The organism is Streptomyces sp. WAC 04229 (assembly GCF_003947455.1).
In the GTDB taxonomy this organism is placed as follows: Bacteria; Actinomycetota; Actinomycetes; order Streptomycetales; family Streptomycetaceae; genus Streptomyces.
Map to the genome: position 1 here is coordinate 1 of NZ_QHJH01000014.1, position 54,517 is coordinate 54,517.

Annotated in this window: 54 protein-coding genes and 2 pseudogenes (1 of these 56 cut by a window edge); 34 read left to right on the top strand and 22 right to left on the bottom strand. The window is 72.7% G+C overall.

Annotation, left to right across the window (positions count from 1 at the left end):
• The first annotated feature begins 479 nt into the window (after positions 1–479).
• Positions 480–884 carry a carboxypeptidase regulatory-like domain-containing protein gene (locus DMH12_RS06350; protein WP_260474109.1) on the top strand — a complete coding sequence of 135 codons (405 nt, stop codon included), beginning with the start codon at positions 480–482 and terminating at the stop codon, positions 882–884.
• A gap of 161 nt (positions 885–1,045) precedes the next feature.
• Positions 1,046–1,834 (top strand): peptidoglycan-binding protein, encoded by a 789-nt coding sequence (locus tag DMH12_RS06355; protein WP_125490561.1) that lies wholly within the window; start codon positions 1,046–1,048, stop codon positions 1,832–1,834.
• Between the two features lie 293 nt (positions 1,835–2,127).
• Here DMH12_RS06355 and DMH12_RS06360 read toward each other — a convergent pair whose 3' ends face one another.
• The 3 genes from DMH12_RS06360 to DMH12_RS06375 form a co-directional block, all read right to left on the bottom strand.
• Positions 2,128–3,144 (bottom strand): serine hydrolase, encoded by a 1,017-nt coding sequence (locus DMH12_RS06360; protein ID WP_125490562.1) that lies wholly within the window; start codon positions 3,142–3,144, stop codon positions 2,128–2,130.
• 512 nt (positions 3,145–3,656) lie between these two features.
• Positions 3,657–5,087 carry an MFS transporter gene (locus tag DMH12_RS06370; protein WP_125490563.1) on the bottom strand — a complete coding sequence of 477 codons (1,431 nt, stop codon included), beginning with the start codon at positions 5,085–5,087 and terminating at the stop codon, positions 3,657–3,659.
• Positions 5,084–5,740, bottom strand: coding sequence for a TetR/AcrR family transcriptional regulator (locus tag DMH12_RS06375; protein ID WP_125490564.1), 657 nt, complete (start codon positions 5,738–5,740; stop codon positions 5,084–5,086). Before DMH12_RS06375 ends, DMH12_RS06370 begins: the two co-directional genes overlap by 4 nt.
• 141 nt (positions 5,741–5,881) lie before the next feature.
• Between DMH12_RS06375 and DMH12_RS06380 the strand changes: the two are divergent.
• Positions 5,882–6,097, top strand: a pseudogene (locus tag DMH12_RS06380) (ArsR/SmtB family transcription factor); the annotation flags it as partial.
• 50 nt (positions 6,098–6,147) lie between these two features.
• On the opposite strand, the gene DMH12_RS06385 reads toward DMH12_RS06380, so the two are convergent.
• Entirely contained in the window at positions 6,148–6,822 is a 675-nt protein-coding gene (locus DMH12_RS06385) for a TetR/AcrR family transcriptional regulator (protein ID WP_125490566.1), read from the bottom strand.
• Positions 6,823–6,914: 92 nt separating this feature from the next.
• Here DMH12_RS06385 and DMH12_RS06390 point away from each other — a divergent pair, with 92 nt between their 5' ends.
• Complete coding sequence (locus DMH12_RS06390) at positions 6,915–7,802, top strand: SDR family NAD(P)-dependent oxidoreductase (protein ID WP_125490630.1); 888 nt, start codon at positions 6,915–6,917, stop codon at positions 7,800–7,802.
• Positions 7,803–8,031: 229 nt separating this feature from the next.
• Here the strand turns inward: DMH12_RS06390 and DMH12_RS06395 are convergent, their stop codons facing one another.
• Complete coding sequence (locus DMH12_RS06395) at positions 8,032–8,418, bottom strand: SRPBCC family protein (RefSeq protein WP_125490567.1); 387 nt, start codon at positions 8,416–8,418, stop codon at positions 8,032–8,034.
• Here DMH12_RS06395 and DMH12_RS06400 point away from each other — a divergent pair.
• Positions 8,417–9,451: an alginate lyase family protein gene (locus tag DMH12_RS06400; RefSeq protein ID WP_260474111.1), complete on the top strand. Its 1,035-nt coding sequence runs from the start codon at positions 8,417–8,419 to the stop codon at positions 9,449–9,451. The two genes, DMH12_RS06395 and DMH12_RS06400, sit on opposite strands and share 2 nt — an antisense overlap.
• Before the next feature lie 33 nt (positions 9,452–9,484).
• Here DMH12_RS06400 and DMH12_RS06405 read toward each other — a convergent pair whose 3' ends face one another.
• Entirely contained in the window at positions 9,485–10,450 is a 966-nt protein-coding gene (locus DMH12_RS06405; RefSeq protein ID WP_125490568.1) for a nitrous oxide reductase family maturation protein NosD, read from the bottom strand.
• A gap of 307 nt (positions 10,451–10,757) precedes the next feature.
• Between DMH12_RS06405 and DMH12_RS06410 the strand changes: the two genes are divergently transcribed.
• Positions 10,758–11,801, top strand: a complete 1,044-nt coding sequence (locus DMH12_RS06410; RefSeq protein ID WP_125490569.1) for a glycoside hydrolase family 5 protein — start codon at positions 10,758–10,760, stop codon at positions 11,799–11,801.
• A 484-nt stretch (positions 11,802–12,285) separates the two neighbouring features.
• Positions 12,286–13,785 carry an FG-GAP-like repeat-containing protein gene (locus tag DMH12_RS06415; RefSeq protein WP_125490570.1) on the top strand — a complete coding sequence of 500 codons (1,500 nt, stop codon included), beginning with the start codon at positions 12,286–12,288 and terminating at the stop codon, positions 13,783–13,785.
• Positions 13,786–13,815: 30 nt separating this feature from the next.
• Here the strand turns inward: DMH12_RS06415 and DMH12_RS06420 are convergent, their stop codons facing one another.
• On the bottom strand, positions 13,816–14,958 hold the full coding sequence (locus DMH12_RS06420) for a PP2C family protein-serine/threonine phosphatase (protein ID WP_125490571.1): 1,143 nt from the start codon (positions 14,956–14,958) through the stop codon (positions 13,816–13,818).
• Between the two features lie 180 nt (positions 14,959–15,138).
• On the opposite strand from DMH12_RS06420, the pseudogene DMH12_RS06425 reads away from it, so the two are divergent.
• Positions 15,139–15,282 (top strand): annotated as a pseudogene (locus DMH12_RS06425) (serine/threonine-protein phosphatase); the annotation flags it as partial.
• A gap of 232 nt (positions 15,283–15,514) precedes the next feature.
• On the top strand, positions 15,515–17,872 hold the full coding sequence (locus tag DMH12_RS06430) for a SpoIIE family protein phosphatase (RefSeq protein ID WP_125490572.1): 2,358 nt from the start codon (positions 15,515–15,517) through the stop codon (positions 17,870–17,872).
• A gap of 30 nt (positions 17,873–17,902) precedes the next feature.
• Here DMH12_RS06430 and DMH12_RS06435 read toward each other — a convergent pair whose 3' ends face one another.
• The 3 genes from DMH12_RS06435 to DMH12_RS06445 all read right to left on the bottom strand — a co-directional run bounded on the left by DMH12_RS06435 (position 17,903) and on the right by DMH12_RS06445 (position 21,440).
• On the bottom strand, positions 17,903–18,556 hold the full coding sequence (locus DMH12_RS06435; RefSeq protein WP_125490573.1) for a pyridoxamine 5'-phosphate oxidase family protein: 654 nt from the start codon (positions 18,554–18,556) through the stop codon (positions 17,903–17,905).
• The gene (locus tag DMH12_RS06440; RefSeq protein WP_260474113.1) at positions 18,553–19,851 is read right to left on the bottom strand and encodes a globin domain-containing protein; all 1,299 of its coding nucleotides are present in this window, start codon (positions 19,849–19,851) and stop codon (positions 18,553–18,555) included. Before DMH12_RS06440 ends, DMH12_RS06435 begins: the two co-directional genes overlap by 4 nt.
• Positions 19,852–20,252: 401 nt before the next feature.
• A complete protein-coding gene (locus tag DMH12_RS06445; RefSeq protein WP_260474114.1) occupies positions 20,253–21,440 on the bottom strand; it encodes a serine hydrolase in 1,188 nt (395 codons plus the stop codon).
• A gap of 153 nt (positions 21,441–21,593) precedes the next feature.
• Here DMH12_RS06445 and DMH12_RS06450 point away from each other — a divergent pair, with 153 nt between their 5' ends.
• Both DMH12_RS06450 and DMH12_RS06455 read left to right on the top strand, forming a co-directional pair.
• Entirely contained in the window at positions 21,594–22,196 is a 603-nt protein-coding gene (locus tag DMH12_RS06450; RefSeq protein ID WP_125490575.1) for a hypothetical protein, read from the top strand.
• Between the two features lie 117 nt (positions 22,197–22,313).
• Positions 22,314–22,892 carry a dihydrofolate reductase family protein gene (locus DMH12_RS06455; protein ID WP_125490576.1) on the top strand — a complete coding sequence of 193 codons (579 nt, stop codon included), beginning with the start codon at positions 22,314–22,316 and terminating at the stop codon, positions 22,890–22,892.
• Positions 22,893–22,916: 24 nt separating this feature from the next.
• Here DMH12_RS06455 and DMH12_RS06460 read toward each other — a convergent pair whose 3' ends face one another.
• Positions 22,917–23,315, bottom strand: a complete 399-nt coding sequence (locus DMH12_RS06460; RefSeq protein WP_125490577.1) for a hypothetical protein — start codon at positions 23,313–23,315, stop codon at positions 22,917–22,919.
• Positions 23,316–23,500: 185 nt separating this feature from the next.
• Between DMH12_RS06460 and DMH12_RS06465 the strand changes: the two genes are divergently transcribed.
• From DMH12_RS06465 to DMH12_RS06480, 4 genes are all read left to right on the top strand, one after another.
• Positions 23,501–24,280 (top strand): FadR/GntR family transcriptional regulator, encoded by a 780-nt coding sequence (locus DMH12_RS06465; RefSeq protein WP_125490578.1) that lies wholly within the window; start codon positions 23,501–23,503, stop codon positions 24,278–24,280.
• Entirely contained in the window at positions 24,281–25,426 is a 1,146-nt protein-coding gene (gene dgoD, locus DMH12_RS06470; RefSeq protein WP_125490579.1) for a galactonate dehydratase, read from the top strand. It begins immediately after the preceding gene.
• A gap of 117 nt (positions 25,427–25,543) precedes the next feature.
• The gene (locus tag DMH12_RS06475) at positions 25,544–26,176 is read left to right on the top strand and encodes a bifunctional 4-hydroxy-2-oxoglutarate aldolase/2-dehydro-3-deoxy-phosphogluconate aldolase (protein ID WP_125490580.1); all 633 of its coding nucleotides are present in this window, start codon (positions 25,544–25,546) and stop codon (positions 26,174–26,176) included.
• A gap of 124 nt (positions 26,177–26,300) precedes the next feature.
• Positions 26,301–27,290: a sugar kinase gene (locus tag DMH12_RS06480; RefSeq protein ID WP_125490581.1), complete on the top strand. Its 990-nt coding sequence runs from the start codon at positions 26,301–26,303 to the stop codon at positions 27,288–27,290.
• 22 nt (positions 27,291–27,312) lie between these two features.
• On the opposite strand, the gene DMH12_RS06485 is transcribed toward DMH12_RS06480, so the two are convergent.
• Positions 27,313–27,987 (bottom strand): hypothetical protein, encoded by a 675-nt coding sequence (locus DMH12_RS06485; RefSeq protein ID WP_125490582.1) that lies wholly within the window; start codon positions 27,985–27,987, stop codon positions 27,313–27,315.
• Positions 27,988–28,297: 310 nt separating this feature from the next.
• Between DMH12_RS06485 and DMH12_RS06490 the strand changes: the two genes are divergently transcribed.
• Together DMH12_RS06490 and DMH12_RS06495 are read left to right on the top strand one after the other, a co-directional pair.
• Positions 28,298–28,816, top strand: coding sequence for a DUF2269 family protein (locus DMH12_RS06490; RefSeq protein WP_125490583.1), 519 nt, complete (start codon positions 28,298–28,300; stop codon positions 28,814–28,816).
• Positions 28,813–29,814 (top strand): zinc-binding dehydrogenase, encoded by a 1,002-nt coding sequence (locus DMH12_RS06495; protein ID WP_125490584.1) that lies wholly within the window; start codon positions 28,813–28,815, stop codon positions 29,812–29,814. Before DMH12_RS06490 ends, DMH12_RS06495 begins: the two co-directional genes overlap by 4 nt.
• A gap of 21 nt (positions 29,815–29,835) precedes the next feature.
• On the opposite strand, the gene DMH12_RS06500 is transcribed toward DMH12_RS06495, so the two are convergent.
• On the bottom strand, positions 29,836–30,636 hold the full coding sequence (locus tag DMH12_RS06500; RefSeq protein WP_125490585.1) for a thioesterase family protein: 801 nt from the start codon (positions 30,634–30,636) through the stop codon (positions 29,836–29,838).
• A 169-nt stretch (positions 30,637–30,805) separates the two neighbouring features.
• Between DMH12_RS06500 and DMH12_RS06505 the strand changes: the two genes are divergently transcribed.
• From DMH12_RS06505 to DMH12_RS06515, 3 genes are read left to right on the top strand one after another with little or no spacing between them, the layout of a single operon-like run.
• On the top strand, positions 30,806–31,042 hold the full coding sequence (locus tag DMH12_RS06505; RefSeq protein WP_125490586.1) for a DUF2945 domain-containing protein: 237 nt from the start codon (positions 30,806–30,808) through the stop codon (positions 31,040–31,042).
• 6 nt (positions 31,043–31,048) lie between these two features.
• On the top strand, positions 31,049–31,381 hold the full coding sequence (locus DMH12_RS06510; protein WP_125490587.1) for a DUF3140 domain-containing protein: 333 nt from the start codon (positions 31,049–31,051) through the stop codon (positions 31,379–31,381).
• Between the two features lie 36 nt (positions 31,382–31,417).
• Positions 31,418–31,849 carry a hypothetical protein gene (locus tag DMH12_RS06515; protein WP_125490588.1) on the top strand — a complete coding sequence of 144 codons (432 nt, stop codon included), beginning with the start codon at positions 31,418–31,420 and terminating at the stop codon, positions 31,847–31,849.
• Positions 31,850–31,891: 42 nt separating this feature from the next.
• On the opposite strand, the gene DMH12_RS06520 is transcribed toward DMH12_RS06515, so the two are convergent.
• Positions 31,892–33,268 (bottom strand): deoxyribodipyrimidine photo-lyase, encoded by a 1,377-nt coding sequence (locus DMH12_RS06520; protein WP_125490589.1) that lies wholly within the window; start codon positions 33,266–33,268, stop codon positions 31,892–31,894.
• Positions 33,269–33,326: 58 nt separating this feature from the next.
• Positions 33,327–34,865: an SDR family oxidoreductase gene (locus DMH12_RS06525; protein ID WP_399186743.1), complete on the bottom strand. Its 1,539-nt coding sequence runs from the start codon at positions 34,863–34,865 to the stop codon at positions 33,327–33,329.
• A 103-nt stretch (positions 34,866–34,968) separates the two neighbouring features.
• Here DMH12_RS06525 and DMH12_RS06530 point away from each other — a divergent pair, with 103 nt between their 5' ends.
• Positions 34,969–35,475 (top strand): MarR family winged helix-turn-helix transcriptional regulator, encoded by a 507-nt coding sequence (locus DMH12_RS06530; protein WP_125490590.1) that lies wholly within the window; start codon positions 34,969–34,971, stop codon positions 35,473–35,475.
• Between the two features lie 141 nt (positions 35,476–35,616).
• Entirely contained in the window at positions 35,617–37,710 is a 2,094-nt protein-coding gene (locus tag DMH12_RS06535) for an MMPL family transporter (protein WP_125490591.1), read from the top strand.
• Positions 37,711–37,723: 13 nt separating this feature from the next.
• On the opposite strand, the gene DMH12_RS06540 is transcribed toward DMH12_RS06535, so the two are convergent.
• The gene (locus DMH12_RS06540; protein WP_125490592.1) at positions 37,724–38,149 is read right to left on the bottom strand and encodes a PPOX class F420-dependent oxidoreductase; all 426 of its coding nucleotides are present in this window, start codon (positions 38,147–38,149) and stop codon (positions 37,724–37,726) included.
• Positions 38,150–38,240: 91 nt separating this feature from the next.
• Complete coding sequence (locus tag DMH12_RS06545) at positions 38,241–38,456, bottom strand: hypothetical protein (RefSeq protein ID WP_125490593.1); 216 nt, start codon at positions 38,454–38,456, stop codon at positions 38,241–38,243.
• A 226-nt stretch (positions 38,457–38,682) separates the two neighbouring features.
• Here DMH12_RS06545 and DMH12_RS06550 point away from each other — a divergent pair, with 226 nt between their 5' ends.
• The 7 genes from DMH12_RS06550 (at position 38,683) to DMH12_RS06580 (ending at position 44,481) form a co-directional block, all read left to right on the top strand.
• Entirely contained in the window at positions 38,683–39,684 is a 1,002-nt protein-coding gene (locus DMH12_RS06550; protein WP_125490594.1) for a mechanosensitive ion channel family protein, read from the top strand.
• A 136-nt stretch (positions 39,685–39,820) separates the two neighbouring features.
• The gene (locus tag DMH12_RS06555) at positions 39,821–40,456 is read left to right on the top strand and encodes a bifunctional 2-polyprenyl-6-hydroxyphenol methylase/3-demethylubiquinol 3-O-methyltransferase UbiG (protein ID WP_125490595.1); all 636 of its coding nucleotides are present in this window, start codon (positions 39,821–39,823) and stop codon (positions 40,454–40,456) included.
• Positions 40,457–40,593: 137 nt separating this feature from the next.
• A complete protein-coding gene (locus DMH12_RS06560; RefSeq protein WP_122615275.1) occupies positions 40,594–40,782 on the top strand; it encodes a hypothetical protein in 189 nt (62 codons plus the stop codon).
• Positions 40,783–40,803: 21 nt separating this feature from the next.
• Positions 40,804–41,511: a hypothetical protein gene (locus tag DMH12_RS06565; RefSeq protein WP_125490596.1), complete on the top strand. Its 708-nt coding sequence runs from the start codon at positions 40,804–40,806 to the stop codon at positions 41,509–41,511.
• Complete coding sequence (locus tag DMH12_RS06570) at positions 41,508–42,452, top strand: DUF6895 family protein (protein WP_125490597.1); 945 nt, start codon at positions 41,508–41,510, stop codon at positions 42,450–42,452. Before DMH12_RS06565 ends, DMH12_RS06570 begins: the two co-directional genes overlap by 4 nt.
• Positions 42,449–43,369: a DUF6895 family protein gene (locus tag DMH12_RS06575; RefSeq protein ID WP_125490598.1), complete on the top strand. Its 921-nt coding sequence runs from the start codon at positions 42,449–42,451 to the stop codon at positions 43,367–43,369. The genes DMH12_RS06570 and DMH12_RS06575 overlap by 4 nt, the downstream gene beginning before the upstream one ends.
• A complete protein-coding gene (locus tag DMH12_RS06580; RefSeq protein ID WP_125490599.1) occupies positions 43,366–44,481 on the top strand; it encodes a serine hydrolase in 1,116 nt (371 codons plus the stop codon). The genes DMH12_RS06575 and DMH12_RS06580 overlap by 4 nt, the downstream gene beginning before the upstream one ends.
• Positions 44,482–44,544: 63 nt before the next feature.
• On the opposite strand, the gene DMH12_RS06585 is transcribed toward DMH12_RS06580, so the two are convergent.
• From DMH12_RS06585 to DMH12_RS06595, 3 genes are all read right to left on the bottom strand, one after another.
• Positions 44,545–45,924, bottom strand: coding sequence for an alpha-lytic protease prodomain-containing protein (locus DMH12_RS06585; protein WP_125490600.1), 1,380 nt, complete (start codon positions 45,922–45,924; stop codon positions 44,545–44,547).
• 202 nt (positions 45,925–46,126) lie between these two features.
• Complete coding sequence (locus DMH12_RS06590) at positions 46,127–47,791, bottom strand: alkaline phosphatase (RefSeq protein ID WP_125490601.1); 1,665 nt, start codon at positions 47,789–47,791, stop codon at positions 46,127–46,129.
• 159 nt (positions 47,792–47,950) lie between these two features.
• The gene (locus DMH12_RS06595) at positions 47,951–48,751 is read right to left on the bottom strand and encodes a class I SAM-dependent methyltransferase (protein WP_125490602.1); all 801 of its coding nucleotides are present in this window, start codon (positions 48,749–48,751) and stop codon (positions 47,951–47,953) included.
• A gap of 171 nt (positions 48,752–48,922) precedes the next feature.
• Here DMH12_RS06595 and DMH12_RS06600 point away from each other — a divergent pair, with 171 nt between their 5' ends.
• The 3 genes from DMH12_RS06600 (at position 48,923) to DMH12_RS06610 (ending at position 51,038) form a co-directional block, all read left to right on the top strand.
• A complete protein-coding gene (locus DMH12_RS06600) occupies positions 48,923–49,615 on the top strand; it encodes a transcriptional regulator (protein ID WP_125490603.1) in 693 nt (230 codons plus the stop codon).
• Positions 49,612–50,589: a pyridoxal-phosphate dependent enzyme gene (locus DMH12_RS06605; RefSeq protein ID WP_125490604.1), complete on the top strand. Its 978-nt coding sequence runs from the start codon at positions 49,612–49,614 to the stop codon at positions 50,587–50,589. Before DMH12_RS06600 ends, DMH12_RS06605 begins: the two co-directional genes overlap by 4 nt.
• An 89-nt stretch (positions 50,590–50,678) precedes the next feature.
• Positions 50,679–51,038, top strand: coding sequence for a cupin domain-containing protein (locus tag DMH12_RS06610; RefSeq protein ID WP_122615267.1), 360 nt, complete (start codon positions 50,679–50,681; stop codon positions 51,036–51,038).
• Positions 51,039–51,074: 36 nt separating this feature from the next.
• On the opposite strand, the gene DMH12_RS06615 is transcribed toward DMH12_RS06610, so the two are convergent.
• A complete protein-coding gene (locus DMH12_RS06615) occupies positions 51,075–51,983 on the bottom strand; it encodes an oxidoreductase (protein WP_185832176.1) in 909 nt (302 codons plus the stop codon).
• 213 nt (positions 51,984–52,196) lie between these two features.
• Here DMH12_RS06615 and DMH12_RS06620 point away from each other — a divergent pair, with 213 nt between their 5' ends.
• Both DMH12_RS06620 and DMH12_RS06625 read left to right on the top strand, forming a co-directional pair.
• On the top strand, positions 52,197–52,874 hold the full coding sequence (locus DMH12_RS06620) for a TetR/AcrR family transcriptional regulator (RefSeq protein ID WP_125490606.1): 678 nt from the start codon (positions 52,197–52,199) through the stop codon (positions 52,872–52,874).
• A gap of 68 nt (positions 52,875–52,942) precedes the next feature.
• Positions 52,943–53,533 carry a dihydrofolate reductase family protein gene (locus DMH12_RS06625; protein ID WP_125490607.1) on the top strand — a complete coding sequence of 197 codons (591 nt, stop codon included), beginning with the start codon at positions 52,943–52,945 and terminating at the stop codon, positions 53,531–53,533.
• A gap of 96 nt (positions 53,534–53,629) precedes the next feature.
• Here DMH12_RS06625 and DMH12_RS06630 read toward each other — a convergent pair whose 3' ends face one another.
• Positions 53,630–54,517 carry the 3' portion of a VWA domain-containing protein gene (locus DMH12_RS06630; RefSeq protein WP_260474117.1) on the bottom strand. 513 nt of this gene lie beyond the right edge of the window, so only the last 888 of its 1,401 coding nucleotides appear in the window; its start codon lies off the right edge, out of view — the gene reads right to left on this strand; the stop codon is at positions 53,630–53,632.

Below are 54,517 nucleotides of genomic sequence, written 5' to 3' on the forward strand. Positions count from 1 at the left end.
CACCGCGGCTGCTCGGGCCCGCCCGAGGCGGCGGGGGCGGGCCCGAGCAGCCGCGGTGCTGCCTGCGAGGTGTCGCGGCGCGAGCGCGAGATCGACGACCAGCGTCCGCGCCAGCCCGTCCGTGCACAGCCGTCTCTGGGCCGTCGGACTCGCGCAGTCACACCGCGTCTGCGCAACCGGCCGCCTTAGCGCCGCCGGGGGAACCTCCAGCCGTTCTGGCGCGATCCGGCTTTCGACGGCCGCCTCACCGCAGGCCAACTCTAGCGACGCCAAGCCCGGTTACACCGCTCGCTTTGCAGGCCCTCTTAGCACGCGTTGCGGACCGCGACATCCCGGGGATACTGGAATTGGAGCTCGCGCGGCAGGCCAGTCCAGGATGACTCACGGCCACGATTGCGGCGAATGACAGAGAGCGCAATTGCGAGGGAAGCGTCATGTATGGGCAAGTGCGGGCAATCACCGATAAGAAGCCCATCGCGATGATCAAGGTCAGCGTCTATCGCGATCGGACTCTCATCGAGAAAGCCTACACCAGTGATGAGGGTCGATACAGTGTCGATGTCCCCAGGGGTGAATTGGTCACCGTGAGGTTCGATACACATCATTCGCTGACCAATGCCGAAGACTGGCACCCCTCGGTGGTCACCAATGTGATTGCTGACGATGAGAGCCCAATAAATCGTTATCTGCTCAAGAGTGGTCACGGTGTCGATCCTGAATCGGCCATGGATGCCCTCAGTGGGTATCTGTTCGCTACAGAATGGGAGGATGAGGACTACGCTCGGACGGCGGAGTCTCGCCTGTCGAGACTGAAACAAACCAGCGAGGTGCTCCAGGGAATCCAGCGAAATCTCCAGGAGTACTTCAAGGCGCGAGCGACCTAGTTGGCGCGTTCGCGCACGCACTGTTCAAACACTGCCCCTGGTGGTCTTCACAGGTGTGGCAGCGGCGAACCGTCCACGTCCGGCTGGCCAGTCACAAGCGCGTTCGCCCTTGCGGCAGGGTGAGTTCAGGGGGAACGGAGCATGCAATGAGTGTTCGGAACTTGTCCGAGAGCGTCGGTGAAGGTGGAATAAACGCCCCCGACGATGTCTTCACCGTCCAGATGCTGCTCAACCACGTGGATTCGGCGGCGGGTGGGCCGACCCCTCCACTGGACGTGGACGGTCTGGTCGGACCGAAGACGGTTGGCGGGATCCGCCGTTTCCAGCTCTTGCAGCTCGGCTTCCAGGACGGGCTGGTTGAGCCCGGCAAGAACACCTTCAAAGCGCTCAAGGGATTCTTCCGGGCACCGGAAGCCTTTCCGGACGAAGTCGTCGCCGGCGATGGCGGGTTCCGCCCGCACCGCCTCGTGTACCGGGACGTGCGACTGGCTGGCAACAAGCCGGCGGGTGACACCGTTATCGAGGTCGACGCCGACACCCCACTGCAGTGGTTCCTGGACAGCTCTGCCCACACCGCCGAGCACACCGCGGATCCGGTTCGTCTCAAGCTGATGGCCCATGGCGCGCCTGCCTTCGTGCGGTTCTGCAAGGAGAACCTCTCCACTGCCAACCTTCCGCGGCTTGCCGTGCTGAAGAACAAGTTCGCCGCGGGCGTGGACCTGTTCTCCTGCTCGGCGGCGTTCATTGGTCCCGGCAACAGCGATGGCAACGTGTTCTGCTACCGCATGGCGCAGACGCTGAACACGTTCGTCCGGGCCTCGACTGCCACGCAGGAGTACACCTTGGGCTCAGCCGGGTCGGGCCTCGACTTCGGCCGCTGGGAGGGCACCGTGCTGACGTACGGCCCAACCGGAGCCGTTGTGCAGGTTCAGCACGCCCCACGATTCTGAGCGACTGGGCGGCCAAAGGTGCCTGGCCAGGGGTTTTCGGCGTAGTCGGCTGATGCCCGGTCGCTGACGCGTGGTTGGCGGGGGCCCCGCGTGATCCGCGTGGGGAGCGGCACTCGCGCGACGACGACCCGGACATCCGTACCCGGCCTGCCACGTACACGAGGAGGAGTGGGAGACCGCGGTCCGTCTCGTCGAGGGGCGAGCGGCGCCCTTTCGCTGGTGCTGGGCGGCGCCGACCCTGCGTGACGTCGTCGTCGGACGTGCGGTGAGCGTCGGCCGGTTCCAGGGCGCCGTCAGTTGGCCGACGTCTCCCCGAGCTTCCGGGCGAACGCCGTCGCGGACGCGCGTGACGCCTGCTCCACGATGCTGATGCCGACCTCCTGGGTGCTGCAGCCGTTGAGAAGTACCGCCATCAGATAGACGTGGCCCTCATGCTCTATCCGGCCGATGCTGTTGACGTCCCACTTCTTGGTCTGCGTCCGCTTGAGCCACCCGTTCTTCAGCGCGGTCGTGCCCGAGTCGGCCGCCGCGGACACGCCCCAGGTCTGGCTTGGCACGACGTGCCGCATCAGGTCCTGGATGTAGGTACGCGACGCCTCGCTCAGGGGCGACTTGTCGCCGAACACGGCCTGGAGCAGGCGTATCTGATCTGCCGCCGTGGTCTGGGTGATGCCCCAGACGGTCCCGTGACCGCCCCGCGCCTGGAGCAGGCCGAGCCGTTCGTTGGCCGCGTCGAGCCCCGAGGCACTGCCTATCCGGGTCCACAGGGCACTGGTGGAATCGTTGTCGCTCTTCTGGATCATGGCAGCGGACTGGGCGCGCTCCTCGGTGCTCAACCTCCGCCCCTGGTCCTGGGCCTGGAGCAGGAGGGTCGCCAGGATGTCCACCTTCACGACGCTGGCGGTGTCGAAGGCGTCGTGTCCGTACGTCGCCATGGCGCCGCTCTCGACATCCAGCATCGCCACGGACATCCGGTTGTCGCCGAAGAGCGCGGTCACCGGAGCCAGAGCCGGTCCGAGATCGAACGATTTCTGTGACGGGGTGGGCGACGGCAGAGGTTTCGCTGCGTCCGCAGGTGCCTCGCCCGCCTTCGCCCGGGCCGAGACGGCCGTTGGGGGCGGAGCCTTCGCCCGGTCGAGCGCGGAGGAGTCACCGGGGCCGCTCCGGGTGATGGCATAGGTGGTGGCGCCGCTGACGAGGATCACGACCGACGTCACGGCCCACGTCATGCGGCGTCGCCTGGCCCGGCGGCGACGTCGTTGCTCTCGACGGGAGCGGCCGCGTCGCCGAGCAGGTGGGTTCTCATGCACGGGTGAGATCGTAATCGAATCAAAGTTCGAGGTCGCCGGGCGATTCCAGAACGTGACCGCCGGCAGCGTGCACCAGGGGGTCTCCGAGCAGCGGGAGAGTGGCCGCGTCCACCCCCGCCCTGTCCGATGAGGACGCCGTGCTCGGCCCGGCCCTGGGCCTAGGTCCTGTCGTCAAACTCCCGTCTGCCCGGCGGCGCCATGCACGCACTCTCGCCGCACGGGGCCCTGACCCAAGTACATCCAGTACGAGGATCAGGGCCCCGCGCGCCGAGAGCACGCACCTGACGCCGCCGGGCCCGCCCTCCGGGCGGACGACGGGAGTTTGACGACAGGACCTAGCGGTGGAAGCCGTCCGAAAGGGCCTCCGCGGTGGCGTGGGCGAGGCCTTCCGGGTGTCCAGCATGATGTTGTGGGCGCTTCCGGCCTGCCAGGAATTCCTTCGATCGTTTGCCGACACTGAAGATCGGTCTGGGTACCTGACTGGGCCGGTCTGGGTGTGTTCGCGTGGTTGCTCAACTGTTCGTATGTCGGGCGGGCGCCGCCTGTGGTGTTGGTGCTTGCGCCGGGAGCGCAGCGGTCGTGTCGTGTTCTCCTTCCTGGCGGGCCGGGCGCCGGGGCAGCCGCGACGCGGGCAGCAGGCCGAGAGCGGCGAGTGCGGCCAGGATCAGCAGAGTGGAGCCCATGGTTGAAGCAGCCGTGCCGGTTGCGCCGGCCGCGACGGCGATGCCGAAGGTCGGTCCGATGTTCATGGCGGTCTGCTTGAGCCCGCTGACGACCCCGGCATACCCGGGCGGCGCGTCACCGACGACGGTCCCGGTGGCGGTGACCATCACCGTGGCGAACCCGGCACCGATGGCGGCAAAGGCTGCAGCCATGGCCATCCAGGTGCTGGCGGGACCGAGCCGGGACAGCCCTGCGATGCCCACCACGACGAGGACCGTACCGGCGATCGCGGTGCGGCGCGCACCGTACCGGCGCATTGCGGCGACCGCGGCGGGTGAGCCGAGGACCATGAGCACGGTCAGCGGAAGTACGCGCAGACCGCTGTCGAGTGGGTCGAGTCGAAGTACGTCCTGGAGATGGAAGGTGGCCCTGAACAGCGCGCCGAACAGGCCGGCGGTGGTGACCAGCAGGAGCGCCATCGACGCCGTCACCGGTACGGAGCGTGCTACGGCTGGCGGAACGACCGGGTGTGTGGTGCGGCGTTCGTGCCGGGTGAGCATCGTTGCGACGCCGATGACGGCGAGGAATTCGAGCAGCGTCGGCGCGGCGGTCCACCCCCGGGCGGGTACGTCGGCCAGGGCGTGCACCAGGGTTGCGAGCGCGATCGCCAGCAGGCCCGCGCTGGTGACGTTCAGCCGTGGAGAGTTGCCACGCTGAGTTGCCGGCGTCCGCACGGTGAGGGCGAGTACGGCGATGACGAACGCGAGGGGCACGTTGACCCAGAAGACGGCGCGCCATCCCAGATGAGCCACGAGAACACCGCCCAGGAGCGGACCGGACCCCGCCGCCACCGCGATCGCACCGGTGCGAATGGCGATCGGCTTGCCGAGCCGGTCCGCGGGATACGCCAGCCGTAGCAGCGCGAGCGTCGCAGGCTGCAGGAACGCGGCGAACCCGCCCTGTACCACGCGCAGGACGATCACCCAGCCGACGCTCGGCGCGAGCGCGATCCCGGCCGAGGCAGCCCCGAAACCGAGGACGCCGACAAACAGCAGGCGCGCGTGCCCGTACTGGTCCCCGAGGCGCCCGGCGATCACGAGTAACGCGGCCACGGCGACCAGATAGCCGGTGCTCGTCCACTGGATGTGCGCCACGCTCGCGCCGAGATCACGCTGCATGACGGGCTGCGCCATGAGCAGGATGGTTCCGTCCAGTGCGACGATCACCGCGCCGACCACACTGACCAAAAGTGCAGTCTGCCGCTGTGCGGGTGTGGTCATGAGGTCACCGGGCCGAGATGGGCGTCCAGAACTGCCGCGATGAGCCGGTCGCGTTGGTCGTTGCCGGGGTCACCGCCCAGCGGTGGGACGCCGAGGGCGAGTTGCAGGCTGCCCCAGGCCCACAACTGGGCCATGCCGTGCAGGTTCGACCACAGGGCGGCGGCGATCACCGCAGGCGGCGGTCCGGCCGAGTTCGGCCCGTCGGCGCTTCGCGCGGCCTCCCTCTCCGACAGGCATTGGGCGACGAGTCCGGTGAAGTGCCCGAACAGCGGGAGGGTCGACTCGCGCAGCCTCGGTTGGTCCGATGCCTGCGCCGCGCCGTCGAGCAGGTCGTGCCGCCACATGAGTTCGAACATGCCGCGGCGTTCCAGTGCGTACCCGACGTACGCCCGCGCGAGGGCCTCCAGCTGGCCGCGCGGTGTCGTCGTGCCGGCGACCGCGGCCTCGAACATGACGGCGAAATCCTCGAAGCCGCGACGGCCGATAGCCGAGAGCAGCGCTTGGTGCGTAGGGAAGTACCGACGCGGCGCCCCGTGCGACACCCCCGCTCGACGGGCTATTTCCCGCAGGCCCACGGAAGCGGACCCCTCGGTCAGTACAAGGTCGACCCCGACGTCGATCAACCGCTCCCGAAGGGAGCTCTCCTCAGCCATAGACACTGTCTACCAAACGTTGTAGACAGTGTCTACGCGTTCGGGTGAGTGATCATGATGCTCAGTGAGTGGCGGGGGCCGCCTCGACTACTCGGCGTGCTTTTTGTCCGGGCCGCTCTCAGAGCGCCGTGCTTGCCGTAGGAGGGTCCCTGCGCGGTCGGCGAACTCGCCGCAGTCGTCGGCATGGAGGCGTCCGCCTGCTCCCATCAGCTCCGGCTGCTGCGCAACCTCGGCCTGGTCACCGGCGAGCGGCACGGCCGCTCCATCGTCCACGCCCTCCACCGCGTGGAACACCTCCGCCTCGGCGTGCGCGACACCACGGACCACGAAGTCTCTCCGGCCTCCGCCGTCGAGTAGTCGGCGGCGGCGGGCGAACCCCGGAGCTCTCTCAAGGGCCCATGGCCGGATCAGCTCGTGCGGGTGCCGCCGGCGTCGTTCATGCCGGCGAGCAGGGCGGTGAGGACGCGGCGCAGCCGGGGTTCCACCTCCACGACGGCGTGGCCGAGCTGCGGTTCGCTCGCGAAGAGCTCCCGCAGGGCCGCGCGGGGTGTGGCCATCTGCCACAGGGCTCCGGCCATGGAGGTCGCGGTGGCGACTGTGTCGACGGCCTGCTCCTCGCTCAGGCCGAGCAGTCGGTCCAGCTCGGCGCCGATCCGCGCGACCTCCTCCAGCGTGCCGAGCTTGAAAGTGCGAACGGCTTCGAGGGACACGTTCCGCTCCAGGTTGAGCGGGGCCTGGGCCAGCAGGTCGCAGAAGAGGGGCCGTGCCGACAGGGTGGCGGCGAAGGCGTCGGCGACCGCCGCCGGCGCGGCCCGCTCGCATGCCGTGAGGCGCCCCCGCAGTGCGGCGGACCATTCGCGCCAGCCCTCCGCGGTGAGGTCGAGGAAGATCTGCTCCCGAGTCTCGAAGTAGCGCAGCAGCGCCGACTTGTGCATGCCGACCTCGGTGGCGATGTCGGTGAGCGTGACCTCCCGGATGCCGCGCCGGGCCCCGAGGGCGCGGGCCGCCTCGAGGATCGCGGTTTCGCGGGCCTGCTTCGCCTGGACGCTGCGGGCCCGCTGGAAGGTGGCCTGATCAGTCATGCGCCCATCATAGGAGCCAGTAGCGAAACGGTGTTGCGTTAATACGGCAACGGTGTTTCACTAAAGATATGAGTGATGACGCGAACACCTTCATGAACAGCACCGGGACGGCGGGCGGCGGCGGCGAGCGGCCGGTCTGGTTCATCACCGGCTCCTCCCGAGGTCTCGGGCGCGCGCTCGCCACTGCCGCCCTGGAAGCGGGTGATCTGGTCGTGGCCACCGCGCGCCGCCTCGAAGTCCTCGCCGACACCTTCGGCGCGTACGGCGAGCGCGTGCTGCCTCTGGCCCTGGACGTCACCGACCCCGAGGCCGCGAGCCGCGCGGTCGACGCGGCCGTGGACCGTTTCGGGCGGATCGACGTGCTCGTGAACAACGCCGGGTACGCGAACGTGTCGCCGATCGAGACCTCGGACGACGCCGACTTCCGCGCCCAGTTCGAAACCAACTTCTGGGGCGTCTACAACGTCACCAAGGCCGCCCTGCCCACCCTGCGCCGCCAGGGGGCGGGCACGGTCGTGCAGTTCTCGTCGATCGGCGGCCGGGTCGGAGGGTCGCCCGGCATCGCCTCCTACCAGGCGGCGAAGTTCGCGGTCGACGGCTTCAGCCGCGTCCTGGCGGCGGAGACGGCGCCCTTCGGCCTGCGGGTGATGGTCGTCGAGCCGAGCGGCTTCGCCACCGACTGGGCCGGCTCGTCGATGACGGTCCACGACATCCCGCAGGCGTACGACGCGACCGTCGGCGCGATGAACCGCCGGGTGCGCCGGAGCACGGACGGCGCGGCGGGGGACCCGCGGCGGGCCGCCGAGATCATCGTGCGCACCGTCCACCGCGAGGAGGTTCCCGGTCACCTTCCCCTCGGCGTGAACGCGGCGACGATGGCCCTGGACCACTCCCGGCGCCAGACGGCGGAGGCGGCAGCCTGGGAGGAGGTCAGCCGCTCGGCGGACTTCGGAGAGCCCTACCCGGTGGCCCTGCCCTGACGCCGGCACCCTTGGTACCCCCGGTTCGACGTACCGCCCTGGGACGGCCCGGGCGGATGGACCGTTGCACGGTCGGCGACCAAGTGGTCGGCGCACAGAGGGGCGACTTCTGCGGCGGCTGGATCACGGCCGAGGTGCGGGGCCCCTTCAAGGGTGTGCCGGGGACCGGCACGTGGTGACGCGGTGTTGTAGCGGCGTCGGAATCCTTCCGCCTCACCGCCTCAATGCTTCACCGCCTCACCAGTCGACGCAGGGCGAAGCGGGCGAGTGGCGCGTAGGCGGCCAGTACGAGCCCGGGCCCGTACATGGTGAGATCGGTGCGGCAGCCGCCCTCGGAGGCGTGCACCTCGTGATGCAGCCGGATCCGCACCGGCCCGACCCGGACTCGCCAGGACCACGTACGCCGTGCACCGTCGACCGCCTCGACCCGAAAGGGAACCTTGATCCTGGCCACCGACTCCACCTGACCGGTGAGCCCTGGAACGAGCAGGCGGCGGTCCGCGTGCACATACCTGATCTGCGGAGCCCACGAGGCCCACGCGTCCAGCCGGGCATAACGCTGCCACGCCGTGTCGGCGTCGATCGGCCCCACCGCATGAAGGGTCAGACTGGCCATGGCTCACGAGTACCCGACTCTGAGCCAGGCTCCCTACTGGTGGCCCAGCCGGACCCCGGCCGCCGACAATCCGTGGGGCTGCCCCTACGTCCAGCGCGACGGCGAGCGGAATCCCGAGGTGGACTCGGGTACCGACCGCCAGGACCTGGAGAAGGTCTTCGACTCCTCGTACGACCTCGTGCTCGCCTGGTACTACACCGGCAAGGGGCAGTACGCGCGCAAGGCGGCGGACATCCTGCGGACCTGGTTCCTCTCCCCGGACACCCGGATGAACCCCAACCTGGACCACGCCCAGTTCATCCCCTGCAAGTACGACGGCAGGGCCATCGGCATCATCGACTTCTCCCAGTCCTACACGTCCGTCGTCGACGCCGTGGCCCTCCTGGAGACGGGCGCGCCGTCGTGGACCCGCGCCGACCGGGAGGCGATGGGGGAGTGGAACAGCGACTTCCTGGGCTGGCTGCGCAACAGCGACTTCGGCAAGCAGGAGGCCGCGGCCGCCAACAACCACGGCACCTTCTACGACATGCTGGTGGCCGGACTCGCGTACGCCACGGGCGACCGCGAACTCGCCCGCCGCACCGTGCGCGAGGCCGCCGCCAGGCGCGTGGACGCCCAGATCGCGGCGGACGGCAGCCAGCCGCTGGAGCTCGCCAGGACCAGGAGCTGGCACTACTCCACCTTCGACCTCGTCGCCTACACCCGGCTCGCGGCGATCGGCGAGAACGTCGGGGTGGATCTGTGGGCGCACCGGGGCCCGCAGGGGCAGAGCCTGTTCGCGGCGGTGCGGTACCTGCTCCCCGCCGCGACGGGCCGCGAGCCCTGGCCCCACCCCGAGCTCGAGTTCCGCCGGTTCGCGGCGAGCGACGTCGTGCACGCGGCCGCGGACGCCGGCGACGGAGCCGCGCGGCGCGCCCTGCCCCTGCTGGAGGCGCCACCCGGCGGCGATCTGTGGGCACTTCGCCCGGCCGCCGAGCAACTGGACTCCATAGCGGGCCGACCCGCCCCCCGGTCAGCTGTTGGGGCACCATGAGGGGGTCGGCGCCGCCCCCTCATGGTGCCGGTGTCACGGCGTCACGGCGATGTTGGTAAGCCCCCGGCCGCCGGTCACCGTGTTGCTCGCGTACACCGTGGTACGGCAACCGGCGCCGGAATTCGTGACGTTGACGGCCAGCCTGGTGGACCCGCCGGCGCCGCTCAGGTCGGACCTGTTGTTGCGGAAGACCGTGCCGCAGCCCCAGCCCGGCTGCTGGGTGTGCGTCTGGTAGCCGTCGTTCGTGGTCCGGGTGCCGGTGTTGTTCTCCACCAGGACGTCGTTGCCCTTCACGTCCACCCATGAGTCGTCGTAGTGGACGCCGGTGAGGCCGCCGCCGTCGAAGGTGTTCCCGATGATCCGGGCCCCGGTGGTGCCCTCCTTGACGTCGATGTTCTCGCCGCCGACGTCGGGTCCGATGGTGTTGTTCAGTATCTGCACGTTGTCACTCCTGTCGGAGAGCGTGTTCGCCGTGCCGACGTACACGCCCTCGCCCATGCCGCGCCCGTCGTTGCCGGTGTCGTGGATGCGCGAGTCGCGGATGACGCCGTCAGCGCTGGACTTGCGGAAGTGGACGCCCTCCATGTCCAGGCCGTGGACCGTCACGCCGTCCACGACCACCCCGCGCGCGGCGTCGATCACGATGCCCTTCTGGCCGCCGGTCACCGTCACCCCGTGGACCGTCCAGTAGGAGGCCGCGTTCAGGTGGAGGCCGTAGCCGCCGTCGGCGGTGAGCACCGCCCTGGGCGAGCCAGTGAGCGTGATGCGGGAACCCACGGTGGCGGCCCGGGTGGCCTTGAAGTTGCCCGTGTACGTGCCGTCGGCGAGCCGGATCGTGTCGCCGGGCGCGGCCGCCGCGAGGGCCGACTTCAACTGGGCGGCGGTGGAGACCTCGATGACGGCCGCCGACCCGAGGGCCGGGGCGGGCGTGGGGAGCAGGGCCAGCCCGCCGGTCACGGCGAGCAGGGAGGTGAGCAGCGAACGGGAGCGCGTGCGCATGGGGGACCTCCTGAGTCCTGGACGTGATGGGTGGTCAGGTTCATATAAATGACTGTTGATTAGTCATATGAATCAGGTTGAGGGGAAGGTAGGGGCGCTTCTCCGGCGCGTCAAGACCGGACGGGACGACCTTCGCGCGGATGCGCCCCGTTCACAGGGGGCTGTGAATGCCCTGTCGGCCGGATGTCGTCGGCAGTCTTGATGGGAAGGGCGACGCTTGCTTCCCTGTAGTTAGGAAAGTTTCCTATCGGACAGTCCCATGAACGGAGTTCGTATGCACGCACATTGCACCTCATGGCGATCTTCCATGGCGGCAGGCGTCGCAGGCAGTGCCCTGCTCCTGCTCCTGGGCGTGGCTCCCGGCGCCGGTGCCGCCACCGCACGGCAGGTGCCGGCCGCGCCCACCGCGGAAACCCCCGTCGGTGCCAACGGCCAGCTCAGGGTCTGCGGCACCAAGCTGTGCAACAGCCGCGGCAACCCCATCCAGTTGCGCGGCATGAGCAGTCACGGCACCCAGTGGTACCCGCACTGCCTGACCGGCGGTTCGCTCGACGCCCTCGCCCGGGACTGGAAGGCGGACGTCCTGCGGGTCTCCACCTACGTGCAGGAGGGCGGCTACGAAACCGACCCGAAGCGCTTCACCGACCTGGCGAACTCCCTCGTCCAGCAGGCGACCGACCGCGGCATGTACGTGATCGTCGACTGGCACATGCTCACTCCGGGCGACCCGAACGCCAACCTCGGCAAGGCCCGGCAGTTCTTCACCGAGATCGCCAACCGCAACAAGAACAAGAACAACATCATCTACGAGATCGCCAACGAGCCCAGCGGCGTGAGCTGGTCCCGCGTCAAGAGCTACGCCGAGCAGATCATCCCGACCATCCGCGCCATCGACGCCGACGCACCGGTCCTGGTCGGCACGCGCGCCTGGTCCTCGTTCGGTGTCTCCGAGGGTGCCGACGAGTCCGAAGTGGTCGACAACCCCGTCCGCGCCGCCAACATCATGTACACGTTCCACTTCTACGCGTACTCGCACCGCGACGAGTACCTGGCGACCCTGTCCCGGGCCGCCGACGCCCTCCCGGTCTTCGTCACCGAGTTCGGGACGCAGAACTACGCCGGCGAGGGGAGCAACGACTTCGCCATGTCCCAGCGATACCTCGACCTCATGGCGAGCAAGAAGATCAGCTGGGTGAACTGGAACTTCTCCGACGACCAGCGCTCCGGTGCCGTCTTCAAGACCGGTACCTGCGACAGGAACGGGCCGTGGACCGGCACTTCCTCGCTGAAGCCCGCCGGCGCCTGGATCCGTGACCGCGTCCGTACTCCCGACGCCTTCCCCGCCCGTTGATCCACCGTGCCCCGGGCCCTGGACCCTTGGCCGTCGTCGGCATCTTCCGGCTGGACGGCGGGCGCATCGTCGAACACTGGGACGTCGTCCGGGAGATGGTCTCTCCCGAGGAGTCCGCCGACGGCAACCCCATGGTGTAGGCATGGAGGGGTGGCGGCCCGTCACGACCGGGTGTGGTGGCCTGCCGCCGCGTGATCCGGGGCGGCGGGACGGCTCCGACCGGTCAGTCCGGCAGCTTCTCCATGTGGTCCAGGAGTGGCCCCACCCGTCGAGGCGCGACGTGTCCTTCGTGCACAACCTTTGGCGAAGTGCGGATGTCTTCTTGGTGTACGCAGCAAGGTCCGTGCCTCTCCGCACCGCCCGAGGGCGGGAGACGCACACGGTCGCACCCCGCTTCCGTGCCGGAGGCGAGGGGCTGCACGTCCTCGCCCGCGACGCGGCCGGCCCGTGGCCGTGGGCAGTTTCGGAGACCAGGGAGATTCCTGTGCGTCACCTCCGACAGGCGGCCGTCACGGCCACCGCACTCCTCACCCTCGGCGGCGGCGTGGTCGCCGCGGCCCAGGCCGCCCCGGCTGCCGTGCCCTTCCCGTCCATCGGGTGGCAGCAGCGGAACTGCGACTACGACGGCAACGGATTCGACGACGTGCTGACCGGCGCCCCCGGTGCGACGGTGAGCGGCGCCTCGGGCGCCGGCTACGTCACCGTGCAGTACAGCTCGCCGGGCGGTCTCAGCACGACGAAGAAGAGCGTGCTCCACCAGAACGTGTCCGGCGTTCCCGGCGGTGCCGAGGCCGGCGACGGCTTCGGCGGGGCCGTCGCCTCCGGTGACCTGGACAACGACGGGTACGACGACGCCGTGGTCGGCATCCCGGGCGAGGATCTCACCGGCCTGTCCGACGCGGGCGGCGCCGTCATCTTCTGGGGATCGCCGACCGGACTGCACGGATCCGACAGCACCTGGCTGGAGAACGACGACCCGCGGGCGGGCGCCCACTTCGGACGGGCCGTCGAAGCGGCCCGCTACTCCGCCCCCGACCCGGCGGACCCGAACGCCGACCCGCGGGACTCGCTCGCCGTCCTGGAGGACGACGCCCTGCTGTTCTTCACCCTCGCACCCGGCGAGGAGACGCAGCGGCCGACGATGTCCGAACGCGGCATACGGGCGACGGAATTCGCACCGCGGAGCGGCGGCTTCGAGTTCCGCAGTCTCAGCCACGGCAACTACAACGAGGACTCCTGGGCCGACCTGGCCGTCTCCGGCGTCACCACCGGGCAGCAACCGGGCGCCGGCACGGTGCACGTGCTGCACGGCGCGCCGGACATCGGCGCTCTCGGTGACGGGGGCACGTTCCCGGGCGGTCCGGCCGTCGTCTCCGGCGACTGGGACGGTACCGGGCAGGACGACCTCGTCATCGGTGACACGGGGGCCGGCGCGCCGAAGGGCGGCGGGATCACCCTCTATCTGGGCCGCGGCGACCTGTCGGGGCTCGAACCGGAGCCGGCGCAGTACTGGACCCAGGACTCGCCCGGCGTGCCCGGCACCGCGGAGGCGGGCGACCAGTGGGGCGCCGATCTGTCGGCCGGGGACACCGACGGCGACGGCCACCCGGACCTCGCCGTCGGCGCGCCCGGCGAGGACATCGCCAGCGTGCCCGACGCGGGTGCCGTGTGGGTGCTGCGCGGCGACCCGACCGGTTTCAGCGGCGCAGGGGTGAAGAGCTTCGACCAGCAGCTCGCCGCCATCCCCGGCGCGGCCGAGAAGTCGGACCGCTGGGGCGGCCAGGTCCGGCTCATCGACGCCGACAAGGACCGTCTCTTCGGGCTCCTGGCGGCGGCACCGGGCGAGAACACCGACGACGGCTTCATGTGGGTCGTACCCGCGTCGTCGTCGGGACTGGTCGCCCAGGGCACGTGGACCTACGACGGGGCACGTCTCGGGGCGCCGACGGCGAACGCGCGGTTCGGGGCGGCGATCGACGAGTAGACCTCGCGCGGGGAGGCTCCGGGTACCGGGCTACTCCGGTACCCGGCGCGGGGAGCGGCGGACGGCGAGGACCGCCAGGTCGTCCTGCGGGGCGCCCGCGGTGAAGGCGTGGACATCGTCGACGAGTGACTCGGTGAGCCGGCCGGCGGTGATGTCGGCCCGGTCGGAGAGGCGCGACTCCAGAGGGTAGAAGGCGCCCCCGGCCGAGCGGGCCTCGGTCAGGCCGTCGGTGCACAGCAGCAGGGTCGCTCCGGCCGGGAACGGGAACCAGGACACCGTGCGCACCTCCTCGACCAGGTCCGCCAGGCCGAGCGGGGTGTGCTCCGTCCCCGAGCCGACGGCGGTGACGGTCCCGTCGTGCAGCAGGTACGGCGGGACGTGGCCGCAGGTGACGAGCTGGGTCTCGGTACCGGCGTCCACCCCCAGGACGACGGCGGTGACGAATCGCTGCGGCTCGCCGCGCTGTTCCGCGTAGTCGTTGTGGCGGACCACCGCCGCCTCGAGCGAGTCGACGAGGGCCGTCACCGTCGGTTCGCGGTGGGCGGCCTCGCGGAAGGCGCCGACCACGTCGATGGCCATGCCGACGGCCGCGAGCCCCTTGCCCTGGACGTCGCCGATGAGCACCCGGGTACCCCACGGGGTGGCCGCCACGTCGTAGATGTCGCCCCCGACGAGTTTGTCCTGCTGCACGGGCTCGTAGACGCCGTCCACGAGTACGTCGTCGGTGAGCAGCGGCAGCGGACGCAGGATCTGCCGCTGCATCGCGGCCGCGGTCGACCGCAGCCGTACCAGCGCCCCCTCGCGCGAGACACGCAGCCGGGACGCGTAGACGGCCAGCACACCGAAGCCGACGGCGAACAGGGCCAGCACCACCCGGTCGGCGATCCGTTCCCCGGACAGGGCCACGGGCACCACGACGACGACGCTCACCCAGGTGGAGACCATCGCCGTCTGACCCGGGGTGCACAGCGCGGCGGCGAAGGCCGGCAGGAACACCAGCAGCCCGAGCAGGAGGACGGCGGTCCCGGTCAGCACCCCGAGGACGATCGTCACCACCGTCGCCGCCACCGTCACCAGGACGACGGTGCGCGTGGGTGGCGTACGGACGCCGTCGTCCCGGTCCGCGAGGTCGTCCTCCCCGGAGGCCGGCGCCGCGCGCGTCGAACGGAACATGCGGGCATCCTCCAACGGCGACGTGTCGGACCGGGCGTGTGCCGCACGCGGCGACGTACGGGCGGCACCGATCATCCAATCCGGTCGGCACGGCGGGCAGAGGCTGGCCGTACCCGCTCCGAAGTGCGCCCGTACGGGTGGCCGCTGCGCCGCCTCTCCGCCGGTGCGGGAGGACCGGGGATGCTCGCCCCGGTCCTGGTCGGTGCCAGCCTCGTCGTCCTCTGTGTCGTGCGGGAGCGCCGGGCGAAGGAGCTGAGGCAGGTCCGGCACGTGTCCGAGGCCGCCCAGCGCGTCGTCCTGCCGCCGCTCCCCGGGCAGCTCGGAGCCGCCTCCGGCGCGACCTGATGCACCACGTCGACGGACACCTGGACGACGCCGCCGCCGTGATCGTCATAAGGCGCTCCGCCGCGTTCGGGGTGTGACCGGCCGGGCCGGGCCGGAGGCCAGCCCGCTCGACGGCGCGGGCCCTCGACTGACCTGCGGAAAGGCGAAGGTTCCGGCATCGCGCCATGATGGGTTCACCGGCCCGACAGGAGGCGGTGGACCCGACATGGGTATGAGCAGGGCAGACGACCGGGCGTCGCCCGCCGGGGTGGCGGCCGCGCTGATCGATCGTCGAGGTGTCCTGGTCGGCTGGTCCCGGGCCGCGGAGGAGCTCCTGGCGCGGCCGGCTGCGGACGTCCTCGGCCGCTCCGTTCTCCGCCTGCTGGCCGAGCCCTGTGCGGCCACCGCGGGCCGGCCGCCGGACAGCGGCGACACCAGGCTGCTGTGCGGTTCCGGCGAGGTGATCACGGTGAGCTACCGCGCCGAGCGGCTGTACGGCGCCGGGCCCACCCTGATCCTGGCCGTCGAGGCGGACCGCGCGGCCGGCCCCGCGCGGGACGAGCCGCTGGCGCGGGCGCTGCTCGGCCAGGACCTCATCGGCTTCGTCCTCCGGGACACGGATCTCGCCGTGGTGCGGACCAACCTCGTTCGCGGCGCAGCGGGCCCCGCACTCACCGTGGGAAGCCGGCTCTCCGACGTGATGGGCGCGGACGACGCGGCCGAGGCGGAAGCCGCGCTGCGGGGCGTACTGGAGACCGGAGTGCCCTCCGTGGCGCGCGAGCAGCGGGTGAGGTCGACCCGGCCGCCTTTCGGTGACTGGTCGCTGTCCGTCTCGGCCGTGCGGACGGAGGACGAGGACGGGCGGCCCACGGGCGTCGCGGTACTGATCACCGACGCGACGAGGCACTGGCAGGCCGAATGCCGACGCGAACTGCGCCACCGGGCGTCGGCCGAGATCGGAGGCACCCTCGACATCGGCAGGACCGCTCAGGACATCGTCGACACGCTGGTGCCCGACTTCGCCGATGTCGCCTGGGTCGACCTGGCCGACGCCGTCCTCACGGGAGAGGAACCGCCCAAGACCTTCGGCGGGGGCGACCTCCATCTGCGCAGGGCCGCGAACCGTATCGCCCACGGCCCGTGGCCACCCGGCATGCTCCAGCTCGGCGAGGTGGTGCCGGCCTTCCCGGACGTGCCGCTCGTCCGGGAACTCCAGGAAGGCCACACCATCACGGTGGACCGGGCCGGCCTGGAGCGGCTTCTGAACGACCCCGCCCACGTCCGGGTCGCGACACCCGATCGTGGTCACTCGATGGCCGTGGCCCCGCTCTTCGCCCGCGGCCTGCTGCTGGGGGTGGTGGCCTGCTGGCGCACCGACCACGTCGAGCCCTTCGACGAGGAGGACGCCGCCCTGCTCACCGAGATCGCCGCGCACGCCGCCCTCGGGGTGGACAACGCCCGGCGCTACACCCGTGAGCACCGTGCCGCCGTCACCCTCCAGAGGCGTCTCCTGCCGCAGACGCACACCTCGACCCGGGTCATGGAGACGGCGGGCGTGTACCTGCCCGCGGCGGGCGGCGCGGAGATCGGCGGCGACTGGTTCGACACGATCCAACTGCCCTCGATGCGCACCGCCCTCGTCGTCGGGGACGTCATCGGCCACGGGCTGCATGCCACCGCCACCATGGGCCGGCTCCGCACGGCCGTGCAGACGCTCGCCGACCTGGAACTGCCCCCCGACGAACTGCTCACCCACCTCGACGACCTGGTGACCCGGCTGGCCGCCGAGGAGGATCCGGCGTTCCGGGACGTGGTCGGCGCCACCTGTCTGGTGGCCGTGCACGATCCCGTCGCCGGGCACTGCACGATGGCCGCCGCGGGCCACCCGCCGCCCCTCCTGGCCCTGCCGGACGGCCGCGTCGGTCCGGTTCCCGTGCGGCCCGGGCCGCCCCTCGGCGTCGGCGGCCTGCCGTTCGAGACCCGGAGCGTCGACGTGCCACCCGGCGCCGTCATCGCCCTGTACACCGACGGACTGCTCCGGCGCTACGGCGTCGACATCGACGGCTCCACTCGCGAACTCGCGAACCAACTACAGCAGTTGCGACGGGACGGGCACGACCTCCCTGCCCTCGCGCAGTCCTTGTCGAGCGGCGCCGGAAGGCAGCCCATGCCGGACGACTCGGCCCTCCTGCTCGCGCGCACCTCCGCCCTGGAGGCGGACGCCGTGGCCCACTGGGAGTTCCCGGCCGACCCGGAGGCCGTGGCCCGGGCGCGGGAGGCGGCCTCCGGCAAGCTCGCCGAGTGGGGACTGGCGGACAGCGCCTTCGTGACCGAGCTGATCGTCAGCGAACTCGTCACCAACGCCGTCCGGTACGCGGGCGGCCCCGTGGGGCTGCGGCTGATCCGTGACTCCGTCCTCATCTGCGAGGTCTCCGACCCCAGCAACACACAGCCCCGCATGCGCCGCGCACGCACCACCGACGAGGGAGGGCGAGGGCTGTTCCTGGTGGCGCAGCTCAGCCGCCGCTGGGGGAGCAGGTACGGACGGACCGGCAAGACCATCTGGGCCGAGCAGGAACTGTCCGGATGAGCGCGGCCGGGACGGCCTGCACCCGGCTGCCTAGTGTCCCATCGGCAGCGTGGGCGCCGGACGGAAGTGCCGGGACTCCCCGCGACGGGCCACCGGCGGGACGAAGTAGTCGCTGTCCTTGGGGCGGTCCGCCGCCAGTCCGCGGGGCCGGGGGGCCGGTTCGAGGTGGGGGATGTACTTCGAGCACTGCACGTAGGCTTCGTCCACCCTCAGGTGCACCCATACGGCGGGCTGCCGGCCGTGCGCCGAGTCGACGGGGAGATGCGGGTACACGCGACGCTGCTCGGCGTCCCCCACCAACTGGGCCGCCCCGTTGACGTGCAGCCCTATGTGATGGTGGGTGAAGTCGATGAAGAGCATGCCCATGTGCGGGTTCTCCAGGATGTTCCCGTTGCCCGCGTGGACCCCGTTGCCCCGGTACTCGGGGTAGGTCAGGGTGTGTGCGTCGAGGACGGTGACGAACCCGGGCGGCCCGGCCCGGAACCCGGTGTCGCAGTTGCCGCCGGCGTCGGCGGTCGAGAGGAAGACCATGGTCTGACGCCCGACGAAGTCGCGCATCTGATCGGTGAGACGGGGCTGGACCTGCCGGTCGTAGAAGGTCGCGGCCCGGTCGGCCGTACCCAGGTGGCTCTGCAGGAGGCGTTCGCCGGCGGAGCCGGGGCGGCCTGCGGGCCGGTCGTTCATATGCGGTTGTCCTCTTCCTTCTCCGGGTGGCCTGGATCCAGAGGGGCGTCCAGCACCGGAACGCCCAGCGGGTCGTGGTGGATCTGGGCGGGCGGCAGCCCGCACCGCAGGAGCACCTTCCGTGCGGCGGCGACCATGCCGGGCGGCCCGCTGAGGTACGCCTCCGTGTGGGCTCCGGTGCCCGAGGCCGCGATGACGTCCGGCAGGTTGCCCTCGGCGCCGGGAATGTGCTCGTGGGAAACGGCGGCCCGGACCGTCAGCCAGTGGTGCCGCTGGGACAGGCGCAGCATCTCGTCGAGCCCGTACAGTTCGTTGCCGGTGCGCGCGCCCACGAACAGGTTCACGTGGCGGCCCTGGAGCCGGTGCGGGTCGTTCGCGATCTCCTCGATCAGGGCCCTGATCGGGGCGAGTCCGGTGCCTCCCGCGGCGAGCAGCAGATCGCGGCCGGAGGGCGCGGACAGCACCATGTCACCCTCTGGCGGCCCCAGACGCACCATGTCGCCGATCCGCGCCCGGTACACCAGGGCGTGACTGACATGGCCGCCGGCGACGTGCCGGACGTGGAAGGTCAGGGTCGAGTCGGGCCGGGGGGCGTTGGCCGGTGAGTAGTGCCGCCACACCCGGGGACGCCACGGTGTCTCCATGCTGACGAACTGGCCCGCCTGGTACGGATACACGGGGTCGGTGGCGACCGTGACCTCGGCCAGCGCGTTGCCCAGGTGGCGGTGGCCGACGATCTGGGCGTTCCACACGGCGGGCCGGAGCCGGGTGTCGTCGTCCGCGGCCAGGATCATCGTCTCGGAGGCGATCCCGTAGGCCCGCTGCCAGGCCAGCGCGACCTCCGGGGTCCACGCGGGGCCGGTGAACCGGGCGAGCGTCTCCAGCAGGCATTCGCCCACCGCGGCGTAGTGCGCCGTCACGGCACCGAACTTGCGGTGGTCGCGCCCCAGGCGGGCGCAGAACTGGGCCAGGTGCTCGGGCGAGTCGACGAGGTCCACGATCCGTAGGAGGGCGCGCAGCAGGCGGTCCCGCTGGACGTCCATGTCCTCCGGGAAGAGGGAACGGACCTCGGGGTAGCGCACGAAGAGGATGGCGTAGAAGTACACGGCCAGTTCCCCGGCCTGCGGCTCGACCACCGCGACGCTGCGGCGGACGAGGTCGCACTCGTGCGGGCCCAGCGGCTGGGGGAGGGAGAGGGCGCCCTGCTGCGGCTGGTGGAACGGCTCGTTCGCGGCCTGCGGAGTGGGGGGACTGCCATACCCGTCGAGGTGGGCACGGTGGGTGCCGAGCGTCACGCGGCGCCTCGCGCGGGGGCTGACGGTGTTCTGAACGTCATGTCCTTGGGCCGGCCTTCCACGCTGCTGTCTTCTTTCACGTGCCCCAGAGTGCCCGGGTACCTCACAACTGAACATCAATCTTTGGGCAAGGCTTAACTCGGGGACGTCATCCCTTGCAAGCGGACGACGCGCTCAGAGGCTACGCACCCCGGCGTGTCGACCGGGTAGAGGGGTTGTGAGCAGATGATGGAGAGTTCGGGGGCAGCCCGGGCCGAGCCGGGGTTACCCGCGCGTAGCGCTGCTGGCTGCGGCGTTGTGGGATGACCGGCTCTGCGGGCGGAGGTTCGAAAGGGCAGCCGTGGGAGGCGAACGGGTCACCGGAATCTGCCCGACCGGGTCGCGCCGGGCAGAAAGCGGAACTACCGGTTTGAGGTGCGGCGGCCTTCGCACAGGGCGGTCTCGACGGCCGCTTCGATGTCGTCGCTCTGCGCGTCCGAGGCGCCCGGCCCGAGGTTGGCCATGACGGTCACCTGTCGGCCACGGGCGATGCCGGTGGCCGTCTCGTAGCCGAGGAAGTCGCCGGTGTGCCCCCAGTAGAGACCACCGCAGGGGAGCGGCGAGCTCTCCAGGCCGAGGCCGTAGGCGCGGCCGTCCGACCCGCCGGTCGGACGGGTCCGCATCATCTCCCGCTGCTGCGCCGGGCGCAGCAGCGCGCCGTGCAGGAGCGCCGCCATGAACCGGTTGACGTCGGAGGCGCTGGAGATCAGCTCACCGGCCGCGCCGCCGATCGTCGGGCTGACCGCGGTGACGTCCACGAGCGGCGCGTCCGGGCCGGGCCGGGCATACCCGCGCGGGTGCGGTCCGGGGATGCCGGAGGCGTCGCCCGGCGCGAAGGTGTCGTGCAGGCGCAGCGGTCTGATGACGCGTCGCCGGATCTCGTCGCCGTAGGAACGGCCGGTGACCTTCTCGATGATCATGCCGATGACGAGGTAGCCGGTGTTGGAGTAGCGCCAGCCGGTCCCCGGTTCGAAGGTCGGGGGGTGGGCGAGCGCGATGTCGAGGAGGTCACGGGTGTCGCGGCGGGCCAGCGGGTCCGCGACGATCTCCTGCGGGCGGAGGTACTGGAGGAAGTCGGGCAAGCCGCTGGTGTGCTGGAGCAGTTGCCGGACGGTGATCGCCCGTCCGTCGTTTCCGTGCCCGCGGACGACGCCGGGCAGATAGCGCTCCACCGGCGCGTCGAGGCGCACGCGCCGCTCACCCGCCAACTGCAGCAGGACCGTCGCCACGAACGGCTTGGTCATGCTGCCGAGCCGGAACCTGCTGTCACCGCGCACCGGCGTGCGGCTCTGCACGTCGGCGACTCCGCTGGTGAGCACCGTACCGCCGCCGCGCCCGGTGCGTACTTCGGCGAGCGCTCCGGGCGCACCGTCGACCGTGGTGATGCGCTGCAGGACGGCGCGCAGCCGGGCGTGGTCCGACGTCCGGGCGTGGTCCGATGCGGGGGAGGCCGGGAGGGCGCTGCCTGCCGACGCGCTGCCCGCGACCCCGATGGCCATGGCCATGGCCAGAGTGAGTAAGCCGCCTCGCGCTCGCCCGGGTTCGGTCATGTGGACTCCTTGGTCGTCGAGGCCGCCGTGCCGGCGCCGTACCAGGATGTCCACGGCGGGCGAGCCGGTGCGATGGGGCGACCGGCAGCATGCGGGGTGGTGTTAACCCCCGACCGGGTACCACGCTCGCGACACCGCGCATACATTGAACTGATGCGACACAACTGGCAGTTGCATGCCGGACGGATCCTGGGTGCAGCGTGCGGTGCCGCGGCCGGCGGGTGCACCGGTGCCGCGATCGGCTCCTGGACCGAAGCCCTCGTCGGCACCTACGGCGGCTTCGTCGGCGGGACCACCATGGGCAGCGGACTGGCCCGTTCGGTGGCCGGTGCCGACGACGAGCAGCGCCGTGCGGGGATCGCCGGGCTCGGTTACGGCGCCGGTGCCGTCCTCGGGGCCCTGCTCGGCCTCTGGCTCGGCACGATGGGCATCGACCGCCTGCCGCCGATGGCCGGCTTCTTCGCCGGGCTCGCCCTCGGCAGTCTCGTCGTCGGACTCGCCGTCGCCCGCCTGGTACGGGTGGAGATGCTGCCGCCCGCACTGCCGGGCCTGCTCACCACGGCGGGCGCCGGAGGCGGCGCCTGGCTGGGGACGGTACTCGGCCATCCGGTGGCCGTCGCGGGCTGGCTCGTGATCGGCTCAGCGGCGGGCCTGTCGCTCACCCTCCTCCTGTTCCGCGCGCTGGAGCGGGCCGTCGCCGACTACGTCGATCACGGGGGCGCGGGGTACGACGAACGGCGCGGCAACCGGCTCTAGACCCGGCCCACCTCGGGACCGGCCCTCATCCGGTGCGATCCCGGCCGATGACTTGCACCCCGATCGCCGGTCTGTATCTCCAGGACGCCGTCAGCGAACGCACTCCAGGAGCGGATCATGACCACCACCTACACGTTCGACGTCTTCTCCAGCCTCGACGGCTTCGGCGCCGCCGGGGGAGACTGGACCGGCTACTGGGGCAAACAGGGCCCCGAGCTGCTCGACCACCGCCTCGCCCTGTACGACGAGGAGCAGCGGATGGTCTTCGGAGCCAACACGTACCGGGCGTTCGCCCAGATGCTGGCCGAGAGCACCGAGGGGTCCGACGTGCGCGACCCCTGGGTCACCCGGATGCGGAACCTGCCGACGACCGTGGTGTCGACCACGCTGGAAGGGCCCCTCGACTGGCCGGACGCGACCATCGCGAACGGTGACGCCGTCGACGTCGTCGCCCGGCTCAAAGAGGAGTCCGAGGTGCCCCTGCGCTCCCACGGCAGCCTGTCGATGAACAGGGCCCTGATGGCCGCCGGCCTGGTCGACCGCGTCCAGGTGACGCTGTTCCCGGTGATCACGGGGAAGAGCGGGCTCGACCCGGTCTTCCAGGGCGCGGACGACTTCGATCTCGAACTGATCGACCGGCGGACGCTCGACGGCCACATCCAGGAACTGGTCTACCGGCCGACGCCGCACGCGTGAACCGGTCGCCGCGGCGCACCGGGGTCAGTGGCCGTGCGGCCGGAGCCACCCCGGCCGGTGGAGGGACGGCCTGCGGTGCCCCGCAGGCTCGGCCGTGGGCGCGGCGGGGGCGTCCTGGCCCTCCAGGCGGCCGGCGAGTTCGTCGCGCTCCGCGTAGGCCTGCCGGGCGGCCAGCCGGTCCGTGCGGCGCTTCTTGCTGCGGTGGCGGGCCAGCACCGTCCCGGCCAGCAGCATCCACATGCCCAGGCCGAAGATCAGGGTCAGCGCGATACCCCCGAGGAACGCCCCCAGCGTGCTGATCGTGAAGGGCTCGGCCCCCATCAGGGACACCGTGTAGTCCGGACCGCCGGACAGGTTGTCCGCGATCAGCAGGCCTGTGAAGGCGGCGGCGCCCGCCATCAGCAGGAGACCCAGCACCAGCATGGTTCTCACCTCGTCGCATCTGGATGTCCTCCAGACGGGTTACCGGGAGGAATGGGGCAAAACGTGGCGTGCCTGTCAACCAGATGAAACCACCGTCGCACTCTCTGATTAAATTAGTAATAATGGACCACCGTCGGCCGTCGACGAGCACCTGACCCCGCCCCGTACCGGAAGGGCCGCACGACATGACGCCCTACGCCCGCCGCGGCGTACACGGCCAGACCGTGGAAGCCCTCGCCCGCCGCATCCTGAGCGGACGGATCCCCGAGGGAGCCACGCTCGACCTGGTCGCGCTCCGGAGCGAGCTGGACGTGAGTCTGACCGCGCTGCGCGAGTCGCTGAAGGTGCTGGCCGCCAAGGGCATGGTCGACGCCCGGCAGAAGCGCGGCACCTTCGTCCGCTCCCGCGCCGACTGGAACCTGCTCGACGCCGACGTCCTGCGCTGGCGGTTCGAGGGCGGCGGCAGCGCCGGCTCCGACCTCGCGCTGCTGCGCGACCTCGCCGAGGTGCGGGCCATCGTGGAACCGGCCGCCGTCCGCCTCGCCGCCGGCCGCCGCACCGACGACGACCTCGCCGCGCTGGGCGCCGCGCTGGCCGCGATGGGGGAGGAGGACCCCGACCCGGCCCGCGCCGTGGCGGCCGACCTCGCGTTCCACCGGGCCCTGCTCGCCGCCACCCACAACGAACTCCTCGAACGCATGGAGATGGTGATCTCGTCCGGGCTCGCCCACCGCGACCGCATCGTGCACAGCTCCCCGCACAGCGGCGACCCGGTACCGGCCCACCGGGCGGTCCTCGACGCCGTCCGCGACCGCGACCCGCGGGCTGCGGAGGCGGCCATGCGCGCCCTGCTCGATCAGGCCGGCCGCGACCAGGAGCGCATAGGCAATCCCGATGGCATGCGCGACCCCGACAGCACAGCCGTCACCGGCAACGCCGGCCACACGGAAAGGCAGCCCCGCTAAGTGAAGATCACCCGCATAGAAACGTTCCTGGTCCCGCCGCGCTGGCTGTTCTGCCGCGTCGAAACCGACGACGGCGTGGTCGGCTGGGGCGAGCCCGTCGTCGAGGGCCGCGCCGAGGTCGTCCGCGCCGCCGTCGACGTCCTCGCCGAGCAGCTGATGGGCAAGGACCCCCTGCGCATCCAGGACCACTGGCAGATCCTCACCAAGGGCGGCTTCTACCGCGGCGGCCCCGTCCTGTCCAGCGCCGTCGCCGGCCTCGACCAGGCCCTGTGGGACATCGCGGGCAAGACGTACGGGGCACCCGTGCACGCCCTGCTGGGCGGCCCCGTGCGCGAGCGGGTCCGGGTCTACGCCTGGGTCGGCGGGGACGAGCCCGCCGCGCTCGCCGAGCAGATCGCCGCCCAGGTGGAGGCCGGCTTCACCGCGGTGAAGATGAACGGCGCCGGAGCCGTCTCACCCCTGACGACCCCCGCCGAGACCGCGGCCGTCGTCGACCGGGTGGCCGCCGCCCGCGAGGCCCTCGGGCCGGACCGCGACGTCGCCGTCGACTTCCACGGCCGCTTCACCGCCGCGAGCTCCCGCCGGGTCCTGGCCGAACTCGCGCCACTGCACCCGCTGTTCGTCGAGGAACCGGTCGTCCCCGAGCAGAGCCACCTGCTGTCCCGGCTCGCCGCGGCCACCGACATCCCCCTCGCCACCGGCGAACGGCTCTACGGCCGGAGCGAGTTCCTGCCCGTGCTCGCCGCGGGCGTCGCCGTCGCCCAGCCCGACCTCTCGCACGCCGGCGGCATCTCCGAGGTGCACCGCATCGCCTCGCTCGCCGACACCTACGGTGCCCTGCTCGCCCCGCACTGCCCGCTCGGCCCGATCGCCCTCGCCGCCAGCCTCCAGGTCGCCTTCGCGACGCCGAACTTCCTCATCCAGGAACAGAGCCGGGGCATCCACTACAACAAGAGCGCCGACCTGCTGACCTACCTCGTGGACACCGAGCCCTTCCGCTTCGTGGACGGACACGCGCCCCGCAGCGACGCGCCCGGCCTGGGCATCGACATCGACGAGAAGGCCGTACGCGCCGCCGACCGCGACGGCCACGCCTGGCGCAACCCGGTGTGGCGGCATCCCGACGGATCGTTCGCCGAGTGGTGAGGTCCGGTCACGCGACCGGGGTCCCGGCCAGCGGCGCGCTCCGGTGGCGTCCTACCCTGGCCGACGGCCGCCGCTGCGCGACGCCCGACCTGTAACACTCTGAGAAGGAGACCTCCTGTGGATCTGCGAGCGGCCCTGGCCGCCCACCGACTCGTCGCCATCGTGCGCGGAGCCGACGCCGACGCCGCGCTGCGCACCGTACTGACCCTGGCCGAGGAGGGCGTGGACCTCATCGAGGTGTCACTGACCGGCGAGGACGCCCTCCGGGTCATCGAGCGCGCCAGGGAGGCCCTCGGCCCCGACCGGCCGCTGGGCGCCGGCACGGTCCTCACCGCCGACGACGCGCGTGCCGCCCACCGGGCCGGCGCCGACTTCGCCGTCACCCCCGGCCTGGGCGAGGGCGTCCCCGCCGCCCGCGAGCTGGGCATGCCGGTGCTGGCCGGCGTCATGACGCCCACCGACATCCTCACGGCACGCACCCTCGGCGCCACGGCACTGAAGATCTTCCCGGCCGCCCAGGCCGGCGGTCCCGACTACGTCAAGGCGCTGCGCGGACCCTTCCCGCACGAACCGCTCGTGCCCGTCGGCGGTGTCGACGAGGTGGCCGCCCGCGCCCATCTGGCGGCCGGCGCCACCGCCGTCGGCGTAGGCTCCCCGCTGATCGGCGACGCCGCGGACGGCGGCAGCCTCGACGTCCTCCGCGCCCGTGCCCGCGCCTTCCGCGCCGCCGTCCGGGAGGCCCGGCCGTGACCGCCGCACCCGGCCCGGACAGCGCGCCGGCGCGGACACCGGACCGGTCGCCCCGCGTCCCCGGCGCGGTGGCACCGGTCGCCTGCCGGCCCGGACCCCGGGCCACGGCGTCGGGGGCGCGGACATGAGTGCCGCGAGCCCCTGGCGTCCCGCACCGGGTCCCGTGGTCTGCGTGGGGGAGACCATGGCGGCCGTGTCGCCCGCCCCGCCCGACACCCTGGACGGCGCCGAGTCCGTGCGCCTCTCGGTGGCGGGTGCCGAGTCGAACGTCGCCATGTACCTCGCCGACCACGGGCTGCCCGTCTCCTGGCTGTCGGCCGTCGGTGACGACGCGCTCGGCCGACGCGTGCGGGCGGCCGTGGGGGAGGCGGGCGTGGACGTCTCGGGCGTGCGGACCGACCCGGCCCGGCCGACCGGACTGCTGGTGAAGGACCCGGGCGCCGAGGGCACCCGCGTGCACTACTACCGGAAGGGCTCGGCGGCCTCCGCCCTGGGCCCCGGCGTCCTGGACGACGACCGGCTCGGCGGGGCCGCCCTCCTGCACCTGACCGGCGTCACCCCGGCACTGTCCGGTTCCTGCCGGGCCCTGGTGGAACGGGCGCTGCACGCGCCGCGTGCGGAGCGTCCCCACGCGGTCAGTTTCGACGTCAACCACCGCGCCGCGCTGTGGCCGCCGGACACCGCCCCCTCGGTACTCCGCGACCTGGCCGACCGCGCCGACATCACCTTCGTCGGCCTCGACGAGGCACAGGACCTGTGGGGCGCCGGGCTGACCGCCGCCGATGTCCGCGGGCTGCTCGGCGGCCCCCGCGTGCTCGTCGTCAAGGACGGCGGGCGGGGCGCGACCGCGTTCACCGAGGACGGCGCGTGCACGGTGCCCGCCCTGAGGACGGACGTCGTCGAACCGGTGGGCGCGGGGGACGCGTTCGCCGCCGGTTTCCTCGCCGGACTGTGGCGAGGAGCCGGCCTCACCCGGGCCCTGCGCCTCGGCCACATCACGGCGGCGTCCGCGCTGCGGGTGGTCGGGGACCACGGGCCCCTGCCCGACGCGGCCACGACCGAGGCGCTGCTGGACCTCACCGACGAGGACTGGGAGGCGCCCGCCCGGCCCTGACGCGGCCGGACGGATGCCTGCCTCAGGCGCCGATGTCGTACAGGACGAACTCCTCCCACGACCCGGTGATCTCGGCGGAGCGGGCCCGCAGCGCGTACTGGAGCGAACCGGTGTAGCCGTTCTCCATGGTGACGAAGAGCCCGTTCAGCGTGGACTGGAGCGCGTAGCGGTCGAGGCTTTCGTTGTAGAAGAGGACGAACCGCTCCCAGCCGCCCACACTCGTGGAGCGGGCGCGCAGGACGTTCTGCGCGCTGCCGGTGTAGTTCTTCTCCACCGCCACGTAGCGGTTGTTCGCGAGGGAACGCAGCGCGTAGGTCTGGGTGGCCTCGTCCCACTCGAAGGCGAAGCTCTCCCACGAGCCGCCGAATTCGGCGGAACGGGCGCGCTGCACGCCGGTGTTCGGGGCGGGGTAGTTCACCTCGGTCGCCACGAAGCGGTTGTTGCGGACCGACTGCACGGCCAGCAGCTCTGGCTCCGCGGCCGCCGCCGAGGCGCTGTCTCCGGCGGCGAGCGGGGCCCGTCGGGCGTCCGCGTCGTCGGTGATGCGCGCCAGCGCGGACGCGTCCACCGCCTCCCACCCGGCGGGCGCGGCGGCCGGCCGGTCGCCCACCGGTGCGGCCGCCGCCGCGGGAGCGGCCAGGGCGGAGGCCGCCACCAGGGCGCTCAGGGAGAGCAGGACAGAGGTCGTACGTCTCACAGGAATTCCTCGGTTTTCGTCACAGGGATACGATCCCCCCGAATTTCTCCGCACCCGTTCGGCGAAGCGTGATCAGCATAGGGATGCAGATGTGCGGTCAGGTACGGATGGAGTGGTATTCCGACGGAATTCGATCGGGATATCGCGGCATTCCGGATTCCGCGGTCTGCCGTTAATTCAAAGGCAACCCCGCGTTTCCGGCTGCTCCGGCCGAGGCACCGCGGACCCCGCCGCGTACGCCCGGCTCGGTAGCCGGGGTTACTCCCGCCGCCGGACGTCTTCGCGCCCCGGTCCCGGCAGCGTGGGAGGGGTGAAACTCAGCCGACCCGCACGCCGGGCCCTCCTCGTCGTCCACGTCGTCGCCTCCGCCGGCTGGCTCGGGCTCACCCTCGGGCTGCTGGCCCTCGGACTGACCGCGGCCGCCACCGCGTCCCCCGCCACTGTGGAGGCCGGTGTCCGCGGCATGAAGCTGTTCGCCGACTGGCTGCTGCTGCCTCTCGCCGTCCTCACCCTCCTCAGCGGAGTGGTGCTGGCCCTGGGCACGGCGTGGGGGCTGGCCCGGCACCGGTGGGTGGTCACCAAGTTCTGGCTGACCCTGGCCACAACGACCGCCACGGTCTTCGCGTTGCGTCCCGGCGTGAACGCGGCGTTCACCGCCGTCGCCGCGGGCGAGCCGCTGCCGGACGCCGGGGACGTGCTGTTCGGGCCGGTCGTCTCGCTGTCCGCCTACGTCTTCATGACGGTGATCTCGGTCCTCAAACCGTGGGGACCCACGCGTCGCGGCCGCAGGCTGCGACGGGAGGGGGCGGTTCGTAGCATGACGTCATGAACGGCACAGTCCCCGACGTGATGCGGGCGGCGTACATCGACGCCGTCGGACCGGCCGACGCCATCCGCCACGGCCCGCTCCCGGTGCCGCCGGTGGGACCCACCGACGTGCTCGTGCGGGTGTCGGCCGTGGCGGTCGACCCCGTCGACACCTTCGTACGGTCCGGCGCCTACGCCACCCCGCTGCCGCTGCCCTTCGTCGTCGGCCGCGACCTGGTGGGCGAGGTCGCCCTGGCCGGTTCCGGCGCGGCGGGCTTCACCCCCGGGCAGCGGGTGTGGTGCAACAGCCTGGGCCACGCGGGCCGGCAGGGATCCTTCGCCGAATACGCGGCGGTCGCCGCCGAACGCCTCTACGCGGCGCCGCCCGGCGTCGCCGCCGAACACCTCGTGGCCGCCGCCCACCCGGCGGCCTCCGCCTGGCTGGCGCTCTTCCGGCACGGCCGGCTGCGGGCGGGCGAGACCGTGTACGTCGGCGGCGGCGCCGGGAACGTCGGCGGCGCGGCGGTGGCGCTGGCCGCCCGCGCCGGGGCCCGGGTGGTCGCCACGGCACGCGCCGGGGACGCGGCGGCGGTCCGGGAGCTGGGCGCCGCCGAGGTCCTCGACCACCGGTCGCCCGGCCTCGCCGAGCGGGCGCGCCGGGCGGCGCCGGACGGCTACGACGTCCACCTCGACACGTCGGGGCACGGAGTGCTCGCCGACGCCGTGGAGTCGCTGGCCATGGGCGGACGACTGGTCGCGATGGTGGGGCTGGGCGGCGGGCCCTCCCCGCTGCCGGTGAGCCGGCTGTACACCAGGGACGCGAGCATCGTGGGCTTCGCCATCAGCAACGCCACGACCGCCGACCTCGCCGAGGCCGCCGAGGGCGTCGTGGGCGTGCTCACGGAGACGCCGTGGCGGCCGCGTGTCGCCGATCGGCTGCCGTTGTCGATGACGGCGGAGGCCCACCGCCGGCTGGAGGCCGGAGAGGTCCGGGGACGGCTGGTCCTCACACCCTCGTGACCGCGCCTCGCCGCCGGCGGATCACCCCAGTGGGCGGACGGTCAGCATCTGCTGCGCGTGGCCCACGGGGCCGTCGACGTCGTGCAGCACGGTGCTCGTGATGCCCTGGCCGGTGGGGCCGAAGACGACGGTGGTGTCCAGGCCGGTCCAGGGGCCGCGGGGCGCGCGGTGCAGGTGCAGGGTCAGGTCGACGTTCGGGAACATCCACTCCCTCGGCGACTGCCGTACGGCGATGCCGTTGGCGGTGTCCACCAGGGTGACGTAGGAGGCCAGCGGGCTCGCCGTCTCCCCGGCGACCAGGTCGAGGCCGGTGGAGACCCAGGCGGTGGTACGGCCCGGGAGCGGCGGTGCCACGGGGCGCACGTCCAGGGAGGCGATGTATCCGCCGGGCCACGCGGTGTCCATGGGCCAGGGGGCGAGGGTCTCCGGCGCGGCGAGCCGGTCCGCGCCGCCGCCCGCCACGGCGCCGGTGTCCACGTCGGCCAGCAGCCACGCCCTGGCCCGGGTCACCGACCGGCCCGCGATGAGCACGGTCGCCTCGACCAGTTCTATGGTGCGGCCGGGGCGGACGGTCTCCACCCGGATCTCGCACTCGTCCAGCGCCGGGCGGCCGAGGATGTCGAAGCTGATCCGGCTCAGGGACATGGCCGCGCCCTCCCGCCCGGCCAGATGGCGGTCGACCGCGTGCACGATCAGGCCGCCCAGCGGACTGAAGTGCTGCTCGTCCGCGCTCCACGCCCCGCCGGCGTGCGAGGTGGGCTTGAAGCGGTGCTCGTCGATCCGCTCGTAGTAGCTGTCCGGGGTCGCGGTGCTGGTGTTCAACGGGCTGCTCCTGGAACGGCGGCGGCGAGGGGAGGGGCCCCGGACGGCGGTGCCCGGGCCGCGACCAGGATAGTTCCGCCGCTGAACGGGTCATCTCCCGAGTGGCCCGCCCCCGGCTGGGAACCCAGGTGGGGAAGCGGAGGGGGCCTGCGGACGAAGGAGCGGCGCCATGGCGAGGAACCGGGGCGAGGGCGGCAAGGGCGAGGACCTGGAGAAGGGCGACAAGGTCACCTGGAGCAGCCACGGCTCCCGGGCCGAGGGCGAGGTGGAGAAGAAGATCACCAAGCGCACCGAGGCCGGGGGCCGCACGGTGGACGCGTCGCCCGACGACCCGCAGTACAAGGTCCGCAGCGACAAGTCGGGCGGATCGGCGGTGCACAAGCCGTCGGCGCTGAAGAAGAAGTGAGGCGACATGGACGGTGACGACCTGCAGGAGATCCGGGACGGCTTCCGCGAGCTGGTGAACATGGCGCCGGCCGACCTGGAGGCGTGGCTGGAGACCGACGAGTCCCAGGACGCCGGACACCACCAGGACGGGGGCGAGTCCACCGGGCACGCGTCCGGCCGCCGGATCGTGCGGATCCAGCGGACGAACAAGGACGACCTCTCGGACGACGACTACGAGCACATGCGCAAGGTCGTCGGCTACGTCCGCCGGCACCTGGCCCAGCGCCCGTCGGGCGACGTCGAGAAGTCCCGGTGGCGCTACTCGCTCATGAACTGGGGCCACGACCCCCTCGCGTGACACCGCCGTCGATGCCGCCGGAAGGAGACACACCCGATGGGAGACCCGCACCGGCGCCCCGAGGGCGTCAGCGACGAGACCGTGGAGGCGCTGGGCTCCCTGTCCAAGGCCCTGGAGACGACCGAGTGCGCCCGCGGGCACCTGTTCGCCTTCCACCAGCTGACCGGCTCGGCGGACTTCGAGCTGGACCGCGCCGTCGAACTCCTGCGCGCCGCCGGGCACCCGGAGTGGGCGGAACGGGTCCGCACGGAGATCCTGGGCCGCAACGTCATCCCCGGACACTGGACGTTCCAGGTCGTCGAGGCGTACGACCGGACCTACTACGAGCCGTTCAGGGACCTGGAGCGCGAGGCCGTGGACCGGCTCGCCGACGGCCGCGACCACCTGTACGAGGCGGAGCTGAAGGAGGCCCGCCGCACCCGGAACCACCCGGACCACACGGCCGGCCCCGACGGCCCTCCCACCTGACGGCTGCCCGACGGCTGACCGCTGCGGGGCCGGCGCCTGCGTTCAGTCGCGTCCGCGGGCCCGTTTGAAGCGGTCCAGGCCCTCGGCGAGGTCGACGATCGGGTCCGGGTAGGCGTCGTACTTCGCGCGCTCCGGGCCCGTCAGCCGCCACGGCTCGTGTACCAACCGCCCTTCCAGGCCCTCCAGTTCGGGCACCCAGCGTCGCACGTACGTCCCGTCCGGGTCGAAGCGCCGTGCCTGGGCCGTGGGGTTGAGGACGCGGTGCGGGCGGGTGTCCGTGCCGGTACCGGCGGTCCACTGCCAGTTCAGCTGGTTGTTGGCCACGTCGCCGTCCACGAGCAGGTCCAGGAAGTGCCGGGCGCCCACCCGCCAGTCGATGTAGAGCGTCTTGGTGAGGAAGCTGGCGGTCAGCAGCCGGGCCCGGTTGTGCATCCAGCCCTCGTGCCGCAGCTGGCGCATGGCCGCGTCGACGACCGGGTAGCCGGTTCGCCCGTCCTTCCAGGCGGCGATCTCCTCGTCCGCCTGGGCTCCGGTGCGCCAGCGGTCGTGCCTGGTGCGGTAGTCGGCCGTCGAGGCCTGCGGCCGCGCGGACAGCACCTGGGCGTGGAAGTCCCGCCAGGCGACCTGCCGCACGAACGCCTCGGCGCCGGCGCCGCCCTTGTCGCGGGCGCGGTGCACCAGCTCGACGGGGGAGAGGGCGCCGAAGTGCAGGTGCGGGGAGAGGCGCGAGGTGTCGTCGCCGGCCAGGTCGTCGTGCTGGTCCGCGTAGCCGGTGATGCCGTCGCGCAGCCAGGCCGTCAGACGTTTCCTGGCCTCCTCCTCGCCGCCGGCCGCCAGCCCCGGGGACAGTCCCGTGAGGTCGCTTCGGCTCGGCAGCGGCTCCGAGTCGACGCCGTCCGGGACCCGGACCTTGCGGGGCGCGGCGAGCGCGTCGCGGACGGAGCACTCGCTCCACCGCCGGAAGTACGGCGTGAAGACGGCGAAGTGGTCGGAGGAGGCCGGGGTGACCGCCCCCGGCGCCAGCACGGTCGTCACGGCATCGTGCACGTGCAGTCGGCAGCCCCGCGCCCCGAGGGCGTCCCGGAGCAGTTCCTCGCGCCGGTGCGCGTGCCCGCTGACGTCGGCCGCCATGTGCACCTCGTCGGCTCCCGCCTCGCCGGCCACCGCGCACACCTCCTCGACCAGGTCGCCGGAACGGACGATCAGCCGCCCGCCCCGCTCCCGCAGCCCCGCGTCCAGGTCGCGCAGGCAGTCGGCGAGGAAGGCGAGCCGGTTGGGCGCGGCGAAGCCGGCCGCGTCGACGGCCCGGTCGCGGACGAACAGCGGTACCACGGCCGCGGACCCGTCGAGCGCCGCGCGCAGGGGCGGATGGTCGTGCAGCCGCAGGTCACGGGTGAACAGGACGACCGACGTGGTCATGGCGCTCCTCGCAGGGGGGTCGGGCCGCCGGACCGGGCGGGGGCGACGCGCGGCGGTCTCATCGGGCCGCCGGGCCACGGGTGGCGGCCCGGGCGATGTTGCGGGCCATGCCGCCGAACACCACGGCATGGAACGCCCACACGCTCCACCAGTAGGCGTGCCCGGCCAGTCCGTGCGGATGGAACAGCGCCCGCTGCCGGTACCGCGTCCGGCCGGTGTCGTCGGTGTCGGCGTACATCTCCAGCCAGGCCAGGCCCGGCAGCCGCATCTCGGCGCGCAGCCGCAGCAGCCGGCCCGGGACGATCTCCTCCACCCGCCAGAAGTCGAGCGAGTCGCCGGCCCGCAGCCGCGCGGCGTCCCGGCGGCCGCGGCGCAGGCCGACCCCGCCGACCAGCCGGTCGAGCCAGCCCCGTACCGCCCAGGCCAGCGGGAAGGAGTACCAGCCGTTGTCGCCGCCGATCCCCTCGATGACCCGCCACAGCGCGGCGGGCGAGGCGTCGACGGTCAGCGTGCGGTGGTCGGTGTAGAGACTGCCGCCCGCCCAGTCCGGGTCGGTGGGCAGCGGATCGCTGGGCGCCCCCGGCACCGACGCGGACGACCAGCGGGTGGTGACCTGGGCGTCCCGCACGCGTTGCAGGGCCAGCCGCAGTGCGCCGTCGAAGCCGAGCGGATACCCCGGCGGCGCGGGCACGTACTTCAGGATGTCGTTCTCCCGGCACACCACCTCGTGCCGCAGCGACTCGGTGAGCGGGCGGGCGATCGAGGCGGGGACGGGCGTGATCAGGCCGACCCAGTGGCTGGACAGGCCCGGTGACAGCATCGGCACCGAGACGATCAGACGCTTGGGCAGCCGCGCCACCTCGGCGTAGCGGACCATCATCTCGCGGTAGGTCAGGACGTCCGGCCCGCCCACGTCGAAGGCGCGGGACACCTCCGCCGGCATCCGCGCGCTGCCGACGAGCGCGCGCAGCACGTCCCGGACGGCGATCGGCTGGATGCGGGTGTGCACCCAGCTGGGCGTGACCATCACCGGCAGCCGCTCGGTGAGATAGCGCAGCATCTCGAAGGAGGCCGACCCGGAGCCGATGACGATCGCGGCGCGCAGCACGGTCGTGGGCACACCGGAGGCCAGGAGGATGCGGCCGACCTCGGCACGGGAGCGCAGGTGCGGGGAGAGTTCCCGTTCCGGCACGTCGGACGGGGTCAGGCCGCCGAGATAGACGATGCGCCGCACCCCGGCCGCCTCGGCCCGCTCGGCGAAGGTGCGCGCCGCGCGCCGGTCCGTCTCCTCGAAGTCGTCGCCGCTGCCCAGCGCGTGCACCAGGTAGTAGGCGACGTCCACGCCCTCCATCGCCCGCGACACCGAGTCGGCGTCCAGGACGTCGCCGCGCACCACCTCGGCCTCGCCGGCCCACGGGTGGTCGCGCAGCTTGTGCGGCGAGCGGGCCAGGCACCGCACCCGGTGGCCGGCGCCCAGCAGCTCCGGTACGAGCCGCCCGCCGACGTAGCCGGTGGCGCCGGTGACGAGGCAGCGCAGGTTCGTTCCCATGCCCTCACCCGGGCCTTCGCCGCTCGCGCGGTCGCGTTCTGCACTCATGGGGCTCCGTCTCTCACGGGACAGTCGTCACGTGATCACTTCCCGCGGGCGCACGGTGATGGATGCGCGGGTTCCCAGGTTGACCCTTCTATACGCTGATCGCGTGGCGACAGCGAACCAGCGCGGGCAGCACCCGCACGAACGGGGGACCGGGGCCGGTCCCGAGACGAGTGACCTGCACGTCCTCGCCTCGCACCTGAGGCGGATGAACGGCGAGATCAACCGCCTCGTGCACGGTTTCGCCGGCAGCCAAGGCCTGCACCCCACCGACGTGCAGGCGCTCGCGGCGATCCTCGACTCGCCCGAGCCCATGACCCCGGGCCGGCTGCGCGAGCACCTCGGGCTCACCTCGGGCGCGGTGACCGCGTGCGTGGACCGGCTGGAGCGCGCGGGGCACGTGCGCCGGGTCCGGGAGAGCGCCGACCGCAGGGTCGTCCATCTGCACTACGTGCCGGACGCGCGGGCGGCGGCCCGGACGTACTTCAGGCCGCTGGCCGAGGCCGCCGCGTCGGCCCGCTCGCGCTTCGACGAGGACGAACTGACGGTCGTGGTGCGTTTCCTGGCGGCGATGAACCAGGAACTGGGTCTCGTACGGTCCGACGCCGGCTGACCGACCGCCGTCCACCGCATCCGGAGGAGTTGCCGGGGCAGAAGACCGGTGTGTCACGAGGCCCCAAGTAGTTCAATCATTGAGATTGTTTATGATCGAGTTACTTTCCTCGCCGCCGGAGACCAGGAGACCTGAAGACCGATGTCCATCCCCACCCGACGCGCCCGCTGGCTCGTCCCGATCGTCCTGCTTCTGGCCTGGCTCGGCATCGGAGGAGTACTCGGCCCGTACGCCGGGAAGCTCGGCGAGGTCGCCACCAACGACCAGGCCGCCTTCCTGCCCCGCAGCGCGGAGTCCACCCGGGTCGTCGACGCCCAGAAGGCGTTCCAGCAGGACGAGACGCTCCCGGTGATCGTCGTGTGGACCGCGGACGACGGCGGCTCCGTCACCGAGCACCGCGCGGCGGCCACCCGGTCGGTCGCCTCCGTGGAGGGTGAGCCCGGCGTCGTGGGGGCCCCGTCACCGGCGCTGCCCTCCGAGGACGGCGAGGCGCTCCAGGCCGTCGTCCAGCTGAGGCCCGACCTCGGCGAGGCGCTGCCCGACGCCCTGGAACGCGTCCAGGACGCCGTCGGGAAGGTGCCCGGCACCGAGGCGCAGCTCGCGGGACCGGCCGCCTCCCAGGCCGACCTCTCCGACGCCTTCTCCGGCATCGACGGACTGCTGCTCGGCGTCGCCCTGATCACCGTGCTGGTGATCCTGCTGCTCGTCTACCGCAGCGTCCTGCTGCCCCTGGTCATCATCCTCGGCGCGGTCTTCGCCCTCGGCCTGGCCTGCGCGATCGTGTACGCCCTCGCCGACCGCGGCGTCGTGCGCGTGGACGGGCAGGTCCAGGGCATCCTCTCCATCCTGGTCATCGGCGCCGCCACCGACTACGCGCTGCTGCTCACCGCCCGCTTCCGCGAGGAACTCGCCCGGCACCCCGACCGGTTCGGCGCCGTCCTCGCCGCGCTGCGGGCCTCCTGGGGCGCCGTCGTCGCCAGCGCGGCGACCGTCGCCCTGGGCCTGCTGGCGCTGCTGCTCAGCGACCTCACCAACAACCGCGCGCTCGGGCCCGTCGGCGCCATCGGCATCGTCTGCGCGGTGCTGAGCACGCTCACCTTCCTGCCCGCCGTGCTGGTGCTGCTCGGCCGCGCCGCCTACTGGCCGGCCAAGCCCGTCCGGACCGGCGACCCCGAAGCCGGGCACCGCCTGTGGCACCGCGTCGCCGAACGGGTGGACCGGGCCCCGCGCCGCATCTGGGCGGTCTCGCTGGCCGCGCTGATCGCCTGCGCCGCCTTCGCGCCGACCCTGACCTCCCGGGGCGTCCCGCTGGACGAGATCTTCGTCAACGACGCGCCCTCGGTCTCCGCCCAGCAGACGCTGGCCCGGCACTTCCCGGGCGGCTCCGGCAACCCCGCCGTGATCATCGCCGACGCCGACCGGCTCGACCCGGTCCTCACGGCCGCCCGCGACACTCGCGGCGTCGCCTCCGCCGCCCCGGTCACCGCCTCCGGCCGCCCCGGGGGCGGGGAGCCGAAGGTCGTCGACGGCCGGGTGCGGATCGACGCGACGCTCCAGGCGCCGGCCGACAGCGACGCCGCCAAGAGCGCGGTGGCCCGGCTCAGGTCCGCCGTCCACGAGGTGCCCGGCGCGGACGCCCTGGTCGGCGGGTACACCGCCCAGCAGTACGACACCCAGCGCACCGCCGAACACGACCGCACGCTCATCGTGCCCGTGGTCCTCGCCATCATCCTGGTCATCCTGATCGCCCTGCTGCGCTCGCTGCTGATGCCGGTGCTGCTGGTGGCCACGGTGGCGCTGAACTTCCTGGCCACCCTGGGCATCTCGGCCCTCGTCTTCACCCACGTGTTCGGTTTCAGCGGCACGGACGCCTCCGTCCCGCTGTACGGGTTCGTGTTCCTGGTCGCCCTGGGCGTGGACTACAACATCTTCCTGATGTCCCGGGTGCGCCAGGAGTCGCTGCGGCACGGGGTGCGGGAGGGCATCCTGCGGGGCCTGACCGCCACCGGCGGCGTGATCACCTCCGCCGGTGTCGTCCTCGCCGCCACCTTCGCCGCGCTCGGGGTGATCCCGCTGGCCTTCCTGGTGCAGATCGCCTTCATCGTGGCCTTCGGCGTCCTGCTGGACACCCTCGTGGTGCGCTCCCTGCTGGTGCCCGCGCTCGCCCGCGACATCGGCCGCGTCGCCTGGTGGCCGAGCCGGCTCGGCCACCGCACACCGCCCGGGACGGAGTGACCCGGGCGGGACGTCACGCGCCGGGAGCCCCCGCGACGGGCCGCACCGTGCCGAGGAAGCGCCGCACCTCGATCTCGATGACGACCCGCTCCGGGTTCTCCCGGGGCTGCCGGTAGCGGGCCGCGTAGCGGACCTCCGCGTCGCGGACCGACCCGGCGTCCTCCCGCACGGTCGCGACGCCCTCCAGGGTGGACCAGCGTCTGCCGTCGACCTGCCCCACGGCGACGACGGCGGACCCGGCCCGCAGCACGTTGCGGGCCTTGGCGGTGCCCCGGCCGGTGATGACCCGGGCCGTGCGCGTGGTGTGGTCGTACGTCACTCCGACCGGGACCAGGTGCGGGCTCCCGTCCGCGCGCGGCGTCGACAGGAAGCACACCCGGCGCTCCCGCCAGAACCCGACGAACTCCTCGTCCGCGTCGTGCCGTTCCCCGGTGTCCATCCGATCTCCTCGTCCGAGCCGCGTGTGTCCCGTCGGGAACAGCATCGCCCGAGGCGCCGCGGCGCCGCTCGGCGGGGTGCGCGCACCGGGATCAGGCGGCGGCGTCCCGTTCCGCGGGGCGCGGCGCGGCCGCCTCGGGGAGGCGGGCGGGGGCGTCCTGGCCGCGGCCGCCCGGGAGGAGTCTCAGATGGCGGCGCCGGGCGTGCCGGGCCGGGACCGGATCGGCGAAGAGCCGGTCCTCCAGATACGTCATGGTGAACAGCAGCAGCCCGACTCCGGGCAACAGCAGGACGGCAACATAAACCACGGCGCGGGTCCCCCTCCGCTGTGGACGACTCCCTGCGGGTTCCCCGGCGGACGCCGGTGATGGGCCGGTAACGAGTGAAGATGACGCAACTGTCGGACATAGGGGGCGAGTGACGGGAACGAGGGTGCGTGTGTCGCGACTCACCGGCCGTCATGTTCGGGCCCCGGGTGGGTAGGCGGCCCCGACGGCGGACACGTCATCCCCGAAGAACGGAGCAGTCGAGCCGATGTCGCACACCTTCCCACCCACCGGCCGGGGCACGGACACGCGGTTGGCGGCCTCCTGGTCGGACTGGTTCGGCGACCACACCGAGGCGCTCATCGGGATACCCCTGCGCATCGCGCTCATCGTCGTGGTCCTCCTGGTGCTGCGCGCGGTGGCCAAGCGGGCCATCACCCGGGTCGTCCAGCGGGTCCTGGAACCACCGGCGGGCGAGGCCGAGCGCAGCAGGCCACGCAGGTCCGGCCGGGGTGCCGCCGTCCTGCACCGCGACCGGTCCCGGGCGCGGCAACGCCGCGAACAGCGGGCCCGCACCATCGGCTCGGTGCTCAGCAGCGTCGTGACCATCGTGCTGTTCATGGTCGGCGTGGCCATGGTGCTCGACCAGGTCGGCATCGCGCTCGGTCCGCTGCTCGCCAGCGCCGGAGTGGTCGGCCTGGCGATCGGTTTCGGCGCGCAGAGCCTCGTCGCCGACTACCTGTCCGGCCTGCTCATCATGGTCGAGGACCAGTACGGCGTCGGCGACTCCGTCGACCTCGGGGAGGCCATCGGCGAGGTCGAGCACGTCGGCCTGCGGCTGACCCACGTGCGCGACCTCAACGGCGGTCTGTGGCACATCCGCAACGGCGAGATCCTGCGGGTCCGCAACGACAGTCAGGAGTGGGCGCGGGCCGTCCTGGACGTCGCCGTCGCCCACGACGCGAACCTCGACACGGTCTACCGCGTGCTGGAGGACACCGGCCGCGCGCTGCGCGAGGAACCGGAGTTCGCCGACGTCCTGCTGGAGGACCCCGCCGTGTGGGGCGTGCAGTCCCTGGACGCCGAGGGCGTGCTGGTGCGCCTCGCGGTCAGGACCGAGCCGCTCCAGCAGTGGGGCGTCACCCGCGAACTGCGCCGCCGGGTCAAGGACGCGCTGGACAACGCGGGCATCGAGACCCCCTTCCCTCGGCGGACCGTGTGGCTGCGCACCGACCCGTCGGACGCCGAGGCGGACGCGCTCACCCGCTGACACGCGAGGGCCGGAATTTGCCGGTCCGGCAAACACCTTTGGCGTCGCCGGTGCGGCCGGTGCAGCCTGCGTACGGGCGCGTGCACACGGCGCGCCCCGTGTCGCAGACGCGTCCGAACGCCGCCCAGGAGGCACCATGACCGACCTGCCCCTCCCCGCCCCCGCCGCGGAGTTCTGGGAGGCCCGCTACCGCGACACCGACCGGGTCTGGAGCGGCCGCCCCAACGGCCTGCTGGTGCGCGAGGCGAGCAGCCTCACACCCGGGACCGCGCTGGACCTCGGCTGCGGTGAGGGCGCTGACGCCGTGTGGCTGGCCGCCCGCGGCTGGCGGGTCACCGGCGTGGACATCTCCGGCACCGCTCTCGAACGCGCCGCCGGGCACGCGGCCGAGGCCGGGGTGGGCGACCGGGTCGCCTGGGAACGCCACGAGCTGGGACTCTCCTTCCCCGAGGGCGCGTTCGACCTGGTCAACGCGCAGTACCTGCAGTCCCCGGTCGCCTTCGACCAGCGGGCGGTACTGGACGCCGCGGCGCGGGCCGTGGCGCACGGCGGCACGCTGTTGGTCGTGATGCACGCCGGCTGGCCCTCCTGGCAGACCGAGCCGCCCTTCGACGCGGTCTTCCCCACCCTGGACGGGGTCCTCGCCGAACTCGCCCTGCCGGACGGCGAGTGGACCGTCGTGACCGCGGAGACCGTCCGCCGTCCGAGCGTCTCACCGGAGGGTGCCGAGGGCTTCCGCGAGGACAACGTGTGGCGCCTGCGCCGGGCGTGAGAGCCCCGGCGCGCCTCGTATGTCGCTTTTGTTGAAGAAGTTATCTTCTGAGAATTTTGAGAAGAGAGGCATGTTTTGGGACTCACCGGACACCCTTGGGTGTGAAGGCCATTTGGCTACCAGAGGGAGATGGTGAAATGCCTTCCAAGGACAAGGTGCTCGAGGAAGTCACCCGCACCGAGAACATCGAGATCGACGCGGTACTCGACCCCGCCGAGGCTGACGGAGTCTTCCGTGACAGCCGCGAGTGCGCCGCGCTCGCCCTCCAGTCCGGAGGTGGCAGCCTGCTGCTTTCGCCGCCGGCCCCGCGCCCGAAGAAGGGTTGACGGACCGACGGGAGCAGTGAAATGGAGCAGTCGAGCACGTCGGCCCTCCTGCAGGGCGCGGTGCTGGACCTCGCTTCCGACGTGGTCTCCGCTCTTCGGAGCGGAGACCACGTGCGAGCGGGCAGCACCCTGACGACCGGCGGCGCCGGTGAGGGCGTCGCGCGTGCGGCGGTGCGCGTTCTGGGCGCCGACACGCTGTTGCCCGCCGCCCTCCTGCGCGTTCCGCCCGACCCCGGGCAACTCGCGGTGTTCAAGGACGCCGTCACGGCCCATCCGCCGCGTCCCGACGCGGCCCCCACCGTCGTATGGAGCCACTGGGCCATGGCCCGTGCCCTGCGCCGGCTCGACCAGACGCCGCCCGGTCCGACCGCCGGCGAGCCGGGTGCGGAACCCGGCACCGGCTGGCTCGACGAGGCCGGCTGGCAGGTGCTGACCCATCAGCTCGCGGTCCTCGCGCCGCTCGCGCTGCCCGGCGAGGAGTGCGCGGTGACCCGCCTGGCCCGGCGCCGCCCGGTGGACGTGGCCCGCGGTTTCGTCCGGGCGGTGCGCCGCCGGGACTGGCAGCAGGCGGCCGGAGCCGGACGCTGGCTCACCCTCCTGGACGGGGTGCCGGAGAGCCTGGGCCTCGAAGCGGGACTCGACTTCGTACGCCTGATGGGCGGCTCGGACCCCAGGGTGGCGCTCCAGCTGGAGGCGGCGCGGCTGATGCCCGCCGGAGTCCTCCTGTGAGCGTCCGGGGCGTCGAGGAGGCGGCCCTGGACTGGGTGTGGGACCACCGCGACCGCTTCGCGCTCGGCGAGGACGCGCTCGCGGCGGAGGGCCAGGTCAACCGGACCTGGAAACCGCTGGGCGAACTCACCCGGGTCTGCGCCTCCGTGTCCCTGTGCACCCCGCCGTCGGACCCGCTGCACGGCCGGGTGTCCGACCTGCTGGACTTCGCCTGGCAGCAGACCCACCGGGGCGAGCTGTTCCCGCTGATGCAGTCGCTGGAGCCGTTCGCCACCTACCCGTTGGAGGTGTACGCCGCCTTCGCCTCGGCCGGATTCCGCCACCCGGGCTACGAGGCGTCCGCCGCGGTGGTGGCCCGTACCCGCGGCTGGCGGCTGACCGAGCAGTACCCCACCCGGCGGCTCGGCGTGCTGGAGGCCGAGCGGCACAGCGGCATCCACCCGCACGGGCGGCTCCCGCAGGCGCTGGGCCGGACCTGGCTGGGCGGCCTGCCCGAGCCGTGGACCTTCGAACGGGCGGCCGGCTACGCGCTCACCCACGTCGTCTTCCACCTCACCGACTGGGGACGCAGTGCCCAGGGCGTGCCACCCGATCTCGCCGACTACCTGGCGCACTGGCTGCCGCCCTGGCTCGACACCTGCCTGGAGGCCCGGATGTGGGACCTGAGCTGCGAACTGCTGGCCGTCGCCGCCAGCCTGCCGCACCCGCCGGAGCCGGCCGTCCTGGAGGACGCCTGGCCGCGCGTCGCGGCCGCCCAGGACACGTCCGGCGCGATACCCGAGGAGGGCGCCCTGCAGGACGCCGCCGGGGAGCGCGCGGGAACCGACCCCTACGACTTCACGGACTGCTACCACTCCACTTTGATGGCCGTGTTCGCGGCCGCCCTCACCACCGCACGGCTGCCGGACACGGACCACGCCGGACAAGGAGTGCCGGGATGACGGACACCCGCCTGATCCACGGCGTCGGCGCCGGCGCGCTGGAGTGGCTCTGGGTCCACCGCGACGGCTTCCGCCTGGAGCAGGACGTGGACCCCGAGACCGGCTTCCTGGAGCGCTTCAAGCCGATCGGCGAACTCGCCCTGATCTGCAAGGTGCTCTTCCGCGAGGGCGTCGCCGGCTCCCGGCAGGCCCAGCTCGCGCGCCAACTGCTCGACCACACCTGGCGCGAGACCCTGGACGGCGGCCGGATGCTGGTGCGCGGCCAGCGGATCGAGCCCTTCTCGCCCGTCCCCTTCGAGGTGTACCTGCCGTTCAGGGAGCTGGGCTACAGCCAGCCCGAGGTGGAGGAGGCCACGGTCCTCAACCACCGGCTGGACAGCTGGGCGCGGTTCCCGGTGACGCCGACCCGGCGCCTGGGCCTGTCCGCCTTCCAGCGCCGCTTCGGCCTGGCCGCCCGGCCGCCCGAGGGCGACCTGGTCGCCGCCACCTGGCTGGCCGGGACCCCCGAGCCCTGGACGGTCGAGGGCCACACCGCGTACGACATCACGCACACCGTCTTCCACCTGACCGACTGGGGCGAGAACCCCGGCGGGCTGCCGCCCTCCGTCGCCGAGTACCTAGCCACCTGGCTGCCGGTGTGGATCGACGACTGGCTGGACCTCGAACGCTGGGACCTGCTCGGCGAACTCCTCGTGGTCGACGCCTGCCTGCCCCGGCCCACTCTCGACGAGGCCGCCTGGCGGGGCTTCGCCGCCGCGCAGCAGCCCGACGGCGCCATGCCCGCCGTACGCACGATGCCCGAGGGCGACCCCGAATCGCTGTTCGACCTGGTCTACCACCCGACCCTGGTCGCCGCCTTCGCCTCCCTGCTCGCCACCTCCCGCGCGCTCAGCGAGCTGGCGCACACGGCGTCGTGACGGACCGTCCCACGCCCTGGCCGGGCGACCCCGAGGACGCGGGCGACTTCCCGGCGGGCCCGCAGGTTCCGCCCGGACCCGCCGACGACGCCGCCCTGCGCGAACGGCTGGCCGAGGCCGTCGCCGCCTGCGACGCCCCCGACGTCGTCTTCGCCGTCTCCCGGCACGGTCGGCGCACCCTGGTCGGCGGCGGCACCGCACCACCCCGCGACGTCCCCCGCGAGGACCTGCGCTACGAGATCGGCTCGGCCTCCAAGACGTTCACCGGACTGCTGCTGACCCGGCTCGTGCGGCGCGGCGCGCTCACCGGCGGCGAGGCGGCCGTCACCTGCCTGGACCCGGGCCGCCCGGCCGGCCCGCACCCCGTGACGCTGGCCCACCTGCTCACCCACACGGCGGGACTGCCCGCCCTCCCGGCCGGCTTCCTGCGCACCGGACTGCCCGCCTGGCGCACCAACCCCTACGCGCGCTACCCGGCCGAGCGGCTGACGGACACCTTCCTGCACCACCGGCCCAGGCACCGTCCCGGAACCCGCTGGCACTACTCCAACTACGGCGTCTCCGTGCTCGGCCACGCGGTCGCCGCGGTCCTGGGGACCCCCTGGGAAGACCTGCTCACCCGTCAGGTCCTCGAACCGCTCGGCCTCGGCGGCACCGCCCTGCGTGCCGAGGGCCCCGGCACCGACGCCGTGGGACACGGCAAGGACGGCCGCACCCTCGTCCCGCCGTTCGACCCGGGCGGCTTCCAGGCGGCCGGGGCCGTCCGGTCCACCCCGCACGACCTGCTCACCTTCCTCGAGGCCCACCTCGACCCGGCCGGTTCACCGGCCGCCGGAGCGCTGGGCGCCGTGCGCGTACCCGTGCTGCGGCGGGGCCTGGGGCACCGGCACGTGCACACGGTGGCGTGGTTCCGGCACCCCACCGACGGCGGGCCGATGTACTTCCACAGCGGGGCCACCCTGGGCCAGCAGGCGTTCCTGGGCTTCCGCCCCGACACGGGCACGGCCCTGGCGGCGGTGTGCGGCAGACGCTTCCGCGCCGGGGACCCCTTCATCGCGGGCGCCTACGCCTTCCTCGCGCAGACGCAGCGGACACAGCAGACACAGCGATAGGCGCGGGGCCGCGTTCAGCGGCGGCCCCGCGCCCAGCACCGCCTCGCGGCGGCCGTCGGTTCGTCAGACCCGCTGCCACAGGGCCGGGGTGCTCTCCGGCGAGCCCGCGCCCTGCGCCTGGTGGCCCTGCAGGCACCGGTAGCGCGCGCCCGCGTAGGACACCGTGGCGCCCGCCTCGTACACGCGGCCCGAGGTCCACGCGTCCGCCGCCGCGTTGTCCTGTGGCGGCGCGGGGGTCCCGGCCGCGGCCGAGGTGGTCTTCAGGGTGAGGCCGAAGTCGCTCAGCAGCGCGTTGATCGGCTGGTAGAAGGTGGTCCCGCCGTTGGTGCAGTCACCGGAGCCGCCGGACGTGGTGCCCTGTCCCTGGGAGCCCGAGACGTAGGGGCCGCCCGAGTCGCCGGGTTCGGCGCACACCGTCGTCTCGGTGAGCCCGTTCACGGTGCCCTCCGGGTACGTGACACTCGTGTCGTGCTGCTGGATGGTGCCGCAGTGCCACCCCGTGGTCGAGCCCGAGCGGCACACCGAGGCGCCCACGAGCGCCTCCACCGAGCCGGCGATCTGCACCCTCTCGCCGCCCTCGCCCTTCACGTCCGGCGTCGCCGTCCAGTCCGAGTTGACGCTCACCCAGGCCATGTCCTTGCCGGGGAAGGTCGAGGCCTCGAAGGTGCCCTGGGCGGCCTCGTTGAACCCGGTGGTGGTGGCGCCCGGGTCGCCGCAGTGCCCGGCCGTGGCGAAGCCCTGCTGGTCGTCCTTGGTGACGCCGAAGCCGATGGAGCAGCGGGCCTGGTCGTTGATGTAGTAGGCGTCGCCGCCGACCAGGTCCGTCAGCAGCCGCGGCTGGTTCGGGGAGATCCGGACGCCCACGTCCCGGCCCGCCAGGCCGGCGTTCTCGACGAAGGTGTCCGCCGCGGACCGGCTGGTGGCCTGGACCACGACCCGGTTGGTCCTCACGTCGACGTACCAGACCGGCGTCTGCCGGGTCCGCATCCGGACGGCGGACGCGTCCAGCTTCTCCTTGACCGAGCGGAGTTCGGCCAGGCCCCGCTCGACGACCGCCGCCTTGGCGCCGCCCGCCTCGATGGCGGAGGTGTCCGCCGCGTCCGTGGTGGCGACGGTCAGTTCGGCGGAGGTCGCGCCGCTCACCCAGGCCCCCGCGAAGCGGTCGCCCAGCGTGTTGCGCAGCATGCCCGCGCGCGTACCCGCCTCCTGCTCGTTGGCCAGCCGTGCCGCCGCCTGCCCGGGCGCCAGCCCGAGGTCGCGCTCCATCGCGCGCAGCATCCGCGCCGACGGCGCCGCCGGGGCGGGCGTCCGGACGGCGGTGGGCTGCGCACCGGGAGCGGGGAGCGGCGCGGCCGACGCGGCCGAGGGGAGAGCGGTCAGGACCAGGGCGCCGAGCGCGGTGAGAGCTGCGCGGCGGCTGCGCGCGGCGTGTCTGCCGACCATGCGATGTGCCTCCTTCGAGGGCTGTGCGAGACAGCGGTGTTCGGTGCGCGACCGCGGATCACGGTGCGACTGCGACGAAGTCACAGGTCTTGCCGGAAAGACCGGCGGTGACACCGGCCCCCGCCGTCATTCGCGCTATGGGGGACGCGGTGGGTGCCAAGTGCAGTACGCGCGGCACCCACCCGTCCGCCGGGCCGGGGGCTCAGGCGGGCTTCAGACCCGGTGCGCCCGCCTCCGTGACGAAGGACGCGGCCGTGGTGATCGCGGCGCCGGGCGTGGTGACGGCGGACACCGTCCGGAAGTCCAGGTGGGCCGCCTGACGGTCCAGTTCCACCCGGACGTAGCCGCGCTTGCCGTTGTAGAACTTCATGTGCGGGTTGGCCCGCAGGTACAGGTCCCAGTTGGCGGGCTGCTCCACGCCGTCCCGGCCGCTGGCCACCGAGGTGCAGGTGATCTCGGTGCCGACGGTGGCCGACGCCGGGTCGTCGAAGTCCTCCTTGACGTCCAGGGCGTAGCCCACGTGCACGTCGCCGGTGAGGATCAGCCAGTTGTCGACCCCGGTGGCCTTCGCCCCGGCGACGACCCGGTCGCGCGAGGCGCGGTAGCCGTCCCAGGCGTCCATCGAGAGCGCGGCGTCGGCGGTGTCGTCGAACTTGCGCTGGGAGAAGCAGACCTGCTGGGGCATCACGTTCCACAGCGCGGTCGAGCCCTGCCAGCCGTCCAGCAGCCACTGCTCCTGCGCGGCGCCCGTCATGGTGCGCGCCGGGTCGTCGGACTCGGGCCCGGGGGCGTGCGGCCGGTCGTCGTACGCCTGGTCGGAGCGGTACTGGCGGGTGTCGAGGAAGTCGAACTGGGCGAGGGTGCCCCAGTGCAGCCGGCGGTACAGCCGGGCGTCCGGTCCCTGCGGCAGCTGCTCGGCGCGCAGCGGCTGGTTCTCCCAGTACGCGCGGTAGGCGGCGGCCCGCCGCAGCAGGAACTCCTCCGGCGGGATGTCGTTCTCGGGGATGCTCCCGGCGTAGTTGTTCTCGGTCTCGTGGTCGTCCCAGGTCACGACGAACGGATGCGCGGCGTGCGCGGCCTGGAGGTCCTCGTCGCTCTTGTAGAGCGCGTACCGCATCCGGTAGTCCGCGAGGGTCATCGTCTCGCGGTTGAACACGTCGGGCAGCGTGACGTCGGTGTAGTTGCGCTCGCCGCCCGCCGAGTTCACCGCGTACTCGTACAGGTAGTCGCCGAGGTGGAAGACCACGTCGACGTCGTCCTGGGCGACGTGCCGGTGCACCGTGTAGTAGCCGTCCTGGTACGCCTGACAGGCGACGGTCGCGATTTTCAGACCCGAGGTGGCGCTGCCCGCCGGCGGCGCGGTGCGGGTGCGGCCGGCCGGGCTGAGCCAGGCGCCGGCGCGGAAGCGGTAGTAGTAGACCGTGCCGGGGGTGAGGCCCTTCACGTCGACGTGCACGCTGTGGGCGTACTCGGCGTGCGCCTCGGCGGTGCCGCGCAGCAGGACCGCCGCGAAGTACTCGTCGAAGGCCACCTCCCACTCGACCGTGACCCGTTCCGTGCCCATCCCCCCGTCCTCCAGGAAGGGCTCGGGAGCCAGCCGGGTCCACAGCAGCACCGAGTCCGGCATCGGGTCGCCGGAGGCGACGCCGAGGGTGAAGGGGTCCTTGGTGATCCGGGCGGCCTCGCGCTCGCGGGCCGCGACCGCGCCGCGGGCCGGCCGGTTGGTGGCGAAGGCGAGTGCAGCGGTGGCCGCGGTCACGGTGAGGAAGCGCCTGCGGCCGAGGTGCCGGGCGGCGGCACGCAGCACCGCGTCGTGCGGGGAGAACGCGTGCTCGGCCAGTGCGCTGTGACGGCCCGTGGGCGCCATCTGGTGTCCTCTCGTACGGGGCGTGGCGGACCCCGCATGCTAAGCAGACAAAACACCTGAAACGGGCAGGGCTTGCGGAGTGATCACACAGGAGGAGGTATGCGCGGGCGGCCGGAGCCGGACCCGCGGTGTCCGGCTCCGGAGGCGACGCGGCGGACCCTAGAGCGGCAGCGGTGAGCGGCTCACCCTGATCTTCGACTGGCCGTGCGGGCGCTTCTCCCAGTCCTCCATGAACCGCGCGTGCAGGTTGTGCTGGGCGGCCAGCGTGAGCAGGGTGTCCGTGCGGTAGTAGAAGTCCTCGCGCAGCACCTGGTGTTCGGTGCCCTCCGTGCGGTCGAAGGTGAAGTCGAAGAACCCGGTGTCGGTCAGGACGCGGCCCACGTTGCGCAGGCACTCGTCGATGACGCCCGGCGGGGAGTGCGAGAAGACGCTGTGCGCGTGGACGACGTCGAAGTGGCCGTCGGGCAGGAAATCCAGCGTGAGGTCCCCGGTGAGGGTCAGGTGGGGCAGCTTGGCCTGGAGTCCGCGCTCGGTCAGCGTCCTCTTGGCGGCGATCAGGATGTCCGGCGAGATGTCGATGCCGTAGTAGTGGCCGGCGTCGAGGTGTTCGATGAAGCGCCAGCCGCCGCGCAGGTTGCCGCAGCCGATGTCGAGCATGCGGTGCTCCGGACGGAGTCCGTGCTCGACGAGGTAGTCGAACTGCATCTGCCCGAGAGCCAGCCAGCGGTCGTGGGTCCGGCTGCCGACCGCGGCCTCGGGGTCGCGGCGGGTGTCGGAGGCCATCACGGCCCGGTAGTAGCCGACGTGGTCGGGGTGCCTGAGCCGCAGCCACGCGTCCCGCCCGGCCCGGCGGACGTAGGGGCCGACCCGCTCGGGGTGGCGCAGTGCGTACCCGACCTTGTGCGTGAGTGCCGCGCGGTTGCTGCGCAGCTTCTTCGGGGACCTGGCGTCCTTGGGCATGGCGGAAGCGACCTCCGTACGAGGGACTCGGACAGTGCGAGGTGCCGGGAAGGGTGCCAGAGGCGGCGGCGCAATGACAGGACCGCCGCGACGCGGGTCGGGACTGGACTGTCAGTCCAGCAGCTGGACGTGTAGTCTGAAGCTCGTTGGAGTCCGAGCAAGGAGCCCCTGATGAGCGAAACGGCGCTGGACGCCGAGCGCGACGCGGTCCTCGCCGCCCTGCGCCCGGTCGTCGAGGGGATCGCCGCCACGTTCGGGCCGGTCTGCGAGGCGGTCCTGCACGACTACCGGGACCCCGAGCGGTCGGTGGTCGCGGTCGCCGGCTCGGTGACCGGACGGACGGTCGGCGGGGCGATGAGCGAGATCGGCATGCGCGTCCTGGCCCGCGGCGACGAGGCCCGGGACGAGCTGAACTACGTCACGCGCACGGACGGCGGCACCCTGCTGAAGTCGTCCACGATGGTGCTGCGCGACTCCACGGGCGCCGTGTTCGGCGCCCTGTGCGTCAACCTGGACGTCACCGCCGTGGACCGGGCGCACGCCCTGCTCGGCTCCCTGGCCGGGACCGCGGGCACCCCCGCCGATCCGCCGGCCACCACCTTCGGTGACGACATCGACGCGGTGGTCGAGGCGATCGTGGACGCCCACCCGCTGCGCCGGGGCGCCGGCTGGGCGGCGCTGGACCGCGCCCAGCGCCTGGAGCTCTTCCGCGACCTGGACGGGCGCGGCGTGTTCGCCGTACGCCGCTCGGTCGAGCATGTCGCCGCCCGGCTCGGCATCTCCCGGGCCTCCGCCTACCACTACCTCTCCCAGGCCCGCGCCGTGAGCGGGCCGGCCGCCGACCCCGCCGGAGGACACCCGTGACGACCACCACCCCGCCGGTCACCCTCGACGACGTGCGGGCCGCCGCCGCCCGCATCGAGGGCGTCGCGCACCGCACCCCGGTGCTGCGCTCCCGCACCCTGGACGCCCTCGTCGGCGCCGAGGTCTTCCTCAAGTGCGAGAACCACCAGCGGGTCGGCGCCTTCAAGTTCCGCGGCGCCTATCACGCGGCCTCCCGCCTCACGCCGGAGCAGCTGTCCCGGGGCATCGCCGCCTACTCCTCCGGGAACCACGCCCAGGCGGTCGCCCTCGCCGCCCGCGAGCTGGGCACCACCGCGGTGATCGTCATGCCCGAGGACGCGCCGCCCTCCAAGCGCGCGGCCACCGCGGGATACGGCGCGGAGATCGTCACCTACGACCGCTACACCGGAGACCGCGTGGCCATCGCGGAGGCGCTGGCCGCCGACCGGGGCCTCACCCTGATCCCGCCGTACGAACACCCGGACGTCATCGCCGGACAGGGCACCGCCGCCCTCGAACTCGTCGAGGAGACCGGCGACCTGGACGCGCTGATCACACCCGTCGGCGGCGGCGGGCTCATCGCCGGGAGCGCCACCGCCGTCAAGGGATTGCACCCCGCCACCCGGGTGATCGGCGTCGAGCCCGAGGCCGGTGACGACACCCGGCGCTCACTGGCGGCCGGCCGGCGCGTCACCGTGCCGGTCCCGCGCACCATCGCCGACGGCCAGGCCCTGCCCACCCCGGGCGAGCTGACGTTCTCCGTCAACCGGCGGCTGCTCGACGGTGTCGTGCTGGTCTCCGACGACGAGATCCGGGACGCGATGCGGTTCGCCTTCGAGCGGCTGAAGACCGTCCTCGAACCGAGCGGCGCCACCCCGCTGGCCGCCCTGCTGAACGGCCGGATCGACGGCCTGCCCCGCCGGGTCGGCGTGATCCTCTCCGGCGGCAACGTGGACGCCGCACGTTTCGCCGAACTCTGCGGCGCGCCCTGCTGACCGCATCCGTCCCCCGGATGGCGCCGCCGACTTGACAGGCGGACGATGGAGTGGTGGGCCCAGGGACGGCCAGGACAAGGAGGAGCGTCATGTTGCAGGCAAAGACGCTCGACAAGCCCGACGAGCGCCGCGATTTCCCGCGTGGCCACATCGAGGCCGTGCACATGGAGGGACTCGACTTCGCCGTCGCCACCTTCGAGCCGGGGTGGCGCTGGTCGGAGTCGGTGGCCCCGATCGCGGGCACCGACAGCTGCATGATCCATCACAACTGCTACGTGGTGGAGGGACGCATGCACATCCACATGGACGACGGCACCGAGAGCGAGGTGGGTCCGGGCGACGTGTTCGTCTGCTCACCGGGCCACGACGCCTGGGTCGTCGGCGACGGACAGTGCGTCGTGTACGACTTCGCCGGTGCCATGGCGAAGGAGTACGCCAAGGCGGACTGAGCGGATCCGGGTGGCCCCCTGGGGGCGGCCCAGGGCTCACAGGTCGAAGGGGACGCCTGTGAGCTGCTCGCTCGCCGCCCACAGGCGCCTGCCCTCCGCGGGGTCGTCGGCGCCGGTGGGGAGCTTGGCGGGCTTGGGGGTGCCGGAGGTCTGGTCCCGTCCGGCGGGGCCGACGAACCTGCCCGGCGGGATGTGAGGGCTGGTCGCCGCGTACAGCGAGGGCCAGGCCGCGCCCTCGGCCGAGCCCATCAGCAGGCGTGCGGCGATCGGGGTGATCACGCGGCTCAGAGGGCCGTTGCCGTGCTGCTGCAGTCCGGTCATCGCCGACCCCGGGTGGACGACGAGCGCCTCGACGGGGCCGCTCGCGGTGCGGCGCGCGAGTTCGAGGGCGTAGACGATGTTGGCGCGCTTGGACTTGGCGTAGGCGCCCATGGGGCGGTAGCTCTTTTCGCTCATCAGGTCGTCCAGCCTGCCCATCGGCCACCGCGCCGCGGTGGCGCTGACGGTGACCACGCGCGGTGCGGACGAGCGGCGCACGGCGGGCCAGACCTGGGCGTCGAAGGCGAAGTGGCCGAGGTGGTTGGTGCCGACCGTCATCTCGAGGCCGTCTTGGGTGGTGCGCCGCTCGGGCAGGTTCATCACGCCGGCGTTGTTGAAGAGCAGGTCGACCGTCTCGGTCTCGGCGATGCGGGTGGCCGCGTCGCGGACGGAGGAGAGGTCGGAGAGGTCGAGCACGAGGGTGTCCGTCCGGGCCCCGGGGGCCGTGGCGCGCACGGCGTCCGCGGCCCTGTCCAGCTTGGTCTTGCTGCGGCCGGCCAGGATGACGCGGGCCCCGTGCCGGGCGAGCGCGCGGGCGGTCTCGAGTCCGATCCCGCTGTTCCCGCCGGTGATCAGCGCGGTGCGGCCGGTCTGATCGGGGATGTCGTCCGGAGTCCAGTGCTTCATCGTCGTCACGCTCCTCGGATGCGTTGGATGTGCGCTCGGTCATGCGTCGCTCGGCTGGGGCGAGACACCGAGCCTGCCGGGCATGCCGGGGATGTCCTCGGCGAAGGCGACTCCGGCGACGACCCCTTTCAGACCGGCGGTCTGTTCGGCTGGCTCCAACGTAGGAGACCGCCGGTCTGATGTCAAAAGACCGGGAGTCTGTAATCTGGGGGCATGACGAACTTCCAGCGCGCGCGCAGTGAGGAGCAGCGTGAGGTGCGCCGCCGGGCCATCCTCGACACCGCCGCCGCCATGCTCGAGGAGATGCCCATCGGCGAGATCAGCCTGAACGAGCTGAGCCGCCGCGTCGGGTTGGCGAAGTCCAATGTGCTGCGCTACTTCGAATCGCGCGAGGCGATCCTGCTGGAGCTGCTCGACCGCGCCTGGCGGCAGTGGGTGGCCGACCTGCCCGCCCTGGCGCACGCCGGTGTGGACCAGGACGCTCCGGTGAGCCGGCGTGCGGAGCAGTTCGCCGCCGTCGTCGCGGGCTCCCTCGCCCAGCGCCGGGTCCTGTGCGACCTGCTGAGCGCGCAGGCGGGCGTACTGGAACACAACGTCTCCCCGCAGGTGGCCGCCCGCCACAAGCGCGCGGCCGTGGCCAACGTCGTCGACGTCTCGGCCTTGGCCCACCGGCACCTTCCCGAGCTGGGCGACGGCGCACCGCAGTTGACCGCGGCCATGATCATGGCCGTCGGAGCCGTGTGGACGCACGCACGGCCCTCCCCGGCCATGCTCGCCGCCTACGAGGCAGACCCCTCGCTCACCGCGTTCAAGCTGGACTTCGTGACCGCCCTGCGGGAGATGCTGGCCACGCTCACCGCGGGCACCATCGCCCGCGCCTCCCTTCCATGACGCCCGCCGGGGCCGCAGCCCGTCTAGACTTCCGAACTTCCGAGACCGACTGACGGAAGGCCGGTGCCGTGCGGAGACTGCTCTACGGCATGAACCTGTCCCTGGACGGCTACGTCGCCGCGCCCGGCGACGACATCGGCTGGAGCGAGCCGAGCGACGAGCTCTTCCAGTGGTGGCTCGACGAGGAGCGGGCGATCAGCCTGCTGCTGTACGGGCGCAGGCTCTGGGAGACCATGAGCGCCTACTGGCCGACCGGCGACCAGCAGCCGGGCGCCACGCCGGCGGAGATCGAGTTCGCGCGGAACTGGCGGGACACGCCGAAGGTGGTGTTCTCGTCGACGCTCGACACGGTCGACTGGAACACGCGCCTGGTCACCGGCGACGCGGTCGCGGAGATCACCCGGCTCAAGGCCGGGGACGGCGGGCCGATGAGGGTCGGCGGCGCGGCGCTCGCCGGGGCGGCGATGCGGGCCGGGCTGATCGACGAGTACACGGTCGTCACCCATCCGGTCCTGGTGGGTGGCGGCACACCGTTCTTCTCCGCACTGGACGGCTGGACGAACCTGAACCTGGTGGAGACGCGGACGTTTCCCGGCGGCGTGGTCCTGACCAGGTACGAGCGGCCGTCGGCGGCCGGTGGCGCGGCGGGCACCGACTGACGTCACACGCGGCCGGGCCGCCCGCGGCGGCGTCCACGGGAGCACCGGGTGCACGGAGACGGCCGGCGGCGTGATCGCCCGGACAGCCCCCGCGCCTCACACCGGCAGCAACCGCGTGACCAGCGTGCCGAGCTGACGGACGTTGCGGCACTCGTGCATCTCGATCAGCTCGGCGTACGCCGGGGCCGCCGAGTCGCCGGTGCCCCAGCGGGAGCGCTGTTCGGGGTTGAGCCAGTAGCTGCGTCGCGAGCGCTCGGTGATCCGCCGCAGGGCGGGCAGGTTCGGATCGCTCATGTTGGTGCGGGCGTCGCCGAGGACGAAGACCGTCGTGCGCGGGCCGACCGCGTCGGCGTACCGCTCCGCGAACTCGCCCAGCGCGACGCCGTAGTCACTGCTGCCGTGCCACCCGGTGAGCCGCGCCTCCGCAGCGATCCGGGCGCCCAGCCCCTCCGGGTCCGCGGTGCCGTGCGCGAGCAGCCCGGTCACCTCGTCGATCCGGTTGACGAAGGCGAACACCCGCACCTTGGCGAACTGGTCGTGCAGTGCCTGCACCAGCAGCATGGTGAAATCCGAGAATCCCGCCACCGACCCGGACACGTCGCACAGCAGCACCAGCTCGGGCCGTACCGGACGGCGTCGTCGCAGCACCGGCTTCATCGGCACGCCGCCCGTGGACAGCGATCCGCGCAGCGTGCGCCGCAGGTCGATGCTGCCGCGGGACGCGCGGCGCCGACGGGCCGTCAGCCGGGTGGCGAGCTTGCGGGCCAGCGGCCGCACCGTCCGCCGCAGGTCGGCCAGTTGGGCCTGCCCGGCGAGCAGGAAGTCGACGCGGTCCGGCGTCGGGGCCACCGCCCGCCGGGCGATCTCGTCGCGTCCGCGCCGCTCCGCGACCCGGCGCCGCGCCTCCGCGGCCACCAGCCGCCGGAAGACCTCGATGCGGCGCCGGATCTCGTCCTCCAGGAGCCGGTCGGTGAACCCCGGGGC

Excerpts from the sequence above, each read along its gene's own strand:
- DMH12_RS06590 (WP_125490601.1), bottom strand. The coding sequence starts at position 47,791 with ATGGCGCCCACGGGCCGTCACAGCGCACTGGCCGAGCACGCGTTCTCC.
- DMH12_RS06615 (WP_185832176.1), bottom strand. The coding sequence starts at position 51,983 with ATGAAGCACTGGACTCCGGACGACATCCCCGATCAGACCGGCCGCACC.
- DMH12_RS06575 (WP_125490598.1), top strand. The coding sequence starts at position 42,449 with ATGACGGACACCCGCCTGATCCACGGCGTCGGCGCCGGCGCGCTGGAG.
- DMH12_RS06480 (WP_125490581.1), top strand. The coding sequence starts at position 26,301 with ATGAGTGCCGCGAGCCCCTGGCGTCCCGCACCGGGTCCCGTGGTCTGC.
- DMH12_RS06550 (WP_125490594.1), top strand. The coding sequence starts at position 38,683 with ATGTCGCACACCTTCCCACCCACCGGCCGGGGCACGGACACGCGGTTG.
- DMH12_RS06495 (WP_125490584.1), top strand. The coding sequence starts at position 28,813 with ATGAACGGCACAGTCCCCGACGTGATGCGGGCGGCGTACATCGACGCC.
- DMH12_RS06455 (WP_125490576.1), top strand. The coding sequence starts at position 22,314 with ATGACCACCACCTACACGTTCGACGTCTTCTCCAGCCTCGACGGCTTC.
- DMH12_RS06450 (WP_125490575.1), top strand. The coding sequence starts at position 21,594 with ATGCGACACAACTGGCAGTTGCATGCCGGACGGATCCTGGGTGCAGCG.
- DMH12_RS06420 (WP_125490571.1), bottom strand. The coding sequence starts at position 14,958 with ATGTTCCGTTCGACGCGCGCGGCGCCGGCCTCCGGGGAGGACGACCTC.
- DMH12_RS06445 (WP_260474114.1), bottom strand. The coding sequence starts at position 21,440 with ATGACCGAACCCGGGCGAGCGCGAGGCGGCTTACTCACTCTGGCCATG.
- DMH12_RS06460 (WP_125490577.1), bottom strand. The coding sequence starts at position 23,315 with ATGCTGGTGCTGGGTCTCCTGCTGATGGCGGGCGCCGCCGCCTTCACA.
- DMH12_RS06375 (WP_125490564.1), bottom strand. The coding sequence starts at position 5,740 with ATGGCTGAGGAGAGCTCCCTTCGGGAGCGGTTGATCGACGTCGGGGTC.
- DMH12_RS06600 (WP_125490603.1), top strand. The coding sequence starts at position 48,923 with ATGAGCGAAACGGCGCTGGACGCCGAGCGCGACGCGGTCCTCGCCGCC.
- DMH12_RS06510 (WP_125490587.1), top strand. The coding sequence starts at position 31,049 with ATGGACGGTGACGACCTGCAGGAGATCCGGGACGGCTTCCGCGAGCTG.
- DMH12_RS06520 (WP_125490589.1), bottom strand. The coding sequence starts at position 33,268 with ATGACCACGTCGGTCGTCCTGTTCACCCGTGACCTGCGGCTGCACGAC.
- DMH12_RS06585 (WP_125490600.1), bottom strand. The coding sequence starts at position 45,924 with ATGGTCGGCAGACACGCCGCGCGCAGCCGCCGCGCAGCTCTCACCGCG.
- DMH12_RS06565 (WP_125490596.1), top strand. The coding sequence starts at position 40,804 with ATGGAGCAGTCGAGCACGTCGGCCCTCCTGCAGGGCGCGGTGCTGGAC.
- DMH12_RS06350 (WP_260474109.1), top strand. The coding sequence starts at position 480 with ATGATCAAGGTCAGCGTCTATCGCGATCGGACTCTCATCGAGAAAGCC.
- DMH12_RS06620 (WP_125490606.1), top strand. The coding sequence starts at position 52,197 with ATGACGAACTTCCAGCGCGCGCGCAGTGAGGAGCAGCGTGAGGTGCGC.
- DMH12_RS06525 (WP_399186743.1), bottom strand. The coding sequence starts at position 34,865 with ATGAGTGCAGAACGCGACCGCGCGAGCGGCGAAGGCCCGGGTGAGGGC.
- DMH12_RS06540 (WP_125490592.1), bottom strand. The coding sequence starts at position 38,149 with ATGGACACCGGGGAACGGCACGACGCGGACGAGGAGTTCGTCGGGTTC.
- DMH12_RS06555 (WP_125490595.1), top strand. The coding sequence starts at position 39,821 with ATGACCGACCTGCCCCTCCCCGCCCCCGCCGCGGAGTTCTGGGAGGCC.
- DMH12_RS06435 (WP_125490573.1), bottom strand. The coding sequence starts at position 18,556 with ATGAACGACCGGCCCGCAGGCCGCCCCGGCTCCGCCGGCGAACGCCTC.
- DMH12_RS06505 (WP_125490586.1), top strand. The coding sequence starts at position 30,806 with ATGGCGAGGAACCGGGGCGAGGGCGGCAAGGGCGAGGACCTGGAGAAG.
- DMH12_RS06370 (WP_125490563.1), bottom strand. The coding sequence starts at position 5,087 with ATGACCACACCCGCACAGCGGCAGACTGCACTTTTGGTCAGTGTGGTC.
- DMH12_RS06400 (WP_260474111.1), top strand. The coding sequence starts at position 8,417 with ATGGCTCACGAGTACCCGACTCTGAGCCAGGCTCCCTACTGGTGGCCC.
- DMH12_RS06385 (WP_125490566.1), bottom strand. The coding sequence starts at position 6,822 with ATGACTGATCAGGCCACCTTCCAGCGGGCCCGCAGCGTCCAGGCGAAG.
- DMH12_RS06465 (WP_125490578.1), top strand. The coding sequence starts at position 23,501 with ATGACGCCCTACGCCCGCCGCGGCGTACACGGCCAGACCGTGGAAGCC.
- DMH12_RS06515 (WP_125490588.1), top strand. The coding sequence starts at position 31,418 with ATGGGAGACCCGCACCGGCGCCCCGAGGGCGTCAGCGACGAGACCGTG.
- DMH12_RS06410 (WP_125490569.1), top strand. The coding sequence starts at position 10,758 with ATGGCGGCAGGCGTCGCAGGCAGTGCCCTGCTCCTGCTCCTGGGCGTG.
- DMH12_RS06595 (WP_125490602.1), bottom strand. The coding sequence starts at position 48,751 with ATGCCCAAGGACGCCAGGTCCCCGAAGAAGCTGCGCAGCAACCGCGCG.
- DMH12_RS06405 (WP_125490568.1), bottom strand. The coding sequence starts at position 10,450 with ATGCGCACGCGCTCCCGTTCGCTGCTCACCTCCCTGCTCGCCGTGACC.
- DMH12_RS06610 (WP_122615267.1), top strand. The coding sequence starts at position 50,679 with ATGTTGCAGGCAAAGACGCTCGACAAGCCCGACGAGCGCCGCGATTTC.
- DMH12_RS06390 (WP_125490630.1), top strand. The coding sequence starts at position 6,915 with ATGAACAGCACCGGGACGGCGGGCGGCGGCGGCGAGCGGCCGGTCTGG.
- DMH12_RS06430 (WP_125490572.1), top strand. The coding sequence starts at position 15,515 with ATGAGCAGGGCAGACGACCGGGCGTCGCCCGCCGGGGTGGCGGCCGCG.
- DMH12_RS06535 (WP_125490591.1), top strand. The coding sequence starts at position 35,617 with ATGTCCATCCCCACCCGACGCGCCCGCTGGCTCGTCCCGATCGTCCTG.
- DMH12_RS06395 (WP_125490567.1), bottom strand. The coding sequence starts at position 8,418 with ATGGCCAGTCTGACCCTTCATGCGGTGGGGCCGATCGACGCCGACACG.
- DMH12_RS06560 (WP_122615275.1), top strand. The coding sequence starts at position 40,594 with ATGCCTTCCAAGGACAAGGTGCTCGAGGAAGTCACCCGCACCGAGAAC.